Source organism: Aquimarina sp. MMG015, assembly GCF_018100855.1.
GTDB classification, from domain to species: Bacteria; Bacteroidota; Bacteroidia; order Flavobacteriales; family Flavobacteriaceae; genus Aquimarina; species Aquimarina latercula.
Genome location: NZ_JAGJEB010000012.1, coordinates 1 through 57,671, shown reverse-complemented (window position 1 = coordinate 57,671; position 57,671 = coordinate 1). Strand labels below are relative to the sequence as shown.

At 31.6% G+C, this 57,671-nt stretch carries 51 protein-coding genes and 1 tRNA gene (1 of these 52 running past the window's edge); 26 read left to right on the top strand and 26 right to left on the bottom strand.

The window, feature by feature from the left end; all coding sequences use genetic code 11:
* From J8L88_RS19485 to gyrB, 6 genes are all read right to left on the bottom strand, one after another.
* Positions 1 to 272, bottom strand: the beginning of a protein-coding gene (locus tag J8L88_RS19485; RefSeq protein ID WP_211061617.1) for a starch-binding protein. The gene continues 3,415 nt to the left of window position 1, outside the view; the window shows 272 of its 3,687 coding nt (coding positions 1-272); it begins with the start codon at positions 270 to 272; the stop codon falls past the left edge of the window.
* Between the two features lie 454 nt (positions 273 to 726).
* Positions 727 to 3,750 carry a protein translocase subunit SecDF gene (gene secDF / locus J8L88_RS19480; protein WP_027393732.1) on the bottom strand — a complete coding sequence of 1,008 codons (3,024 nt, stop codon included), beginning with the start codon at positions 3,748 to 3,750 and terminating at the stop codon, positions 727 to 729.
* Between the two features lie 216 nt (positions 3,751 to 3,966).
* Positions 3,967 to 4,587: a hypothetical protein gene (locus tag J8L88_RS19475; RefSeq protein ID WP_211061616.1), complete on the bottom strand. Its 621-nt coding sequence runs from the start codon at positions 4,585 to 4,587 to the stop codon at positions 3,967 to 3,969.
* Between the two features lie 185 nt (positions 4,588 to 4,772).
* A complete protein-coding gene (mdh, locus tag J8L88_RS19470) occupies positions 4,773 to 5,699 on the bottom strand; it encodes a malate dehydrogenase (protein ID WP_211061615.1) in 927 nt (308 codons plus the stop codon).
* Positions 5,700 to 5,807: 108 nt separating this feature from the next.
* Entirely contained in the window at positions 5,808 to 6,809 is a 1,002-nt protein-coding gene (locus tag J8L88_RS19465) for a DUF6588 family protein (protein WP_027393728.1), read from the bottom strand.
* A 190-nt stretch (positions 6,810 to 6,999) separates the two neighbouring features.
* Complete coding sequence (gene gyrB, locus J8L88_RS19460) at positions 7,000 to 8,940, bottom strand: DNA topoisomerase (ATP-hydrolyzing) subunit B (protein WP_027393727.1); 1,941 nt, start codon at positions 8,938 to 8,940, stop codon at positions 7,000 to 7,002.
* A gap of 501 nt (positions 8,941 to 9,441) precedes the next feature.
* Here gyrB and J8L88_RS19455 point away from each other — a divergent pair.
* On the top strand, positions 9,442 to 10,620 hold the full coding sequence (locus tag J8L88_RS19455) for a M12 family metallopeptidase (protein ID WP_211061614.1): 1,179 nt from the start codon (positions 9,442 to 9,444) through the stop codon (positions 10,618 to 10,620).
* A 720-nt stretch (positions 10,621 to 11,340) separates the two neighbouring features.
* On the opposite strand, the gene asnB is transcribed toward J8L88_RS19455, so the two are convergent.
* On the bottom strand, positions 11,341 to 13,026 hold the full coding sequence (asnB, locus tag J8L88_RS19450; RefSeq protein ID WP_027393724.1) for an asparagine synthase B: 1,686 nt from the start codon (positions 13,024 to 13,026) through the stop codon (positions 11,341 to 11,343).
* Positions 13,027 to 13,285: 259 nt separating this feature from the next.
* Here asnB and J8L88_RS19445 point away from each other — a divergent pair, with 259 nt between their 5' ends.
* Entirely contained in the window at positions 13,286 to 13,819 is a 534-nt protein-coding gene (locus J8L88_RS19445; protein WP_118389514.1) for a DUF2911 domain-containing protein, read from the top strand.
* Between the two features lie 1,431 nt (positions 13,820 to 15,250).
* Here the strand turns inward: J8L88_RS19445 and J8L88_RS19440 are convergent.
* Positions 15,251 to 15,880: a 7-carboxy-7-deazaguanine synthase QueE gene (locus tag J8L88_RS19440; protein WP_118389512.1), complete on the bottom strand. Its 630-nt coding sequence runs from the start codon at positions 15,878 to 15,880 to the stop codon at positions 15,251 to 15,253.
* A gap of 78 nt (positions 15,881 to 15,958) precedes the next feature.
* Positions 15,959 to 16,414, bottom strand: a complete 456-nt coding sequence (locus tag J8L88_RS19435; RefSeq protein ID WP_211061613.1) for a RidA family protein — start codon at positions 16,412 to 16,414, stop codon at positions 15,959 to 15,961.
* 154 nt (positions 16,415 to 16,568) lie between these two features.
* Between J8L88_RS19435 and J8L88_RS19430 the strand changes: the two genes are divergently transcribed.
* From J8L88_RS19430 to J8L88_RS19395, 8 genes are all read left to right on the top strand, one after another.
* Positions 16,569 to 18,098, top strand: coding sequence for a helicase HerA-like domain-containing protein (locus J8L88_RS19430; RefSeq protein WP_027393720.1), 1,530 nt, complete (start codon positions 16,569 to 16,571; stop codon positions 18,096 to 18,098).
* A gap of 53 nt (positions 18,099 to 18,151) precedes the next feature.
* Positions 18,152 to 18,718, top strand: coding sequence for a hypothetical protein (locus J8L88_RS19425; protein WP_027393719.1), 567 nt, complete (start codon positions 18,152 to 18,154; stop codon positions 18,716 to 18,718).
* A gap of 19 nt (positions 18,719 to 18,737) precedes the next feature.
* Entirely contained in the window at positions 18,738 to 19,106 is a 369-nt protein-coding gene (locus J8L88_RS19420) for a cupin domain-containing protein (protein ID WP_027393718.1), read from the top strand.
* Positions 19,103 to 19,942 (top strand): alpha/beta hydrolase, encoded by an 840-nt coding sequence (locus J8L88_RS19415; protein WP_211061612.1) that lies wholly within the window; start codon positions 19,103 to 19,105, stop codon positions 19,940 to 19,942. The genes J8L88_RS19420 and J8L88_RS19415 overlap by 4 nt, the downstream gene beginning before the upstream one ends.
* Positions 19,943 to 19,964: 22 nt before the next feature.
* Complete coding sequence (gene rluF / locus J8L88_RS19410; protein WP_118389504.1) at positions 19,965 to 20,834, top strand: 23S rRNA pseudouridine(2604) synthase RluF; 870 nt, start codon at positions 19,965 to 19,967, stop codon at positions 20,832 to 20,834.
* 54 nt (positions 20,835 to 20,888) lie between these two features.
* The gene (locus J8L88_RS19405; RefSeq protein WP_118389502.1) at positions 20,889 to 21,311 is read left to right on the top strand and encodes a VOC family protein; all 423 of its coding nucleotides are present in this window, start codon (positions 20,889 to 20,891) and stop codon (positions 21,309 to 21,311) included.
* A 147-nt stretch (positions 21,312 to 21,458) separates the two neighbouring features.
* Positions 21,459 to 22,400: a sterol desaturase family protein gene (locus J8L88_RS19400; protein ID WP_027393715.1), complete on the top strand. Its 942-nt coding sequence runs from the start codon at positions 21,459 to 21,461 to the stop codon at positions 22,398 to 22,400.
* Between the two features lie 30 nt (positions 22,401 to 22,430).
* Positions 22,431 to 23,795 carry an aldehyde dehydrogenase gene (locus tag J8L88_RS19395; RefSeq protein WP_211061611.1) on the top strand — a complete coding sequence of 455 codons (1,365 nt, stop codon included), beginning with the start codon at positions 22,431 to 22,433 and terminating at the stop codon, positions 23,793 to 23,795.
* An 8-nt stretch (positions 23,796 to 23,803) separates the two neighbouring features.
* Here the strand turns inward: J8L88_RS19395 and J8L88_RS19390 are convergent, their stop codons facing one another.
* Together J8L88_RS19390 and J8L88_RS19385 are read right to left on the bottom strand one after the other, a co-directional pair.
* The gene (locus J8L88_RS19390; protein WP_211061610.1) at positions 23,804 to 25,162 is read right to left on the bottom strand and encodes an NAD(P)/FAD-dependent oxidoreductase; all 1,359 of its coding nucleotides are present in this window, start codon (positions 25,160 to 25,162) and stop codon (positions 23,804 to 23,806) included.
* Positions 25,163 to 25,316: 154 nt separating this feature from the next.
* Positions 25,317 to 26,117, bottom strand: a complete 801-nt coding sequence (locus tag J8L88_RS19385) for a bifunctional 2-polyprenyl-6-hydroxyphenol methylase/3-demethylubiquinol 3-O-methyltransferase UbiG (protein WP_211061609.1) — start codon at positions 26,115 to 26,117, stop codon at positions 25,317 to 25,319.
* A 191-nt stretch (positions 26,118 to 26,308) separates the two neighbouring features.
* Between J8L88_RS19385 and J8L88_RS19380 the strand changes: the two genes are divergently transcribed.
* The 9 genes from J8L88_RS19380 (at position 26,309) to J8L88_RS19340 (ending at position 34,123) form a co-directional block, all read left to right on the top strand.
* Entirely contained in the window at positions 26,309 to 27,697 is a 1,389-nt protein-coding gene (locus J8L88_RS19380; protein ID WP_211061608.1) for an ATP-binding protein, read from the top strand.
* An 8-nt stretch (positions 27,698 to 27,705) separates the two neighbouring features.
* Complete coding sequence (locus tag J8L88_RS19375; RefSeq protein WP_211061607.1) at positions 27,706 to 28,542, top strand: aldo/keto reductase; 837 nt, start codon at positions 27,706 to 27,708, stop codon at positions 28,540 to 28,542.
* A 22-nt stretch (positions 28,543 to 28,564) separates the two neighbouring features.
* Positions 28,565 to 30,229 carry a response regulator gene (locus J8L88_RS19370; RefSeq protein WP_211061606.1) on the top strand — a complete coding sequence of 555 codons (1,665 nt, stop codon included), beginning with the start codon at positions 28,565 to 28,567 and terminating at the stop codon, positions 30,227 to 30,229.
* 1 nt (position 30,230) lies between these two features.
* Positions 30,231 to 30,512: a UBP-type zinc finger domain-containing protein gene (locus J8L88_RS19365; protein WP_211061605.1), complete on the top strand. Its 282-nt coding sequence runs from the start codon at positions 30,231 to 30,233 to the stop codon at positions 30,510 to 30,512.
* 393 nt (positions 30,513 to 30,905) lie between these two features.
* Complete coding sequence (locus J8L88_RS19360; protein WP_118389491.1) at positions 30,906 to 31,379, top strand: hypothetical protein; 474 nt, start codon at positions 30,906 to 30,908, stop codon at positions 31,377 to 31,379.
* A 28-nt stretch (positions 31,380 to 31,407) separates the two neighbouring features.
* Positions 31,408 to 31,779, top strand: coding sequence for a DoxX family membrane protein (locus tag J8L88_RS19355; protein WP_118389489.1), 372 nt, complete (start codon positions 31,408 to 31,410; stop codon positions 31,777 to 31,779).
* 466 nt (positions 31,780 to 32,245) lie between these two features.
* Positions 32,246 to 32,794 carry a carboxymuconolactone decarboxylase family protein gene (locus J8L88_RS19350; RefSeq protein WP_027393705.1) on the top strand — a complete coding sequence of 183 codons (549 nt, stop codon included), beginning with the start codon at positions 32,246 to 32,248 and terminating at the stop codon, positions 32,792 to 32,794.
* A gap of 119 nt (positions 32,795 to 32,913) precedes the next feature.
* Positions 32,914 to 33,282 carry a cupredoxin domain-containing protein gene (locus tag J8L88_RS19345; RefSeq protein ID WP_027393704.1) on the top strand — a complete coding sequence of 123 codons (369 nt, stop codon included), beginning with the start codon at positions 32,914 to 32,916 and terminating at the stop codon, positions 33,280 to 33,282.
* A 127-nt stretch (positions 33,283 to 33,409) separates the two neighbouring features.
* The gene (locus tag J8L88_RS19340) at positions 33,410 to 34,123 is read left to right on the top strand and encodes a hypothetical protein (RefSeq protein ID WP_211061604.1); all 714 of its coding nucleotides are present in this window, start codon (positions 33,410 to 33,412) and stop codon (positions 34,121 to 34,123) included.
* 15 nt (positions 34,124 to 34,138) lie between these two features.
* Here J8L88_RS19340 and J8L88_RS19335 read toward each other — a convergent pair whose 3' ends face one another.
* On the bottom strand, positions 34,139 to 35,302 hold the full coding sequence (locus J8L88_RS19335) for an MFS transporter (protein ID WP_027393702.1): 1,164 nt from the start codon (positions 35,300 to 35,302) through the stop codon (positions 34,139 to 34,141).
* Positions 35,303 to 35,439: 137 nt separating this feature from the next.
* On the opposite strand from J8L88_RS19335, the gene J8L88_RS19330 reads away from it, so the two are divergent.
* Positions 35,440 to 36,291: an AraC family transcriptional regulator gene (locus J8L88_RS19330; RefSeq protein WP_211061603.1), complete on the top strand. Its 852-nt coding sequence runs from the start codon at positions 35,440 to 35,442 to the stop codon at positions 36,289 to 36,291.
* Between the two features lie 10 nt (positions 36,292 to 36,301).
* Here the strand turns inward: J8L88_RS19330 and kynU are convergent, their stop codons facing one another.
* The gene (kynU, locus tag J8L88_RS19325; RefSeq protein WP_211061602.1) at positions 36,302 to 37,582 is read right to left on the bottom strand and encodes a kynureninase; all 1,281 of its coding nucleotides are present in this window, start codon (positions 37,580 to 37,582) and stop codon (positions 36,302 to 36,304) included.
* A gap of 556 nt (positions 37,583 to 38,138) precedes the next feature.
* On the opposite strand from kynU, the gene J8L88_RS19320 reads away from it, so the two are divergent.
* The gene (locus tag J8L88_RS19320) at positions 38,139 to 38,780 is read left to right on the top strand and encodes an O-methyltransferase (RefSeq protein ID WP_027393699.1); all 642 of its coding nucleotides are present in this window, start codon (positions 38,139 to 38,141) and stop codon (positions 38,778 to 38,780) included.
* 67 nt (positions 38,781 to 38,847) lie between these two features.
* On the opposite strand, the gene J8L88_RS19315 is transcribed toward J8L88_RS19320, so the two are convergent.
* From J8L88_RS19315 to J8L88_RS19290, 6 genes are all read right to left on the bottom strand, one after another.
* Positions 38,848 to 40,341, bottom strand: a complete 1,494-nt coding sequence (locus J8L88_RS19315) for a S8/S53 family peptidase (protein ID WP_211061601.1) — start codon at positions 40,339 to 40,341, stop codon at positions 38,848 to 38,850.
* A 330-nt stretch (positions 40,342 to 40,671) separates the two neighbouring features.
* Positions 40,672 to 40,965, bottom strand: coding sequence for a twin-arginine translocase TatA/TatE family subunit (locus J8L88_RS19310; RefSeq protein ID WP_027393697.1), 294 nt, complete (start codon positions 40,963 to 40,965; stop codon positions 40,672 to 40,674).
* Between the two features lie 88 nt (positions 40,966 to 41,053).
* Positions 41,054 to 43,366: a M1 family metallopeptidase gene (locus J8L88_RS19305; protein ID WP_211061600.1), complete on the bottom strand. Its 2,313-nt coding sequence runs from the start codon at positions 43,364 to 43,366 to the stop codon at positions 41,054 to 41,056.
* Positions 43,367 to 43,427: 61 nt separating this feature from the next.
* Positions 43,428 to 43,934 (bottom strand): DUF6702 family protein, encoded by a 507-nt coding sequence (locus tag J8L88_RS19300; RefSeq protein WP_211061599.1) that lies wholly within the window; start codon positions 43,932 to 43,934, stop codon positions 43,428 to 43,430.
* 83 nt (positions 43,935 to 44,017) lie between these two features.
* On the bottom strand, positions 44,018 to 44,779 hold the full coding sequence (locus tag J8L88_RS19295; RefSeq protein ID WP_211061598.1) for a hypothetical protein: 762 nt from the start codon (positions 44,777 to 44,779) through the stop codon (positions 44,018 to 44,020).
* A 117-nt stretch (positions 44,780 to 44,896) separates the two neighbouring features.
* On the bottom strand, positions 44,897 to 45,685 hold the full coding sequence (locus tag J8L88_RS19290) for a carboxypeptidase-like regulatory domain-containing protein (protein ID WP_035085682.1): 789 nt from the start codon (positions 45,683 to 45,685) through the stop codon (positions 44,897 to 44,899).
* A gap of 108 nt (positions 45,686 to 45,793) precedes the next feature.
* Here J8L88_RS19290 and pepE point away from each other — a divergent pair, with 108 nt between their 5' ends.
* Together pepE and J8L88_RS19280 are read left to right on the top strand one after the other, a co-directional pair.
* Positions 45,794 to 46,501, top strand: coding sequence for a dipeptidase PepE (gene pepE, locus J8L88_RS19285; protein ID WP_211061597.1), 708 nt, complete (start codon positions 45,794 to 45,796; stop codon positions 46,499 to 46,501).
* A gap of 7 nt (positions 46,502 to 46,508) precedes the next feature.
* Entirely contained in the window at positions 46,509 to 47,423 is a 915-nt protein-coding gene (locus tag J8L88_RS19280; protein ID WP_027393691.1) for a glutaminase, read from the top strand.
* On the opposite strand, the gene J8L88_RS19275 is transcribed toward J8L88_RS19280, so the two are convergent.
* Genes J8L88_RS19275 through J8L88_RS19260 form a run of 4 tightly spaced genes read right to left on the bottom strand, consistent with a single transcriptional unit; the run spans position 47,420 to position 51,408 of the window.
* Positions 47,420 to 48,886, bottom strand: a complete 1,467-nt coding sequence (locus J8L88_RS19275) for a hypothetical protein (RefSeq protein ID WP_147404125.1) — start codon at positions 48,884 to 48,886, stop codon at positions 47,420 to 47,422. The two genes, J8L88_RS19280 and J8L88_RS19275, sit on opposite strands and share 4 nt — an antisense overlap.
* A 1-nt stretch (position 48,887) precedes the next feature.
* Positions 48,888 to 49,835: a glycosyltransferase family 2 protein gene (locus J8L88_RS19270; protein WP_027393689.1), complete on the bottom strand. Its 948-nt coding sequence runs from the start codon at positions 49,833 to 49,835 to the stop codon at positions 48,888 to 48,890.
* A gap of 40 nt (positions 49,836 to 49,875) precedes the next feature.
* A complete protein-coding gene (locus tag J8L88_RS19265) occupies positions 49,876 to 50,829 on the bottom strand; it encodes a Gfo/Idh/MocA family protein (RefSeq protein ID WP_211061596.1) in 954 nt (317 codons plus the stop codon).
* A 3-nt stretch (positions 50,830 to 50,832) separates the two neighbouring features.
* On the bottom strand, positions 50,833 to 51,408 hold the full coding sequence (locus J8L88_RS19260) for an acyltransferase (RefSeq protein ID WP_211061595.1): 576 nt from the start codon (positions 51,406 to 51,408) through the stop codon (positions 50,833 to 50,835).
* A gap of 445 nt (positions 51,409 to 51,853) precedes the next feature.
* Here J8L88_RS19260 and J8L88_RS19255 point away from each other — a divergent pair, with 445 nt between their 5' ends.
* Entirely contained in the window at positions 51,854 to 53,719 is a 1,866-nt protein-coding gene (locus J8L88_RS19255; protein ID WP_211061594.1) for a lipopolysaccharide assembly protein LapB, read from the top strand.
* 12 nt (positions 53,720 to 53,731) lie between these two features.
* On the top strand, positions 53,732 to 54,832 hold the full coding sequence (locus J8L88_RS19250; RefSeq protein WP_027393685.1) for a glycosyltransferase family 2 protein: 1,101 nt from the start codon (positions 53,732 to 53,734) through the stop codon (positions 54,830 to 54,832).
* 8 nt (positions 54,833 to 54,840) lie between these two features.
* On the opposite strand, the gene J8L88_RS19245 is transcribed toward J8L88_RS19250, so the two are convergent.
* The 3 genes from J8L88_RS19245 to J8L88_RS19235 form a co-directional block, all read right to left on the bottom strand.
* Positions 54,841 to 55,776, bottom strand: a complete 936-nt coding sequence (locus tag J8L88_RS19245) for a lysylphosphatidylglycerol synthase transmembrane domain-containing protein (RefSeq protein ID WP_211061593.1) — start codon at positions 55,774 to 55,776, stop codon at positions 54,841 to 54,843.
* Positions 55,776 to 56,498, bottom strand: coding sequence for a methyltransferase domain-containing protein (locus tag J8L88_RS19240; protein WP_027393683.1), 723 nt, complete (start codon positions 56,496 to 56,498; stop codon positions 55,776 to 55,778). Before J8L88_RS19240 ends, J8L88_RS19245 begins: the two co-directional genes overlap by 1 nt.
* A 153-nt stretch (positions 56,499 to 56,651) precedes the next feature.
* Positions 56,652 to 56,724 (bottom strand) — tRNA-Gly (locus J8L88_RS19235).
* Positions 56,725 to 57,077: 353 nt separating this feature from the next.
* On the opposite strand from J8L88_RS19235, the gene J8L88_RS19230 reads away from it, so the two are divergent.
* Positions 57,078 to 57,671, top strand: a 594-nt coding sequence (locus J8L88_RS19230; RefSeq protein WP_211061592.1) for a collagen-like protein, incomplete at its 3' end; no start/stop codon positions are given.

Here is a 57,671-nt window from a genome sequence, read left to right as displayed (position 1 = left end):
TGATATGCTTTTACACGATCATATTTCCCAAAAATTTCCTCCAAATTATTTAATGGATGACTTATTCCATCATCATAAATATTCCAGGAGTCACCAGAAGTTTTTAGATTATGAGACTCTAGAACAGTCTGATAGCGGTTAGGATTTTCTTTACTTTTCTCAGGCCAATAATTGGGCTGTTGCATATGCCACAAATAAGAAGTGTGGACTTGTTGTGCTACTATCCCCGAATAGACAAATAGCAATACCAAAAATAAGTTAGTGTTTTTCATGAATCTTGTGTGTTAAATATATAATAGTGTTATGTTGTAAAACAACATTTATATATTCCAACGACAACTAACCCCTGCAAAGAAAATTTTCCCAGATCTTGTATTTGCAAACTACCTATAGATACTTCAGCGTCATTATATGTTCAAAAAAATGAACAACTAAAACTTTCGATTATGTATAACTACATAATACTAAAAAGTGGATAGCTGCTATTTTTACATCACACTCTTAAACTATCAATTAGTCAAAAAATTAACTATTTAATAGTGATATTTTCAAATGTAGGTAATTAAAAAAAATAATTTCTTACTCCATTATTACGCAAACGATATAGTGTTAACAAAAAGACAAAGATTCATAAAACCGTAACCTATCATTAGGGAAAATTCAAACAAAAAAAGAGTTGCATCCAACAAAGGACACAACTCTTTTTTTTCAAAATTTATAGAAAACTTACTCTTCAGTCTTCTTCTTTTCTTTTAAACCTACTTTCTTCACCGTATCATACATTACAGGAGTTGCAATGAATAATGAAGAATACGTACCTACTAATACACCAATAATTAATGAGAACATAAACCCTCTTAATGGTTCAGCAAAAATAAAGATTGCTATCAATACTAATAAAGTAGTTAACGAAGTATTTAATGTACGACTTAATGTACTATTTAATGCTCCATTAATATTCTTGTCTAATGACCAACCTGTGTGTTCCGCAAAATATTCACGGATTCTATCAAACACAACCACCGTATCATTCAGAGAGTACCCTACAACCGTTAATATGGCTGCAATAAAGGCTTGATCAATTTCCATATTAAATGGCATAAATTTCCAAGTAATTGAGAATACACCTAATACAACTAAAACATCATGAAATACTGCTGCTACTGCACCTAAACTAAACTGCCATCTTCTAAATCTAAATAAGATATACAAGAATACTACAATTAAAGATCCGATAACCGAAACAAATGCTGCTTGCTGAATATCATCTGCAATAGTTGGTCCTACCTTTCTAGAAGACATAATACCCACTTGCTTATCTTCATCTCCATTAGAGAATTCCGCATAAGTCATACCATCTGTCAAATAAGGTTTTAAAGCAGTAAATAAAGAATTAGAGATTTCAGAATCTACTTCTTCACCTGTTTCATCTACCTTATATTTTGTTGTAATCTTTAATTGATTATTAGCACCTAAGGTTTTTGCTTGCGCACTACCAAAAACAGCTACCAAATCCTTTTCTACATCTGTAGGCACTACATCCTGAGCAAAACGAACAGTATAGGTTCTTCCTCCAACAAAATCTACACCTTCATCTAATCCTTGTCCTGGAGTAAATAGTGATACAAGACCAGCTACTACGATAATACCCGAAATCACATATGCAATCTTTCTTTTTGCAAGGAAATTGATATTTATATTCTTAAATAAATTCTTAGTAGCCGCAGTAGAAAATGCTAGTTCTTTACCATTTTTACCATATCCATCAATAAATAATCTTGTAATAAAGATTGCAGTAAATAAAGATGTAAGAATACCAATTAACAAAGTTGTTGCAAATCCCTTAATTGGACCTGTACCAAAGAACAAAAGAATTAAACCTGTTAGACCTGTTGTAATGTTTGCATCTAATATAGATGACAATGCATTATTAAAACCGTCTTTAATTGCATCTACTTGAGATTTCCCTTTTGCAAGTTCTTCTTTAATCCTTTCAAAGATAAGTACGTTCGCATCCACAGACATACCAATCGTTAATACAATACCCGCAATACCAGGTAATGTCAATACAGCTTTTAATCCAGCTAGTACTCCAAAAATAAATAGAATATTTACTACCAAAGCAACATCAGCAAAAGCTCCAGCCTTACCATAGTAAAAAATCATCCAGATTAAAATCAACACCAATGCAATACCAAATGACATCACTCCACTATCAATAGCCTCTTGTCCTAAAGACGGTCCTACTATTGCACTCTCAATAATATCTGCAGAAGCTGGTAATTTACCAGCTCTCAATACATTTGCTAAATCTTGTCCTTCTTCAACAGTAAAGTCTCCAGAAATTTCACTTCTACCTCCAGAAATTGGTCCTTTAGAAACACCCGGTGCAGAATATACTATATTATCTAAAACGATAGCAATCTGACCTCTGGTTTGCGAAGCCCTTCCTGTCATTTCTTCCCATTTCTTAGCTCCTTTACCATCCATCTGCATGGTTACTATTACATTATTAACCTGATCATAAGTTTGTGCAGCATCCGTAATTACTCCTCCACTTAATTCTGGAGTACTATCACGGTTTCCTTTTAATGCATATAAATCTACTCTCTCGCCTTCTTTCTCAGGTTTACTCCAAGCAAATTTTGTGTACCTCAAAGCTTGAGGTAATAAAGCTCTAATGTCTTTTCTATTTAAATACTCATCAAATTGCTCTACATCCTTAATTGCAACTGAGATCAATGCTCCTCCAACTGAAGGAGGACCGATTAAATCGTTTATTGGATTTACCTGTGTTTCTACATCTGTAGAATCTTCTGAATCTGCTAATAATTTTTCTATTTCAGCATCTGCATCCGTTTTAGTTGTATCTGTCTGAACAGTATCTAATACTTTTTCTGATTCCGTAACCTCATCAGTTACTTCTTCTTTAACTTCTACACCATCTTTGGCTTCTAATTCTTTCTTAAGTTTCTCATTCATTCTGCTTAAGAAAATACCAAGCTCTTGAGCATTTTCTACATCCCAAAATTCTAATTGTGCAGTACTCTGTAAAAGCTTTTTTACACGATCTACATCTTTAGCTCCTGGCAACTCTACTAAAATACGCCCTGACTCTCCTAAACGTTGGATATTAGGTTGTGTAACCCCAAACTTATCAATACGCTTACGAAGTACTTCGAATGCTGAAGTTACTGACTCGTCAATTTTTCTTTTTAAAACTGGCTCTACAATGTCGTTAGACATATCAAAAGTGATATCATCACTTAAATTTTTATTCGCAAAAATATCCGGAGAAGCTAACTGAGCATCCGGTATTTTTTCAAACTCTATAAAGAAATCTTCAACATATGTATTCTGACTATTTTTCTGAGTCTGATCGGCAGCATCTAACGCCTGGATAAAAGCAGGATTTTTAGAATTATTGGCCAATCCTTCTAAGATATCTCTAACAGAAATCTGAAGAATTACATTAATTCCTCCTTTAAGGTCAAGACCTTTATTTAGTTCTTTTGACTTAGCATCGTTATAACTAAAATTTGCAAAAATTGGATCCTTACCAATAGAATCTAAATACGTTTTTTCTGCTGTATCTCTTAATGCAGAGGCATCTGCTTCTGGATGTTTAGCTAAGGCATAAGCTTCAGCTTCTTTTTCTTTTGTGTATGTTAAGTACGTAAACGATAATTGGTAAATACATACCAATCCAAATAAAATCGCAAACACTCTAACAAGTCCTTTATTTTGCATTATTATTTATTTTGGTCAAACCCTTTTAAATCAAATAGGATTCAACAATTATTAATTTATTAGAATTTCATTATTGGAAAGCTCTGTCAAATCTTAGACATGAGCTATATTAAAAAGTCAAATAGGATTTAGAAAAAAACAACTCAATTACTTTCTTCTTATCTGACTTCCTAAAAATTGGAGATGTAAGGAATATTAAAATTAATATATCCTTAATTAAGAAATTGGTCCTGCTCTTACCTCAGGAATTTTATAAGAAATATTATCTATTGTGATTGCAATAGATTTATTAACTTTTTGAGCTAATTTTGTTAGTCTAGCTAAATGATCAATATCATTTTCGGCTACAAAACTATGTGCATAAAAACCTGAAGCTCTATCCTGTTTTTGTTTAACCTCTAGAACAAAAATTCCATTAAAATCCGTATTGGAGTCTGTACTTTTTTGAATTTTATAAACATCTAGATTATAGTCCGAAGAATTTTTGTTGAACGGAAATTGGTCGTCTGCACTATTCTGATCAAATAAAATATGATTTAAGGCAACACCTTGTTCTTTAGACAGTATTTCTTTGATACTTTCTACATCAGCATCACTATAATAAGCTATCTTAAGCTTACCATTATTTAAATCCTTTGAAATCCGAGTGTTTCTAACCCCAATAGATTCCAATTGTTTTTTCACAAGTGCAATTGCGTTTTGCGCTTCTGAAGAAGTAACCTCAACATCAGTAAACTCAAGAACAATTTCTTGATTAGGCACTACAGTTTGATGCTGCATCACAACTAATAGTGCAAATGCAGTAATCAAAATTTTGAAGTACCATTCTTTTTTCATGATCGCAAATATAAAAAAATTAAAACTGCATTTCTAAAGTCTTACAACAAATATCTTCTTAGAAAAACTAAATAACTCTGTGGCTATGATTTTATTTTATTACAAACATTTAAAGTTATAAAAAAACAAAGAGTTACTATGTAATAGCAACTCTTTGGCAATTCTATATAAAGGATATTATTAGACTATAATTCTAATAATCCATTAGTTTTCTTAACTCCTTCTGCACTCTCTGCAAGTTTAGCTTTTTCAGCATCACTAAGTTTAATTTCTACAATCTTTTCGATTCCGTTTTTACCTAGCACTACAGGCGCTCCTATACAAAGGTCATTTAAGCCGTACTCACCTTCCAACAACGTGGAACAAGGGAATATTTTTTTCTGATCACAAGCAATAGCCTGAACTAATCCTGATACTGCAGCTCCTGGAGCATACCATGCTGATGTCCCTAATAATCCGGTAAGTGTAGCTCCACCAACCTTAGTATCAGCAGCAACCTGCTCTAAGCGCTCATCAGAGATATATTCTGAAACCGGAACACTATTTCTTGTCGCTAATCTAGTTAGAGGCACCATACCTTTATCACTATGTCCTCCAATCACCATTCCATCAACATCAGAAATTGGAGCTCCTAATGCTTCAGCTAATCTATACTTAAAACGAGCACTATCTAAAGCTCCACCCATACCAATAATTCTATTCTTAGGAAGATCTGTAGTTTTATGTACTAAATATGTCATTGTATCCATTGGATTACTCACTACAATAATAATTGCATTTGGAGAATGCTCAATCAAACTAGAAGAAACTGATTTTACAATCCCTGCGTTAATACCAATCAATTCTTCACGTGTCATTCCAGGTTTACGCGGAATACCAGATGTAATTACAGCAATATCACTTCCTGCAGTTTTAGAATAATCATTTGTAGTTCCTGTTATCTTAGTATCAAACCCGTTTAAAGAAGCTGTTTGCATCAAATCCATTGCTTTACCTTCTGCATATCCTTCTTTAATATCTAACAATACTACCTCTGAAGCAAAATTCTTAATGGCAATATACTCGGCACAACTTGCACCTACTGCACCAGCTCCTACTACTGTAACTTTCATTATCTCTATATAATTTTGATTAATATTATCTTGGTATATTGAATCTCTTCAATATCAGCGCGAAAATACAAATTCTTTAACGATTTTGTTTGTGAATTCTTAGTTAAATTACCAACCAAAATTCAATCCTATAGAGAGATTTTGATAGTTCTGAAGCGTATAATCTAAATTGGCTCTAAAAAAACCTAATTTCACATTAGCTCCAATAGTGGCTTTAAGTCCAGAAGCTTTATTATTTACAGAAATTGGATCCTTAACAGTTTGACTAGCTAGTGGACCTCTTTGAATCTCATAAGTACCCAAAATATCTGCTTTACTATTTCCTGCATAATACCCAAAACCACCGTAAAAATTAAATTTAGGAAGCTTCGTTGAAATAATACCACTAACCAACCATGAATTAGACTTCAATCGTATTTCCTGATCTGCCCCATCAATCTGACTATCCGCGGTAAAATCATAAAACCCTCTAACATTAGTATACCCTATTAATCCAGAAAATCTAAAAGGAAGTCTTTTCCAAGAAAAAATCCAATCCGTCAATTCATGCTGAATTGCCAATCCATAAAGAAAAACTTCTGTGTTCTCTCGCACAGCAATTTTTGGTAAAAATCTTGCTTTAATCTCTGTGCTTCTTGATATCCCCATAGACCCCTGAAGAAATCCTGTGGGTGCAATATTTACTTCTTTTCCACCAATCCCATCTGGAAGTGTAATTTCCACTTGCCCTAATTGTCCTTGATCCAAAACCACCGAAATATCTCCACGATTTCCACCAAAAGCATTAGCCACCAACTGACTCGAAGGACCTTCACTAAATTCTAAACCTTCATATTCTGCTGTATTGAGAATAAATGACTGCTTTTCTTCTCTTACAAAAGAAAGATTTCCGATAAAACCTACCTCAAAACGCCACAACTTTTTTACTTCGGCAGTTTTATACCAACCATTAGACATACTATTTACCAACAATTCTCCTGCCGGAGCAAAATAATCAGTACTAAAACGCTGTGCATTTTCTATACCTAATTCTAATAACTGATCTACATTAGTTTGAGAATATGACACTTTAAACAAAAGCATCGTAAAAAGTAGTATCGTTTTTTTCATCTGTTTCTATCTATGGTTGTTCAATAATCAGATGGAATGCACATAAACTAATAATATTTGAAAAAGTATTCAAACATTTTAGGTCTGTTCATTTCACAAGATTTGGGTTTAATAGGCGGGACAATATATAAAAAAATCCGCTATACATAGTATAACGGATTTCATTCTAAATTATTTAATAACACTTACATTACGCATCAATGTTTGCATAAACGGCATTTTTCTCAATAAATTCTCTACGTGGCGGCACCTCATCTCCCATTAACATAGAGAAGATTCTATCCGCCTCTGTTAAATTATCAATTGTTACCTGACGCATCGTTCTAAACTCTGGATTCATAGTAGTATCCCATAATTGTTCAGCATTCATCTCTCCAAGACCTTTATATCGTTGAATTTTAGAATTTTCCCCAAATTCTTTAACAATCATATCTCGTTGATCATCATTCCAAGCATATTGCTTTTTAGCACCTTTCTTAACCAAATATAACGGTGGTGCGGCAATATAAATATGACCTGCTTCGATCAATTCTTTCATATAACGGAAAAAGAATGTAAGAATCAGAGTTGATATATGACTACCATCCACATCGGCATCACACATAATTACAATTTTATGGTATCTTAATTTAGAAAGGTTAAGTGCCTTACTATCTTCTTCTGTACCAATAGTAACTCCAAGAGCCGTGAATATATTTTTTATCTCTTCATTCTCAAAGACTTTGTGATGCATTGCTTTTTCTACATTCAAAATCTTACCACGTAGTGGCAAAATAGCTTGAAACATACGATCACGTCCTTGTTTTGCAGTTCCACCTGCAGAATCTCCCTCGACAAGGAACACTTCGCACAAAGCTGGATCTTGTTCTGAACAATCAGATAACTTTCCAGGCAACCCTCCTATACTCATTACCGTTTTACGCTGTACCATTTCACGAGCTTTCTTAGCTGCGTGACGTGCTTGAGCTGCTAAAATTACTTTCTGAACAATCGTTTTAGCATCTGAAGGGTTTTCTTCAAGATAGTTTTCTAACATTTCAGAAACCGCTTGAGAAACTGCAGAAGTAACTTCTCGATTTCCTAGTTTAGTTTTTGTTTGTCCCTCGAATTGCGGCTCAGCCACTTTTACAGAAACGATTGCTGTCAACCCTTCTCTAAAATCATCACCTGCTACTTCGAATTTTAACTTATCAAGCATACCAGAAGCGTCTGCATATTTCTTTAAGGTAGAAGTAAGTCCTCTTCTAAAACCTGAAAGATGCGTACCACCTTCGTGCGTATTAATATTATTAACATATGAATGAAGATTCTCTGCATAAGAGTCATTATAAATCATAGCAACTTCTACTGGAATATCATTCTTCTCTCCTTCCATTGAAATTACATCGCCAATGATCGCATTACGACTGGTATCTAAGAATTTCACAAACTCCTTTAATCCTTCTTCGGAATGGAAAGTTTCAGAAACGTGATTCCCTTCTTCATCAGTATGTCTCTTATCCGTAAGAATAATTGTAATACCTTTATTAAGGTATGCCAACTCACGCATACGACTTGCTAAAGTATCATAATTATACTCTAGAGTTTGCTGAAAAATAGTAGGATCAGGTTTAAAAGTAACAATTGTACCATTAAAATCAGTATCTCCAGTGGATTTTACAGGGTATAAAGGTTTTCCTCTTTCATACTCTTGTTCCCAAACCTTACCATCTTTATGTACAATAGCATGTAAATGATCAGATAGTGCATTTACACAGGAAACTCCTACTCCGTGCAAACCACCAGATACTTTATACGAATCTTTATCGAATTTACCACCAGCTCCAATCTTAGTCATTACAACCTCTAAAGCCGAGACACCTTCTTTTTTATGTATCCCTACAGGAATACCACGACCATTATCTTTAGTAGTAATGGAATTATCTTCATTTATTGTAACATCGATAGCATCACAATGACCAGCCAATGCTTCATCAATGGAGTTATCCACAACTTCATATACCAAATGGTGCAAACCTCTAGTCCCTACATCTCCAATGTACATGGATGGACGCATGCGTACATGCTCCATTCCTTCTAACGCCTGAATACTATCGGCAGAATAATTATTTTTCTTTGCTTCTTCGCTCATAAATCAGCTTTATTTATTACAATTTTTGGTCAACAAACAAAGATAAAAAAACAGCTAAATGTTCAAAGGGTTTTATAAGGTATGATTTAAAGAGTTATCAACAATTAGTTAAGAACAAGACTAGGAAAAGAAAAAAACTCCTTAAAAGTGATTAAAACAGCCTTAAAATCGATTTAAGATTAAATTAATACTTTATATAATTCTCCTAAAACAAATACAATGCTTTGTAAACAAACACTTTAACATCAAAAAGAATCTTTTACAAAAATGCAGATTTATTTTCTTCATCAGAAAATAAATCTAAAAGCAAACAACAATATTAAAATAATGTTCTCCCTTAATATCTTTACGTTTTCTCACCCAACTCTTACGAATAATAAACGCCTCTTAATTAAAGGACGTTATTCACAATAATACAACTTACTTCCGTTAAACCAACCAGACTACAGATGTAGTCGAATTAAAGGAAATACACACAATCAACAAATTTAATTTTTAAAAATGAAGACTAAAAATTTAATGAATTTAGGCAAAATTGCTTTTATCTGTCTAGGACTAACAATAGGTTCTTGTACAAATGAAAATTTTGATGAAGAAATTAGCAATGAGGAAAACAATGATATTGAACTTCTAAAAAAGTCCTTTCTAGGAGAAGCTATTTATGTTCAAGACTTAGGCAATGGAGAATATTTATCTGGTGACACTAAGTATTTTGAAAGTCAATTTGATAATGGTAATTTCAATGAAGATCCTGTACCTGGTGAAGAAGTTGAAAGGCTTGGAGTTTTTCCTGGAATCACAAAATGGCCGAATAACACTGTGATTTACGTGTTGGATAACAGCTTAACTTCTAATCAAATTTCAGTCACTATAGCATCTATGGAAGAATGGTCTTCTAAGACCAATATTAGATTTAAAGAAAGAACTAACGAAAATTACTATGTAACTATTCAAAATGATGGCCAAACTTGTAATTGCGGAAGAGCAAATCTTGGTGTAAATGGAAACAGAGGAACAATCACTATAGGTACCAGAACAGGCACCGGAGTCATGATTCATGAAATAGGTCATACTCTTGGGTATATCCACGAACAAAATCGTAGTGATAGAGATCAATTCGTAAACATACTACCTGAAAACATTCAGAACGGAGCTATAAGCCAATTCAGAATAACAAACAATTCTGTTAATCCTGGTGCATTTGATATAAATTCTATCATGATCTATAGCAGTTTTACATTTAGTAAAAATGGGCAACCAGTTATGCTTACGTCTGCAGGAAATCGCATACCTTTTAATGGTCGTTTATCTACTGGGGACATCGAGGGGACTAATATTATTTATCCAGCTGGTGATGGTGACGGAGATGGTGACGGAGATGGTGATGGTGATAGTGACGGAAATGACATCTGTGATGGAATAGACGAATGGTCTAGAAACATTAGATACAGTGTTGGAGACAAAGTTATTTATCAAGGTTTTTTATATGAAAGAGATTTTAACAGCTGGAATCGTTTAGGAGAATGTGGAGAAACTCAACCAGCGGACATCTGTGATGGTATTGACGCCTATAACGGAAACACAAGTTACTCACCTGGTGATCAAGTTACGTATAACGGATATTTATATTTACTACAAAGCAATAGAAGATGGTCTAATCAAGGCCGTTGCGGAAGTTAATAATCACTTTATTTACCTAACTAAAACAATAGGGCTACATTGCAATGTAGCCCTATTCTTATTTGATATAATTCAATAAATAGTGATTATTAAATTATGTACAAGAAATAAATATTATTAAAAATTAGGACAAATAGGATCTGTCCCATCCAAACAAATATAGTCGCTTTGTACTCTGCACACTTGTCCATTAATAATACACGCACAAGGACCACCGAAAGGTGGTACCCCAGGGAAAGTACACGCCGATGGTATAAACCCTCCGTTAATTGCTTGTTATTCTTTTTTACTTAATTGTTGAGTCGTATTGAGCTTTAAAATATTTTTTAACATAGTAGAAAATTAAAATATGCTGCGAAAATTTCAAAGATGTTCACGACTTACACCCTATTAACAAAATTGATAATTTGATACTTGACAACTTAAAATGTTTTAGTACTCGATAACTAACACACACAATAAATTTCTCATAAATCTAATTATAAAAACACGGTATATTCCCCAAAAAATAGTTAAACTTATTATTTTAACAGCCCTAGATAATTAATTCTTTTTATAAGAAAATCACTAACTACAATGCAGTTATCTCTATCTTCAAAAAATATTTATTGATTACAAACATGTAAAAAACCCCAAGAAAATTCTTGGGGTTTTACATCTCAATTAACTCAACTTTCAGCGACTCAAGCTGAAATTTTTAAATTTCTTTTTATTCTATTACTATTGTGCAACTTCATCTAATAAATATGCATCGTCATGAACATTTGCTACTGCTCTTCCGCTAGGATCATTCATGTTTTTAAAAGCTTCATCCCATTCCAATGCTATTTTTGTACTACAGGCGACAGAAGGTTCTTGAGGAACACTCAATGCCGCAACATCACTTGGGAAATGTCCTTCGAAAATTGATCTATAGTAAAATTCTTCTTTATTCTGTGGTGTTTGTATTGGAAACCTAAAATGAGCATTAGCCATTTGTTCATCAGTTACCTCAGCATCTACTACTTCTTTTAAAGTATCTATCCAGCTATACCCAACACCATCAGAAAATTGTTCTTTTTGTCTCCAAGCAACGCTTTCCGGCAAATATGATTCAAAGGCTTTACGAATAACCCACTTCTCCATTCTTTCTCCGTTAATCATTTTATCCTGTGGATTAATACGCATAGCAACATCCATAAATTCTTTATCCAAAAATGGTACTCGTCCTTCAATTCCCCATGCCGCTAAAGATTTATTTGCCCTTAGACAATCATACATATGTAACTTATCCAACTTACGCACTGTCTCTTCGTGGAACTCTTTTGAGTTTGGTGCTTTGTGAAAATATAAGTATCCTCCAAATATCTCATCCGCACCTTCTCCAGATAAGACCATCTTTACTCCCATAGACTTAATAACTCTTGCCATTAAATACATAGGTGTAGACGCTCTGATAGTTGTAATATCATAAGTTTCCAAATTATATATCACATCCTTAATAGCATCCAGTCCTTCTTGAATTGTAAATTTTATTTCGTGATGTATTGTTCCTATATGATCTGCTACTTTTTGTGCAGCCTCCAAGTCTGGCGATCCTTCCAAACCAACTGAAAAAGAATGTAATTGAGGCCACCAAGCTTCTTTAGTATCACCTGACTCAATTCTTTTTTCTGAATATTTTTTAGCTATTGCTGAGGTAACCGAAGAATCCAATCCTCCAGAAAGTAATACTCCATAAGGCACATCTGACATTAATTGCCTATGAACTGCAGCTTCCAAAGCTTCTCTTAACTCATCGATACTAGTTTGGTTATCTTTTACAGCTTCAAAATCAGACCAATCTCTAACATACCATTTAGTTAATTCTCCTTTTTTACTATCTAGATAATGACCAGGTGGAAATAATTCTATTTTAGTACACACACCTTCTAGTGCTTTTAATTCTGAAGCAACATAAAAAGTACCATTCTGATCCCAACCCATATACAGAGGGATAATCCCCATGTGATCACGAGCTATTAAATATGAGTCTTGCTCAGCATCATAAAGTGCAAAAGCAAAAATACCATTTAGATCATCTAAAAACTGAGAGCCTTTTTCCTTATATAGAGCCAAAATAACTTCACAATCAGATTCTGTCTGAAAATTATAAAAACCATCAAACTTTTTACGAATTTCTCCGTGATTATAAATTTCGCCATTAGCAGCCAAAATCAACTTATTATCTTCACTAAACAAGGGCTGTTTACCAGACACAGGATCAACTATCGCAAGCCTTTCATGAGCCAATATAGCTTTATCATCTGCATAAATACCACTCCAATCCGGACCTCTATGTCTTATCTTTTTTGACATTTCTAATAACTGAGGTCTTAACACATCTGCTTTTTCTTTTAATTCAAAAGCGCAAACTATTCCACACATATTCTTCTTTTTCTATTAATTGAGAAGTCAAAGATGCGTTTTTAGCTACATTATTTAAACATAAAACTTGTTTTTAACTTCAAATTAAAACAAATAAACACTTATTAGTTAAAAAATAAAACTATTACAACGTAAAAAACCTATCAAAACTATCAAGTTGTTATTTAACTCTTTTAACAGAATTTAATGAGAGGATTAACATTTCCCATGTATGTTCCTACATATCTTTACGACAATTAAGAAAATAAAATCACGAATTATGAAAAAATCACTCTTCTTAGCTGTTGTTATGTTTTTAGGAACAATCAGCACCATTAATGCTCAAAAATTCGCAGGACTGCAGAAAAGTCCGACGGATATCTCTTATGCAAAAACAGATAGAAATGCAAAACCAGATATCAAAGTAATTTATAGTAGACCCCAGAAGAAAGGTAGAACTATGCTTGGAGACAAGGTGTCTTTCGGAAAAGTTTGGAGAACAGGAGCTGATGAAGCTACTGAGATAAAACTTTTTAAAGATATGAAATTAGGAGATGGAACAGTAAAAGCTGGCACATATTCTTTATTTACTATTCCTGGAGAAAAAGAATGGACTATCATTCTTAATTCCGATTTAGATGTATGGGGAGCATATTCTTACGATGAAGGTAAGGATGTCGCTAGAATTAAAGTACCTGCGGGAAAAGGTGATGAGTTAGAAGCTTTTTCTATTGCTTTCAAAAAAGTAGACAAAGGATACCATATGGTTATGGGGTGGGAAACTACTAGAGTAGAAGTTCCTTTCTATAATTAGAAATAATACACAAAAACATATTAAATAAAAAAGAGGTTGAAAAATTCAACCTCTTTTTTATTTTTAATAACCTTCTGACTAAAAAGGTTAAATTATTTCACTGAAATAATAACTATCTGTGGATAGCATTACTAGATGCCCCCGGTAATTCTTTAAGAAAGTCCATGACAATCCTAAAAGTTAATCTGAATTTAGTGTAAAATAGCCCCATAATATTTCCAATTTATTTAGTTACAAGATAACATCTAAAAGACTTTAAATCAACCTTTTTAACAAAAAATGTAAGAACTTTTAGATATAAAGTGAAATTTTACCGATTAAAAACATGTTTTTCAATTATACTAGTAAAATTTATTCCTACTTTTTGGTGTTACTATTAAATCTATATCAAATTATATTACCAATAGATTTATAGTTTTATAGAATGATTAGCATTCAATTTTAAATAACCTTGTTTCCCCAACTATATAATACTAACCGATTATCTATGTATAGCATTACTACTAGCAGATGGTAATTCTCTCAAAAAACTCTTCAATGAATTAAAATCTATTTTGAATATAGTGTAAAAGTATCTCATAATTATTTGATTTTTAATTTGTTATGCAAATATAAATCGCAAACTCAAATCAATAAAAAAAATTAACACCTAGAATTCAATATTTTAGACGTACAACTTATTTTACACGACATAACAACAAAAAACCATTTAAAACAACTATTTTAAAAGGAATTAACCTACAACCAAAAGAGTAAAACTAGGGGCTAATCCCCCTAATGTCGATTAGTTATTTTTATTTCTATCTCATCTTTACGTGGACAGGTTAATATTTTTAATTATTTACACCACCATAAACAACTTAAAAACAATTAAATAAATAACTATTAAGATTTTGAAGAGAAAACAAATGTAAACACACATATTGAACATTACATTTACATAAAATGTAGTTCATAAAACTTTTTATAAAAAACAAAAGATTACAAATTGTTGTAATCTTTTACTTATAAATTAATACGGGATGTTGAACTTAAAATTATCTACGCATTGCATAACGGGAAGCACTCGGAAGATCTCTCACAAAATCAATAAACATTCTAAAATCAAGCCCAAAAATAGAGTATAAGTTTTTCATAAAAATCTGTTTTTAAATTACTTACATAAAATTAAAAACATCTTTCTATAAAATCAAAAAAAAAGATAACTATCATTTAACAATTAGTTAAACACTTGTTTATATACGTTAAAAAACGTAAATCAAGGGAGGCTAAAAAATAAAAAAGAAAGTTTTATCTTACAAAATTACATTTCAATAGAAGGGAAAAATCCTACAAAACTACGGTCTAACCATAATCATTAACATACAAAAGAGCACAGACCATCGAAAAACGTCAAAAACCATAAAACACCTATGTTTTTATATGACCTAATTAAGGAATATTCAAGTACTTATGAGTTTGTAAAGACACCTTCCATTTAGGGTTTTTCATCACATATTCTACAATTAGAGGAATTACCTTGTCCCTAACACTCCATTCCGGCTGTAAATACAATACGCAATCATCCGAAACCTGAGAAGCTTGCTCTTCAGCAAAATCAAAATCACTGTTATTATAAACAATACATTTTAATTCATGAGCTTCACTATATATTTCTTTAGTAGGAAGTTTTACTTTTTTAGGAGAAAGACATATCCAATCCCAATTACCTGTAAGAGGATACGCTCCAGAAGTTTCTATATGGGTTTTAGCACCTTTACTCTTTAAGCCTTTCGTAAGTTCAGACATATCCCAAGTAAGAGGTTCTCCGCCCGTTACTACAATTACATTGCTATATTTTATAGCATTATCTACAATTACAGCAGTAGAAGTTGGTGGATGAAGAGCAGCGTTCCAGCTTTCTTTAACGTCGCACCAATGACATCCAACATCACATCCTCCAATTCTAACAAAATAAGCAGCAGTACCTTTATGATACCCTTCTCCTTGTATGGTATAAAATTCTTCCATAAGAGGAAGCATCTTTCCCTCATTCACCAATGTCTCTGTACTTTCTTGCATAAGGATGCAAAGGTAGATAATGAATTAGTAATCCTAAAGTAAGTTTAGGAATTCTTTCATCCGTATTAAGTATTTCTTTTACTTAGTTCTAGCTGCAACACATTCTATCTCAATCTTTGCTCCCACCGCTAATCCTTTGGCAGCAAACGTAGTTCTTGCTGGTTTATTAGGGAAATACGTTTTATAAACCTTATTAAATGCTGTAAAATCGTTAATATCAGAGAGAATAACTGTACACTTTACTACATCATTCATATTCATATTATGATGTTCTAATACCGCTTTTATATTTTCTAAGGTTTGTTTAGTTTCAGCTTCTATACCGCCGTCTACCAATTTACGTGTTGTATGATTCATCCCTACTTGTCCAGAAAGGAAATACAAATTACCTGCTTGAACAGCATCAGAAAATGGAGCATTCACTTTTTTAGGCTCATGTGTGTCATGAAATATAATTTCTGTGTTAGAATTATTTTTTTGATTACAACTATAAAAAATTGAAATTAAAATCGTGAATAAATATATCTTCTTCATTATGTTGAATTATGTGTTTCATCAATAAAAATAAACTATAATTTTCTACACTGACTCTTATTGATTTAAAAATTATAAATTTACCTAAAACAAAATCACAATCATTTCGATAGAATAGACAAGATTGCTATTTTTATCAAAATTTACATTAACTATGAGTAGTAATCAAGAATTCCTTGACCATATAAATAAAGGATATACTACCAAAGGCGATTTCATCACCTTAGGAGCTGCAATGCATAATGGCGAAACTGTGACAGATGCACACGTTAAAATTCCTCTAAAGACATTAAATAGACATGGGTTAATTGCTGGAGCAACAGGAACTGGTAAAACAAAAACATTACAAGTCTTAGCAGAAAACTTGAGCGAACAAGGAATACCTGTGCTTCTTATGGATATCAAAGGTGATCTTAGTGGTTTAGCAGCTGCAAGTCCAGGTCATGCTAAAATTGATGAAAGACATGAAAAAATTGGAATTCCGTTTGAAGCAAAGAATTTTCCAGTAGAAATTCTTTCTTTATCAGAACAAGATGGAGTACGCCTTAAAGCAACTGTAAGCGAATTCGGGCCAGTACTATTTTCAAGAATTTTAGATGTAACAGAAACACAAGCAGGTATCATTTCAATAATTTTTAAATATTGTGATGACAACAAATTGCCATTATTAGATTTAAAAGATTTAAAAAAGGTTTTACAATTTGCGACTCGAGAAGGAAAAGAAGAGCTAGAAAAAGATTATGGAAGAATATCTACTGCATCTACTGGCTCCATATTACGTAAAATTGTTGCTTTAGAACAACAAGGAGCTGATATCTTTTTTGGAGAAAGATCATTTGATGTACAAGATTTATGTAGAGTAGATGACGATGGAAGAGGTTTTATAAATATCTTACGATTAACTGACATACAGGATAGACCAAAATTATTTTCTACATTTATGTTAAGTCTTCTAGCTGAAGTATACAGTACCTTTCCTGAGCAAGGAGATAGCGGAAGACCAGAGTTGATTATTTTTCTTGATGAAGCTCATTTAATATTTAAGCAAGCTTCTAATGCATTAATGGATCAGATCGAAAGTATTGTAAAATTAATAAGATCAAAAGGAGTTGGACTATATTTTGTTACCCAAAACCCTACGGATGTACCAGATGGAGTATTGGGGCAACTGGGGCTAAAAGTGCAGCATGCCCTAAGAGCATTTACCGCTAAAGATCGTAAAGCAATTAAACTTACTGCCGAGAATTATCCTATATCAGAATATTATGACACAAAAGAAGTACTAACAGCTTTAGGAATTGGAGAAGCATTGGTATCAGCTCTTGACGAGAAAGGTCGCCCTACTCCTCTTGCTGCGACGATGTTAAGAGCTCCTATGAGTAGAATGGATATACTATCCAAAAGTGAATTAGATGATTTATTAAAAAAGTCCACGCTTTCTGACAAATACAATGAAGATATAGATCGAGAAAGTGCATATGAAATTCTTAATGAAAAAATAGAAAAAGCTGAAGCAGAAGAAGCTAAAGCAGCAGCAAAAAAAGAAAGAGAGAAACTAAATAAAAGTTCTTCTCGTTCTAAAAGTAGAAAATCTAGTACTACGGAAAAAGCTGTGATTAAAGTTTTAACCAGTGCTACTTTTATAAGAGGAGCATTAGGTGTACTAAATAAATTATTGCGCTAAACTAAACACAAAATCAATCATTGTTTAACCTTGGGAATAATTAACAACCTATTATGATTAAAAAAATCAGCAGTATTTTACTTGTTTGTATAAGTTTACTGAGTTGTCAAAATGACAAAAAACAAGATCCATTCGAAATCTCTTATAACAGAATTGGTCATTTAACTAACACAATCAAAGTGAGTCAATTAGACTCAATCTATGCAAATGATTCTATAGTAAAAATGTCCAAAAATGACAATATTATGGATGTTGCAAACACTATTGAAATTTATGAAAAAGGAGGAGCTAAATTATTATTATTGGAACCTAGAGAAGAAAACAATCCTGAATCCTCTATTGAAAGTATACAAGTAATTGATCCAAGATATAAGACTATATCGGGACTATCGGCAAATGGTGTTTTCAAAGATATCAAGGATAACTATTCTATCACTAAGATTACTAATACACTTAGTGCAGCGGTTATATTTGTAGATAGTATCCAAGCATCGATAACTATTGATAAGAAAGAATTATCGAGTGAGTTAAAATTTAATACTGACAAAAAAATTGAAGCTTCTCAAATTCCTGATTCGGCTACAATTAAACACTTTATTATTAATTGGGAGAATAATTAAAATCTGTTATTAGATATTTATGAGTAAAAAATATCAAATTCAAAAATCACCTTTTGTGGTACCAACTACAGATGGAAAATTAATTGAAGAACATTTTGGCAAAGCCACAGATGGGAATTCTCAGGTTAGTATAGCGCATATGGTAGCTCCTCCAGGTTGGAGCGAACCATTTCAAACACCGGAATTTGATGAATACACTTATATTATTCGAGGAAAGAAAAGATTTATTATTGATGATGAAGAAATCACCTTAGAATCTGGACAATCTATTAAGATTAAAAAAAACACCAGAGTACAATATTCTAACCCATTTGAATCAGCATGTGAGTATATAGCGATTTGTCTTCCTGCTTTTTCTATAGATTCGGTACATCGAGAAGAATTATGAAAGAAACATTAAAAAAGTACATCCCAATTTTTATTGGCAAACGACTTTTATTGCTCTTCTTTTTTAATAAAAAAAAGGCTTTGCGCAAAGCCTATATCTTATTTAGCACACCGCTTAAAGGAAAGATACTTGCAGATCAAGAATATTTTCTAGAGGAAGCCGAAGATGAAATCATTTCAGTAAAAGATAGGTTTTTACAAACCTATAGATGGCCCAATATGGGAGAAACTGTTTTGATGGTACACGGATGGGATAGTAATAGTCATAGATGGAAAACACTTATCGAAAAACTACATCAACAAAATTATAATGTTATAGCATTTGACGCTCCAGCTCATGGTAACTCTTCTGGTAAAACACTCAGTGTTCCGTTCTATGCAGAATGCCTTCAAAAAATGATAGAATTATACCGACCTAATTACGTTATTGGACATTCTGTTGGCGGTATGACAACTGTGTTTCATCAATTTAAATATCCAAACCTTGAAATAGAAAAACTAATTGTTCTTGCACCTCCTACAGAATTATCTGTAATTATGGAAGGCTATCAAAAAACGCTCAAATTATCTGATAAGTTTATGAAAGCCTTAAGTCATTATTTCAAGGAAAAATTTGGTTTTCATTTCGAAGAATTTTCCATAGCTGAATTTGCAAAGAACTTAACTCACCCAGGCTTACTCATACATGACAAATACGATGAAATTGCCCCGTATACGGGAACTGAAAAAATCAGTAAAAACTGGACTAAAGCAAAATTCATTACTACAGAAAACTTTGGGCATTCCTTATTCTTTGATGAAGTGGATGATATGATCATTCATTTTTTGAAAGATTAAATTTTATGAGCACCTTTGCACCGTGGAAAATTCTAAGCTTACAAGACTCAATAAATTCCTTAGTGAAGTTGGTTACTGTTCTCGTCGTGAAGCAGATAAACTAATTGATCAAGGTCGCGTAACCCTAAATAATAAAATTCCAGAAATGGGCACCAAAGTGGCTCCTGGAGACGAAGTAAGGGTCGATGGTGAATTGATAAATAAGCCTAAAGAAAAACACGTATACCTTGCTTTTCATAAACCTGTTGGAATTGTTTGTACAACTGCACAAAACGAAAAAGACAATATTATTGATTATATCAACTATCCAAAACGTATTTTTCCAATCGGCCGACTAGACAAGCCCAGTGAAGGATTAATTCTATTAACCAGTGATGGTGATATCGTAAATAAAATTCTAAGAGCAAGAAACAACCACGAAAAAGAATACATCGTTACGGTAAATAAATTAATTAGCCCACAATTCATTAAAAGAATGGGTAATGGAATTCCTATTCTAGATACTATTACTCGTAAATGTGAGGTAGAACAGATAAATAAATATGATTTTAGAATAGTTCTTACACAAGGCTTAAATAGACAGATACGAAGAATGTGTGAGTATCTTGGATATGAAGTAACAAAACTAAAGCGAATTCGTATTATGAACATTAGTTTAGATACTCCAATAGGCCAATGGCGCTACTTAACAGAAAAAGAACTACAAATTATTAATAAAGATGTAGGAGATTCTAGTAAAACTGAAGAAGCATCTGTAGTCGAAGAAAACAAACCAGTAAGAAGACAAAACAACAATAAACATTTCTCTTCCAAAAATAAAGGTGGGGCAAGTAAAGAAAAACGAAATAGTGCTGCCTCTAAAAAAAGAAAAAGAAGTGATAGAAAACGTTAAAGCATCTATTTTCAAACTCTTAAAATAATCCCTTTCAATCAACGTAAATAACTTATGGAATCATTATCTCCCTTTCATCTTGCAATCCCAGTAGATAATTTAGAAGTTGCGCGCGATTTTTACAACAAAACACTTAATTTAAAAGAAGGGCGAAGCAGTGAACACTGGGTAGATTTTAATTTTTTTGGGCATCAACTGGTTATTCATTACAAACCAAAATCAGAATTAAATAATCATCACAATACCGTAGATGGTAAAGAAGTTCCTGTGCCGCATTTCGGAATAATTTTAGAATGGGATACTTGGCAAAGTTTTGCACAAATGTTATCTGATAAAAAAATAGATTTTGTTATTGAGCCCTATATTAGGTTTCAGGGAGAAGTAGGAGAACAAGCAACCATGTTTTTTTATGATCCTTGCGGAAATGCACTAGAATTCAAGTCTTTTAAAGACCCATCTCAGATTTTCGCGAAATAACATACACCGAATTTCAAAAGAACCGCGTCTTCATTTCAATAAACAATCGTTAAAAACATACTTTTTTTACTTAAAAAAGTAAAATGTTAAACTTTTACTGCAAATTCTTATTATATTCTGCCCCAATTAGAATACAACAAAAAGAAAATGGATTTTATACAGCCCTTAAAATATGGTGTACCTTTATTTCTAGTACTTATTGTAGTAGAATTAACGTATAGCAAAAATCACGACGAACATAAAAACCTTTATAATTGGAAAGATTTATCTGCCAGTTTCACAATGGGACTTGGATCAGCATTTTTAGGTCCTTTTCTTAAAACGGTTTTTTCGGTTGTTTTGTTTACGTATATGTACAATGTATTTAATCCCGAAGTTGATGGTGTACGAACCAATATCATGGGTTGGGAATCTTTTAGCTATGCTTGGTATGTATGGCTATTATGTCAATTAGCTGATGATTTTACATATTACTGGTTTCACAGACAAAATCATATGATAAGAGCTTTATGGGCTGCTCACATAGTTCACCACTCGTCAGATAACTTTAATCTTGGAACAGCAGTTCGTAATGGATGGTTTACTCTTTTATACAAACCACTATTTTACATGTGGATGCCGATTGTAGGATTTCCTCCAGAAATGGTAATTGTTTGTTTGGGAATAGAAGCTTTATGGCAATTCCAACTACACTCCGTTTTCATTCCTAAAATGGGTTTTATAGAAAAAATATTTAACACCCATACAATGCATCAAGTGCATCATGCCAAAAATGTAGAGTATATGGATAAAAACCATGGAGGATTTTTAAATATTTTTGACAAGATATTTGGAACTTGGAAAGAACTTGATGACGAAATTGAAGTACAATATGGAGTTACTCACGCGCCTAATTCTTACAATCCTTGGGTTATTTTAACGCATGAGTATAAAGACATTTGGAACGACACCAAAAAATCTAAAAATTGGTATCATAAGTTCATGTATATTTTTGGTCCTCCTGGATGGAGTCACGATGGAAGTACATTAACCGTAAAACAAATGCAGAAAGAGCTAGAGTTAAAGAAACGTATGAGCACAGGATCATAATTCTTTTATAACCTTGTTATATTTGTCATTATGAACTATCAGGAAATCATAAATACTCAAAAAACTTTTTTTGACACCAATACTACTAAAGATATATCTTTTAGAGTAAAGGAATTAAAACATCTAAAAAGTGTTTTACAAAAAAATGAAGATCTCTTATACAATGCTATTTATAACGATTTTAAAAAATCAAAATACGAAACTTACACCACAGAACTAGCGATCATTTATCACGAAATTGATCTTGCAATAGTTAATATAAAAAAATGGTCTAAAAGAAAAAAAGTAGGCACTGGATTAGCAAATCTTCCTGGTAAAAGTTACGTCATACCTGAACCTTTAGGAACTGTTTTAGTAATGGGTGCATGGAATTATCCTTTTCAATTATCCTTAGTTCCTGCTATAGCGGCTATCGCTGCGGGATGTACAGTTATTCTTAAGCCTAGTGAAATTCCATCACATTCTTCGTCGATAATGGCTAAAATTATCAATCAAAATTTTAATGAATCATTCTTTAGAGTTATAGAAGGAGGTGTACAAGAAACTACTGAATTATTAAAATTTAAATTTGATAAAATATTTTTTACTGGAAGCATACCGGTGGGCAAAATAGTTTATCAAGCTGCTGCAAAACATTTAACGCCAGTTACCTTAGAACTTGGAGGAAAAAGTCCCGCTATTATCACCAAAGACGTCAATATAGATATGACAGCAAAACGTTTAGTATGGGCTAAATTTCTGAACACTGGTCAAACCTGTATTGCTCCTGATTATATAATGGTAGAATCTACGATACACGATAAGCTTTTATCTGCTATAAAAAAACATATTGAAAAAGCAGATTATAAAGTAGAAAACCAAAATTACACTCAGATAATAAATCAAAAAAACTTCGAGAGATTACAAGCTCTTATCGAAAATGATAAAATATACCTAGGAGGTCAATGCGATGCAGAAAATAGAATTATAGCACCAACCATCCTTACTGAAGTTTCTTTTGCAGATAAAGTAATGCAAGAAGAAATTTTTGGTCCTATACTGCCGGTTTTATCTTTTGACTCTATAGAAAAAGCTATCTCGGATATAAAAACATTATCAAAACCCTTATCCTGCTATATTTTTACAAAAAATAAATCAGTCAAAAACAAAATTCTTAACGAAATTTCTTTTGGTGGAGGAGCGATAAATGATGCTGTTATGCATTTTATGGAACAAAACCTACCTTTTGGTGGTGTTGGTGATAGCGGTATTGGTAATTATCACGGTAAAGCAGGGTTTGTAGCATTTTCTCATTACAAAAGTATTTTACAAAAATCCTTTTTGATTGAGTTAAATCTAAAATATTCTCCCTATACTAGCTCGAAGTTAAAATGGTTGAAAAGACTTATCGGATAACACGACCTTTATTTAATTATCTCATACATATTTAGACCAGCAATTATTCGCTTTTCCACCTCATCACTATCCCAAGTGTTTTCAATATCTTCTATTTGCATGATTTCATCCATAATAGCAGCTTGTTGATCTCCTATTTTCAGTGCTTCTGCATAAGGTCTATGTGTAAAGGTTACTCTCGTATATAGAGGAATCCATTTATCAGGATGTTTTTCAGAAAAATGCTTTTCTATCTTCTTTCTCAAAAGAAAGTTAGCGTCTGCAGTTTTACTACTCATTTCCATAAAATTACGATATGAGAGTTCTGCAATTGCATCAGTACTTGGTTTTCTTGTTTCTTGATATTTCTCAAAAATTTCTTGCCAATCACCACTTCTATCTAATTCAATAATATCATCTAGCACGGAAATATCTTCGAAACCAGCATTTATTCCTTGACCGTAAAACGGCACAATTGCATGAGCAGAATCTCCTACCAACGCTACTTTATCCCAATAGCTCCAAGGATAACATTTCATGGTAACTAATGCACTGGTCGGATTATTCTTAAAATCCTTAAGTAAAGTAGGCATTAAGTCTATAGTATCTGGGAAATTTCGTTTCCAAAATCCTTCTACATCATTCTCATTAGTCAAACTTTCAAAAGAATTTTCACCTTCGTGAGGCATAAATAATGTACAAGTAAAACTTCCATCTAAATTTGGTAATGCAATCAACATAAACTTACCTCTTGGCCAAATATGAAGTGAATTCTTATCTAATTTATGAGTACCATCTTCATTAGCAGGAATACCCAGTTCCTTATATCCAGCATCAAGAAAATCCTGAGAATAATCAAATCTACTTCTCCTTTGCATTTTATGACGCACTCTAGAAAAAGCTCCATCACAACCAAAAATCATATCATACTGATACTCCTTCCACTCACCTTTTTCAGTTTCTCCTGTATATATCTTTGCCTTTGGCAAATTGACATCCCAGACTTTTTCATTAAACCTAAATACAACTCCGGATTCTTCGGCTAGACTAATCATTTTTCGATTCAATACTCCTCTAGAAATAGAATATATAGCTTCTCCTTCTTTTCCATAATATTGATGATATTCTGGTTGACCATTAACGTGCATCGCTCTTTTGTCCATCGGAATAGCTAGCTTCCTAATCTCTTCTCCAATCCCAACTTTATCTAATGCTTTCCAACCTCGAACAGACATCGCAAGATTGATGGAACGACCGCTAAATTCTACTTTTCGAATATCTGGTCTTCTATCGAATACTGTAACCTGATGATTACGTTTCTTTAAATAAATTGCTAACAGTGAACCTGCTAAGCCACTTCCTACGATAGCGATATTTTTTGCTTGCATACTTTTTTAGTAATTCTAGTTTGCCAAAGTATGAAAAGGAACTACATCATTAAGATCCGAGTCCTAATGTCCTTGACAAACTAGCTCCATAAATCCTGAAGCTTATGCAAACATTAAAACCTTCAACAAATGTAAAAAAATTATCAAAGAATTGTTACTTAAAAGCTTTAATCGCAAATAGTAATGGAAATAATTTATCCGAACTCTCAAACATGCCATTTTTATTCTTTATCAAATCCGGAAAAACATTATAAGGAGATTCATCATATTCTCTCAAATATTCTATTGTTAATCCTGCTTCAGATAAGGATGAAATTACTTCGCCCAGCCCATGATTCCAACCATACTCTTTACTTATCATCTTAGAATTATTATCCGCATACGTACCTTCATACTCTTCATAGATAGCTTCTTTTTGATGATATCCATATTTTATTCTTGGTGTTTCTTCTAGATAGTCAAACATCCAAACTATAGGGTGAAACTCTACCATATAAAAAATACCTCCTAATTTTAGACGTTCTGCTATCATTCTGCCCCAAGGTTTTAAATCCGGTAACCATCCTATAACACCATAACTTGTATAAACAATATCAAACTGTTTCTTTATATAATTAGAAGTATCTAGGACATTACAGCAAACAAAATCAGCATCTAATTTTAATTCACTATTTAATTGTTTTGCTAATTCTATACCTTTTTCTGAAAGATCAACTCCAGTGCACTTAGCTCCTTTCCTACTCCAACTTAATGTATCCTGACCAAAATGACATTGTAAATGCAATAATGATTTTTCGGAAACATCTCCTAAAGCTTCTAATTCATATTTCTTTAAAGAACTCTCTCCTTTTTTAAAAGATTCTAAATCATAAAAATCACTAGATGCATGAACTTCAACTTTTTTATCCCAAGTACTTTTATTTATTTCAAAATACTTTTGCAAATCATTAGACATACCCTTACTATTTAATAATTCCTAAATATAATAAATCTCATTACTACCATTTCTATACCTAAACTCTTCTTTTAAAGAAAATTCAAAGAGACACTTATCTATTAAATGTGATATAAACTTTATAAAAACCTTAAGAGTTGTTCCATCAAAAGGTATTGGAAAGAGGTATTTTATTACCTAAATTTAAACTAATGAAACTTAGTCTAGAAAATCTTCAACAAGTTCAAGAGTTTACCCAAGTTCCAGATAATCAATTACAGTGGTTAATCGATAAATCTTATGTCCAATTTTTAGATAAGGGCTCTTTCTTATTTCAGAGAGGAGATCCAATAGATAAATTATTTATTGTATTAGAGGGGAAAATTGAAATCAAAGTTCAACAAAACGGGAACTATAAACATGTAGCACTATTAAACATAAATCAAATTGGTGGTTTGCTTCCTTTTTCTAGAGCAAGTTCTGCTCTTGGTTTTGGAGAAGTGATTGAAAAAAGTCAGGTCTTAATACTTGAGAAATCGTTTTTTAAAGAAATGATCTCTAATCATTATGAGCTTACAGAATCCTTAGTGCATAAAATGACATCAAGAGTTAGAGAATTCACCAAAGACAATGTCCAAGCAGAAAAAATGATGTCTTTAGGCAAGCTATCCGCAGGATTGGCACACGAGCTTAATAACCCGGCATCTGCAATGGAAAGAAGTGCTAAAGCGCTTAAGGAACATCTTGGTAATGTTCCTGAGAAATTTAAGAGAGTAGTTTCAATCAGAATGGAAGAACAAGAAATTGATAGCATTAACAAAGTGCTTTTTGATAAGTTGCAAAATCGTCCAGAAAATAATATGAAACTAATAGAGCGCAATGAAAAGGAGGATGAATTAGAAGAATGGCTAGAAGATCACGGAGTAGATAACGCATATGAATTGACGGAGACTTTATTAGATTTTTGCATGGATGTAGAAGCTATGGAGGGTATTTATAAAACTACAGGTCAAAAAAACTTTTCTAATGCGATTGAATGGATAGAAAATGTATTAACCACAGAAAAAATGGTCGACGAAATTGGTGAAGCTTCTAATAGAATTTCTAGTTTGGTGCATTCTATTAAAAGCTATACACATATGGATCGTGCACCTGAAAAAATAGCTACAAATATTCATATAGGAATTAAAAGTACGCTGGTTATGCTTAATCATAAGCTTAAAAAGAAAAATATATCCTTAGAAAAAGATTTTAACGATGATCTTCCTAAAATCAAAATTTTTGTGAGTGAGATAAATCAAGTATGGACCAATTTAATTGATAATGCTATTGATGCAATGGATCACTCTGGAATATTAAAAATTAAGACGTATAAAGAACAAGATTTCTTAAAAACTGAAATTATTGATAACGGAAAAGGAATTACCGAAGAAAATCTCACAAACATCTTTGACCCATTTTTTACCACAAAAGCTATTGGAGAAGGAACAGGTATGGGATTAGAAGTGGTACAAAGAATTATTAATCAACACCAAGGTGATATTACAGTAAAATCTAAAAAAGGAGAAACAATCTTTACTGTTTGCTTACCTATTACCTAATTACACTTATGAAAAAAATAACAGATATAAAAGGAACATTCAGATTACATAATGGAATTGAAATGCCTTACTTTGGTCTCGGTGTATATTTATCCGACAATGATAAAGAAGTAATTGACGCAGTACAATGGGCATTAGAAGAAGGGTATCGCCATATAGATACAGCAAGTATTTATAAAAATGAAGAAGGAGTTGGAACAGCAATACTTAATAGCAGTGTTCCTAGAGATGAAATTTTTGTAGTAAGTAAGGTATGGAATGCTGATCAAGGCTATGAATCTACTCTTAAAGCATTTGAAAAAAGTTTACAACGACTGCAATTAAACTATTTGGATTTATATCTCATTCACTGGCCTGTAAAAGGAAAATATATCGAAACTTGGGAAGCATTAGAAAAATTATATAAAGACGGAGTCATAAAAGCTATTGGAGTAAGTAATTTTTTAGAACACCATCTAGAAAATCTCATGGAAACATCCGAAATTAAACCAATGGTTAATCAAATGGAGTTTCATCCTCATCTTGTTCAACAAGATTTGATTGATTTTTGCAACAAACATCACATACAATACGAAGCCTGGTCGCCAATGATGCAAGGAAAAATTTTTGAATTATCTATATTGGACAATCTTTCTAAAAAATATAATAAGACAGCCGCACAGATTGTTTTGAGATGGAATTTACAAAAGGGAGTAATTACTATCCCTAAATCCTCTAAAAAACACCGAATTATTGACAACGCTAATCTTTTTGATTTTGAACTTTCTAAAGAAGATATCAATTATATTGATTCTTTAGATAAACATCAACGATTAGGACCGGACCCTGATAATTTCAATTTTTAGTCTGCTTTAACTTATAGAAACGATGAAAAAGCCTATCATATTTGCACTCGATGACGATCCACAAGTATTACGTGCAGTAACTAGAGATTTAAAATCTGAATATCGCAAAGAATATCGTATTATGAGCACTGAATCTGCCAACGATGCTCTAGAAGCTTTGGCAGATTTAAAGAAAAAAAATGAAGTTATCGCATTATTTCTAGTAGATCAAAGAATGCCAGAAATGCTGGGAGTAGAATTCTTACAACAAGCAAAAAAACTATTTCCTAATGCTAAAAAAGTACTCTTAACTGCATATTCAGATACGGAAGCAGCTATTAAAGCTATTAACGACGTACAATTAGATTATTATCTGACAAAACCTTGGAGTCCACCAGAAGAAAAATTGTTTCCTACTTTAAATGATTTGTTAGATACTTGGTTAGTTAACTTTCAACCAGAATTTGATGGAATAAAAGTGATTGGTTATCAATACTCTCCAAAATCTCATGATATAAAAGATTTTTTATCGGGAAACTTATTTCCATTTCAATGGTTGGACGCAGAAACTAGTGATAAGGCAAAGGAAATTATTGACCTTTATGAGCTTACCGCAAAAGATCTACCAGTAATTTCATTACAAGATGGAAGTTGCTATAAGAATCCAGATATTATTGAACTTGCTACTGCACTTGGTTTAAACGCACATCCTAAAGACAATTTATATGATGTAACAATTATTGGTGCTGGCCCATCTGGGTTAGCCGCTGCAGTTTATGGAGGTTCAGAAGGTTTAAAAACATTATTAATTGAAAAACATGCACCTGGTGGTCAAGCAGGAACTAGCTCTAGAATCGAAAATTACTTAGGGTTTCCTAATGGATTAAGTGGTCAAGAACTAACTCATAGGGCTATTACGCAAGCCAAACGATTTGGGATAGAATTTTTATCTCCTCAAGAAGTTACCTCTATAACTGAAAAAGATGGGTACAAAAGTATATCACTAGCTAATGGAGAATGTATTAGCACCAAGAGTGTAGTTATCACTACAGGTGTCAATTATAGAAAACTAGAGGCAGATGGGATAGAGAATTATACTGGAGCAGGTATTTATTATGGTTCATCTATGACAGAAGCTCAGGCTTGTTCTAATAAAGAAGTATATATTGTAGGAGGTGGTAATTCTGCCGGTCAGTCTGCTGTTTACCTCTCTAAATTTGCTAAAAACGTTTACATTACGGTTCGAAAAAAAGATCTTACAAGTAGCATGTCCAGTTATCTTATTGATCAAATTGATGCTATTGATAATATCACATTGCTAGGCCATACAAATGTCACAAAAGCAATGGGAGAAAATGACAGACTTACTTCTTTAGAAATAAGTAATAGTATTAATGGGGAATCCAAAATTGTCGATGCAGATGCTTTGTTTATTTTTATAGGTGCTAAACCTTACACAGACTGGATTAAATTAGATATTATTAAAAACGAAAGAGGTTTTATTGAAACTGGTCGTGACCTAAGTCGATATGATGACTTTAAAAAGGTTTGGAAAAAAGATCGAGAACCTTTCTTATTAGAAACTTGTAGTCCTGGTATTTTTGCCTCGGGTGATGTCCGAGCTGGCGCTATGAATAGAGTAGCATCTGCTGTAGGAGAAGGTGCTATGGCAATAAAATTTGTTCACGAATATTTAGCTGAGATGTAATATGGGATTTAATACAAAAATTTGCGACCATTTAAAAAGTTTTGACCTACAAAATATCAAAAAAGATGATACTTATGAATGCGCTATTTGTGTACAGAATGGGGATAACTGGGTACACCTAAGAACCTGTCAGGAATGTGGTATTACTTTATGTTGTGATTCCTCTCCTAATAAACATGCTAGTGAACATTTTAAAAAACATGAACACCCAGTAATAATTTCTGCCGAGCCTAATGAAAATTGGGCTTGGTGTTATGAACACAAATCTTTTATTCAATTCTAAAATTTATAAACCAATTCAGGTATATTTATTTCATTGACATTGCAAAAATACATTCAAAATAATTAGATTTTCTATAACATATTTTATCCTAGGTAATTACTAAATTTGTATAAAATTACAATCAGTTTCTAAATTATTGTTTTTTTTTATTATCAATCTAATTTATAGATAGTTGCTTTTTTTAAAAACACTGATTTGTAATTTTACAAAATCAATTACGACTAATTCGATATATATTTAAAAGTTCTTTTATTTCTTTTTAATTTATTCAATATAACAAATGGTAATATTGACAATAATTAAGGAAAAAATTACCTTTTAATCTATATGTTTTTGCCCCAACTTTGTAGTATATTAAATACGGAATTTATTTCGTGTAAAAAACATTTCATTATGAAGACTTTACGCAATCACATATCAATAGTTATAACATTATTTTTCTTCGCTATATCTTTTTCAGGTCACACACAAGAAAAAACATATAAAACTCAATTAGAAACAGTATACCTTAAAAATACTAAAGAAGTAGTTTATAAAAACACTTTTAGCAATTACAACGAAAATTTAATTGCTCTCAATGAAATTAAATTTAAAAAAGAAATAAAAAATTCTAAGGGAGAAAACACCTCTTTATCTTTTTCTTCTAATAAAAACAATGTAGAGTTAATCACTTCTTCTTATCTGAAAATCATACGAAAAGCAGCTAATAGAAGTAAGAGTCCCGAAGCATTTCAGGCTTTCTTGATGAACAATTTACCTCAATTATCCAATCAATTTGCTAATGATAACAACCTTGAGGAATTGTATTTTATTTCTAGAAAGAATACCTTTAATGGAAGAATAGACGCATTACCCAGTGTTCTATAGTAACTAACACAAACTCTAACATATTAAAATGAAAAATGCCTTACCCCTGGTATTAAGAATAATTGTTGCTATTATTCTTATACAAACCCTTAGATTTAAGTTTACTGGACATCCTGATAGTATTTATATTTTCTCTAAAGTTGGCCTAGAGCCATATGGAAGAATAGCTACAGGGATTGTAGAACTTATTGCAGGAGTTTTATTATTAATCCCCAAAACAGTTTGGATAGGTGCTACAATAACCCTTGGAGTTATCGGCGGTGCCATTTTTATGCATATTACAAAACTTGGAGTTGAAATTAATAATGATGGAGGTGTTCTTTTTATCACTGCATTACTAACTTTTGTTCTAAGTGGCATTATTCTATGGATGAAACGAAAAGAAGTAAAGTTTTTTTAGAATAAAACATATCATATTATACTTTCTATAAACCTCCTTAATTGGAGGTTTTTTTATTTCGGGAAAAATTGACAAGTAGTAGGGAAAAACAACCATTCTAAAACCTTCATTAGAGCCTCATCTTTGTACTATTAATTTAAAACAATATAAAAATGATAACTAATAATAAATCCATATTCAATTTAATAGAGATTTTCCGTCAGGGAAAAAGAAAAATTGTAAACACTCTAAATGCCAAAGCGCACTGTGATCAAAGAAGTCACCACGATTTTTATTGTGATGTAGAAAGACCTTTTATAAGCACTCGAAAATAAGCTAAGGGAAAAATTGACAAGTAGTCGGGAAAAACGGCCATTCTAAAGTCCTTAATCCCATCGCATCTTTGTCCTGTCAAATTAAAAGACAATTAAAATTAAATATAAACTCATTCTGAAAAATAAATTCAGGATACTAAAAACATAAAATCATGGCAACATTTAATGTACCTACAAGAGAAGAAGTAAATGCAACAAATCAAGGGATTTTTGACAATCTTAACAGCGCATTAGGTTTTGTACCTAACTTATATGCAACTTATGCACACAGTGAAACTGCATTAGAAAATTACTTAACTCTATCTAACGCAAAAACATCTTTAAAAGCTAAAGAAAAAGAAGTTGTTAATCTTGCAGTTAGTCAAGTAAACAATTGTATTTATTGTTTATCAGCACATACAGCAATTGGAAAAATGAATGGATTTACTGATGAGCAAATATTAGAGTTAAGAGCAGGGCACGCATCTTTTGACAGTAAATTAGATGCATTGGCAAAACTTGCTAAGAATATTACAGAAAATAGAGGACGTACAGATCAGGATGTAGTAGATAATTTCTTTGCTGCAGGATATGACAAAGGAAATCTAGTAGATACCATTGTATTAGTAGGAGACAAAACTATTTCGAACTATATCCATAGTACTACTCAAGTCCCTGTTGATTTTCCTGTAGCACAACCACTAGAAACTACTACAGTATAAATCACTCAACCACCAATAAATACATTCAAGAGTTCTGAGGAGAAATAACATTATAAAATATGTTTCTCCTCAGAAAAATTAAAAATAATTTTCAACAATAATCATAAATATTAAAAATCATGAAAAAGTTAATCACATTATTTACATTTATTTTCGCAATTACATTAAGTACATCTGCTCAAGAAGTTAAAACGGTTTCTTTAGAACAAACAAAAGGAGAATTTACTCAGAAACAAGTAACATTATCAGAAGGTAGTTACGTTTTCAATATATCTAACAACAATTCTGGAACTGATGTTGGATTCGTATTAGTCCCTGCTGGTAAAGATGCTTCAGATCCTAAAAATCATATTCAATCAGCGTATGTAACTAAGGTTGTAGCTGAAGGAAAAACTGAAAGTTCTAAAACCGTAACATTAAAAAAAGGAGAATATAACTATTTCTGCCCTTTAAATAAGACACCACAATACAAGTTGATTGTAAAGTAATTATACATACAAGAACAAATAAAAAAAGCTTCCATAACAGGGAGCTTTTTTTATTAATACCTAAAACGATGTTAATTCAATTCATCACGAATTTTGTTTTTTTATTTTAGCGAAAAACTCAGTCAAGATGAAAAATGTAATTAGCGTATTCCTACTTTCTATGTTAGTAATAGCTTGCAAGCAAGAGACTAAAAAAGAATATCAATACGAAGAGGATGCTGAATTAAAGGAAACCGAAACAGTTCTGCATAAAATACCAACTACGGCTGAAGCGATTGCCAATGCGAATGGCTTTAAAAACTGGGAAAAAGTTAAAGAAATAAAATTCACCTTTAACGTTGATAGAGATAGTAGTCATTTTGAACGTTCTTGGAATTGGAAACCAAAAAAAGATGAGGTTACAATGATTAATTCTAAGGATACCATTACCTATAACAGAACTAAAATAGATAGTACTACACTAAAAGCTGATCAAAGCTTTATTAATGATAAGTATTGGTTACTAGCTCCGTTTAACTTAGTATGGGATGAAAATAGTTTCTCATCAGAACATGAACTAAAAGCAATTGCACCTATAAGTTCTAAAGAAATGCAAAAACTTACCATTATTTATAAAAATGAAGGTGGGTATACTCCAGGAGATGCATACGATTTTTATTTTGAAGGTGATTTTAAAGTAAAAGAATGGGCATTTCGTGAAAAGAACAAAAAAGAAGCTTCCTTAATAACATCATGGGAAGATTATGATGATTTTAATGGAATTAAAATTTCAAAAACTCGCAATCGGAATGAAGGTAGTTGGAAACTTCATTTTACTGGCATAAAAGTAATTACAGAATAATACTAGAAGAATATATTATTTAATAGCTCTTTTTGAAATAAAAAATGTAACAATTAATGCAATTAATGTTGCTATCAACAAGGCTGTAAAACTAAGCTTTAGGCTTTCTATTTTGGACAAAAAACCAAGAAATGGAGGACTTATCAAAAAACCGAGATAACCAAATCCTGCAACGAAAGAAATTCCTTTCGCAGAAGAAACACCTTTGGTCTTACCAGCTAATCTAAATAACTCTGGAATAATCACAGAGAAACCTAAACCGATTAATCCAAAACCAGTTATTGTTAGAACCAATGAAATACTTAATACAGCTAAAAAACCAAGCGCACTGATCAAAGATCCTCCTATAATTATTGCAAAAGACCCAAAATGTTTACTCACAGCATCACCAAAAAAACGACCTAGGGTCATCATTAAAGAAAAAGCAACAAAACCAAATCCAGAAATCTTCTCCGAAGATATTTTTACCACATCCTGCATATAGAGTTTACTCCAATGCTCTATTGCTCCTTCGCTACCCATAATTAAAAATGCAATAATTGTAAGTCCTAATAAAGGTTTGATAAGTTCTAAATCCAACCGTTTATTAGAAGATTCTTCTTTTTCTCCCTTTATGGTTATATATTGTTTACATACTAAAAAGTTGGTTAAAATCACAAATATTGCGGCATACAACATATGTAATAATGGAACCTCAAAATAAGTAATCAAAAAACCACCAATACCTGCTCCAATAACACCTCCTAAACTAAAAAAACCATGAGAAGCAGACATAATATGTACATCATCTTCCTGTTCTATTTCAGATACCAATGCATTCATTGCAATATCGGTTAAGCAAGCAAATAACCCTACAACGAATAACACAACACACAATACCAAATAACTTGGAGCAACAATTGGCATTAAAAAAAGTAGAGAAAAAATTGAAATCCCAATAATTGTGGTCTTTCCTACACCAAATTTTCCAATAATAAAAGATGATAAAGGTATCATTGCCAGCGTACCTAAAGCGAAACAAAAAAGTGCTATTCCCAGTTGCGCATCATCAATTAGCAACTTAGCTCTAATTTTAGGTATATACAACACCCAAGTACCTGTCATTATATTAAGCGAAGCAAAAACCCAAGCAGGCCCAAAATATCGTAATTTAGTAAGAATAAGATATAAAGAATTCAATTCGTGTAGTTTAAACAATTAATATCATATCAAAATTAACTACAAAAATAAATCTAAGGTAAAACAAAGTATTCTAACAATAAGTCAATTTATTCTATAAATAGTAATTATCTGTTTAATTATGATAATTTTGTTATATGAAGCCATCCTATGAGCAAATTTATCTGGAACAATCCAAGTCTTTAAAAATAGAAAGTTATACTAAGGATTCACTTTGTCACGAAATAAACTGGCATTTACATCCTGAATACGAAATTGTTTTTATTAAAAATGGAAGTGGTATTATTCAGGTAGAATCTCATCTTGAAAACTATCAAGATGGATTACTCATTTTTCTTAGCCCCAATATGCCACATATGCCTTTTGGTAATAAGGATTTTAGAGACAATGTAGAGGTAGTAATTCAATTTAATGAAGATTTTATTGAAGAAAAACTATATCATTTTCCGGAGTTTTCGATAATTTTAGATTTCATAAAGAAATCTCCTAAAGGTTGCATCTTTTCTCAGAAAATTAAAGATGAATTATCTGCGTCTTTTTTAAGACTTTCTAATCAAAACAATATCGAAAAGCTATTAAACTTTATTAATATTCTATATCGACTTTCTATTTCTAAGAATTATAGATCAATTATAAAAACAAATCATCTAGAAATTGACAAAACTTCTTTACCCAGAATATCAAAAGTTTTTGAATATGTAAATAAAAACTACGCTAAAAAAATCAAATCAGAAACTTTGGCTAAAGAATTAGGGTTGACTACAAATTCATTTTGCAGAATTTTTAAATCCTCTACAGGAAAGAATTTTATTAGTTTTTTAAATGAATTTAGAATTAAGAAAGCGCAAGAACTTTTCTATAATAGCAACAATATGTCTATCTCAGAAGTGTTATACCAATGTGGGTTTAATGATCCTTCTTATTTCTGCAAACTCTTTAAAAAACAAACCGGTCTTTCACCTTCCGCATATATTAAGGCATTAAAATGAGGGACTCAATTTATACTTTTTGCAATATCCCTTTCTTAAGAATTTGACCAAACTCGTACATATCCTCATAAGAACAATAAAAAGGTGCTGGAGCTAGTCTAATTACATTTGGTTCTCTCCAATCTGTAATTACTCCATTTTTCATTAAATAATCAAACAACTTTCTTCCTTCTCCATGAAGAAATACAGAGAGTTGTGTCCCTCTTTCTTCTTGACTCGAAGGAGTTATTATTTCGAAAGTACTTTCTAGTTCTAAATCAATTGATTTTAACACAAATTCTAAATAAGCAACAATGAGATTTCGCTTTTCAATAAGTGCTTCCATCCCAACTTTTTCAAATAATTCTAGTGAAGCCAAATACGGCGCTAATGATAAAATTGGTGCGTTACTCAATTGCCAAGCATCTGCATTAGGCATGGGTTCGAACTCTGGTTCCATCAAAAATCTAGACTCTTTTTTAGTTCCCCACCAACCTTCGAACCGTGGAATATCTTTTCTGTCATGAAATCGTTCATGTACAAAGCAGCCAGAAGCATTTCCTGGACCACTATTCATATACTTATAACTGCACCAAGATGCAAAATCCACATCCCAATCATGTAATTTTAATTCAATATTACCCGCGCCATGTGCAAGATCCCACCCAACAAAAGCTCCGATATCATGACCTGCTTTAGTAATAGTTTTCATATCAAAAACCTGACCTGTATAATAATTAACACCACCGATTAAAATCAAAGCACACTCCTCTCCTACTGATTTAATAGTAGATAAAATATCTTCTATCCTAAAATTATGTTCTCCAGGACGTTTCTTAATTTCTACAATAGCATCCTTTGGATCATATCCATGAAATCTAACCTGACTATGTAACATATATTGATCACTAGGAAATGCCTTTTCCTCGCATATAATCTTATATCGTTTCTCTTGAGGTCGGTAAAATGAAACCATTAGTAAATGAAGATTTACTGTTAAGGTATTCATAACTGTAATCTCAGAGGGATTAGCTCCAACTATTCTACTTAGGGGTTTGGCTAAACGTTCGTGATAGTCCCACCAAGGCATATCTGCATAAAAATGTCCTTCAACAGCAAGTTCTGCCCAGTCTTTCATTACTTCATCGACATACTTCTTTGTGTTTTTAGGTTGAAGTCCTAAAGAATTTCCTGTAAAATATATGACCTCTTTCCCATTAACTTTAGGAAAAAGAAATTGATCTCTATAAGAGCTTAAAGGATCTTGTTGATCTAACTTTTGAGCAAATTCTTTACTGTTTTCAAATTGCATTTTTGAATTTTGATTCAAAAATACAGATTAGAAATGAGATTATATAATGTTTTAAAATGCTGTTAAAAATATTGGGGAAATTACCGCGTATAATTACTTTCATAGCTCACAACAAATTCGTCGTAAAAATTATATAAAAAAAGACATAAATCCCGAGTATCTTTAAATGTTCGAACATACAATATCTCTTTAACTCATATTTTAATTAAAGAATTAAAAAATTAGACGGTGTACAAGAAATTGGTAAGAAAGTTCAGGAAAATGTAAACGGTGGGCATTGCACTCCTTGCGGTCCTGGATAATGTGGACAGATTATTTTCCCCAGGCTAGATTGATTTTTCGCACCTTATTAATCTACAGGCAACAGAATTTTATATTGTTAGAAATATAGAATAAGTATTGCAGCGGTTTATTCAAAAACTACTGCATTTTTTTCAAAAGAACTTTTGCTTCAGCAAAATTATAATTCCCCTAATCTAAAAGAATATTTATAAAATTATACTCTTTAAATATTTAGTTCCCAAAATTACTAGCTTTGCAAAAAAAATAACACCCTATGCACTTCATACCAGAAGCATTAGATACTTATGTAGTAAATCATACAGAAAAAGAACCTGAGTTATTGGAGCAATTAACTCGTGAGACCTACCAAAAAATATTACAACCTCGTATGCTAAGTGGACCATACCAAGGTCGTGTATTAAGTATCCTCTCTAAATTAATTAATCCGAAAAATATTTTAGAAATTGGTACTTATACTGGCTATTCGGCTTTATGTATTGCCGAAGGAATGCGAAAAGATGGAGAACTCCATACCATAGATATTAATGAAGAATTGGAAGATTTCCAACGAAAGTATTTTGACCTTTCACCTTATGGTAATCAAATACATCAACACATAGGTAATGCTACTGAGATTATTCCAAATCTAGCTATGAAATTTGATTTGGTTTTTATCGATGCAGACAAACCAAACTATCCCACTTATTTTGATTTAATTATTGATAAAATGAATCCTGGAGGTGTTATTTTATCAGATAATGTTCTATGGAGTGGTAAAGTTATTGAGGATATAAAAAAAGATGATCTTTCTACAAAAGCTCTGTTAGCATATAATAAAATGTTAGTAGATGATAATCGTATCGAAACCGTATTATTACCTATTAGAGATGGATTAACAATTAGTAGAGTATTATAAAAAAAGTGGAATCTATAAAGACCCCACTTTTCAGATGTATTAGTAACTACAATTGCTAATTCATTAATTATTGCACTGCTTTTAGTGCGTCGATATTACCGTAACCAAATTTACTATTTCGATTAGGATAAAACTCTCCTGCTCTTTTTAACTTATCCAATACTTGCGCTCTAGACATATTAGGATTACGTGACCAAACTAATGCCGCAATACCAGCAGTCATAGCTGTTGCTACAGAAGATCCGCCAACATAAGATTGTGCACCATTATTAAATCCTAGTACTGGTACAGTTCTACTAGTGTTACTAGCTCTTTGCATAATAATAGTAAAATCAATTTTACTACCATCGTGACAAATATCACAACGATTATATCCATTATCTTTTAACCCTGTTACTGCAACAGTTTCACTCATACTTGCTGGAAATATAACACCATACCAATTGGTAAAAGTAGTAGATGTTCCTCCGGCTGCCATGATCATTTTACCTTTTCCGTACGCATACTTAACAGCATCTTTTACATTTCCTATAGACCAAGGATATCCTACTGACATGGAAATTATTTTAACATCACTTCTATTCCCTAATGCTTTTAATGCATTACTCACTCCTTTGCGTTCGTGATAATCGTTTAAAACAACATCTTCTGTTCCTCTATATGCTACCAAATTAGAATTGTATGCAACACCAAGTGGCATAAAATCATTATTACGTGGTGAGGCAATAGCAGAAGCCATCTGAGTTCCGTGCCCACACTTATCGTTCGGGCCATCAACATTATTAGACCACCACCAAGGAGAGTCAATAAATGTTCCGAAACGCTGTACAGACCTTCCATTAGAAGCTCCATCATTAAAACCATTTCCTAAAAGATTTTGGTTAGCTGATAAGCCAGTATCTATAAGCCCAACAGTAATTCCTGCTCCAGTACTCAGGCTCCAAGCATCATCAATATTATGATTTTTATAATTCCAAGGTAATCTCGCATTAGGAGAAATCACACTATAATCAGCACTGTTAATAGATTGTCCACTTTGAGAACAACCTGCAGATTTTTGTTGCACTTCTTCCTGTAAATAAAACCCATAACCATTAGGTTCTAAATAACGAATATTATCCATTGCAAGTAACTCTTCAATTGTTTCCAATTTGGTTACTTTTAAATCTAAAACATTCAATACATCATCTTCTGTAATTTGAAAATTAGAACGTTTTTCTCCTTCACTCTTCTGAACAGTACCATAAATATCTTCTACAATAATATTTAATCTAGACGATCGTTCTGTTCCTTCAATAAAACTTTCTCCTTTTTCTCCGAAACCAATTGTTAATACTTCACCTCCATGCATCACTGCACTATATAACATATGTGCTGATGCATCATTAGCCCAATCCAAATCACCATTTTGCTTAAGCTGTGTCTCAATAAAGGAGTTAATCTCTTCGATGGATAGAATTTTCTGAGAATCCAGACTCTCGTCAATAATTTCTTCAGGATTATTTTTTGAACAAGATACAACAAGGAATAACCCTAAAATTAGAGGAATAATTTTTTTCATTTTAGTATAAGATTAATGAGTTTGTGTGTTAATGATTTCTAAGGTCTTTATTTCCTTAAAAACATCAAATAATTATCATTTAGTTAATTTCTGTACTAATTTATTAAATAAAATCTAAATATTGATACATTATATTGAAAGAATCTTAAAAATAATTGCGTTCCTATGCTTGCATAGGACTAAAAACTGGTTCTAAATACCAATGTTTATAAGGGTTTTACAGAAAAATACTACAGAATGAATTAAACTTAAAAAACAAAGGTTTTTTTTAAAGTTTGTTATAAAAAAGGAAGATTTTTTATTGAAATACTAAAAAAAGGTGTCGTAAAGTTAGAATTTACGTTTTACTGGACCAGTAACATCTTCGATATCACTTTTAACTTGATTTATTTCTTTCTTGATATCTGAAGTAATAGAAGAAGGAATATCTGTATCTATTCCGTGCTTTTCAGCGCTTTTGGTAATTTCAGATTTGATATCATTGGTAGCATCTTTTACAATTCTCATACCTTTACCTAAACCTCTTGCTATTTCAGGTATTTTATCTGCTCCGAAAACCATAACCAAAATAAATACTATAAAGGCAATTTCTGTTCCGCTTATAAATAAAGGTAATACAATCATATCAGTGCAAATATAGCTACAATAATGTATACAAAAAAGCCGTTCGTGATCACGAACGGCTTTAATCTATAATTTAAAGGTTTTTTAACTATTGTCCTTTTACCTTATTTTTAAACTTATCAAATTTTCCTAATTTTTTATTCTTAGGCCAGCTATTATTAGAAGTATCGATATCAGCAGTCTCTTGATTAGGATCTACAACAATTTTAGAAATTGCTTTTTCAGAAGCAACTGCTCTTTTTACAGCTGCATCATTTTTTCTCCAGATCTCCGCTGGATACGTTATCGTCTCTGTAGTACCATCTTCATAAGTATACTCTACTATTAATGGCATTACTAAACCACCAGGTTTTTCAAAGGTAACTTCATAAAAATATTTTGGCTCCTTAAGAACTTCTCTTTCTTCTACAGAAAAATTATCGATCAAATACTCTTTTAAAGTCTTAGCATTATCAATTATATTACCGTTCTTTTTTATTTTTTCGTATTCTTCACTATCTTCTTCAACCATAAATACTAATGGACCAAAATCCTCAATTTTAGCTCCTCTTGCTGCTACAAAATCCTTGGTTCTTTGATTTGGTTCTTTAGAAACAACATATTTTTTAACATCTTTAACACCTATATCTGTATAATCTGTAGTATAGAACCATCCTCTCCAGAACCAATCTAAATCCACAGCAGATGCATCTTCCATAGTTCTAAAAAAATCTTCTGGTGTTGGATGCTTAAACATCCATCTTTGAGAATATGTTCTAAAAGAATAATCAAAAAGATCTCTACCCATAACAGTTTCTCTAAGAATATTTAATCCCGTAGCCGGTTTGGAATATGCATTAGAACCAAATTGATAAATATTATTAGACTGAGACATAATAGGAGATATAAAACTCTGGTCTCCACTCATATAAGGAACTATTTTAGCAGCTGGTCCTCTTCGAGAAGGGTATTTTTTAAGCGGTGCAATTGCATCTGGATACCATTCTCCAAAATCTTGTTCGGCAACATATTGAACAAAAGTATTAAGACCTTCATCCATCCAAGTCCATTGACGCTCATCACTATTTACAATCATTGGAAAAAAGTTATGTCCAACTTCATGAATAATAACACTCATCATACCAAATTTAGTACGATCACTAAATTTTCCTTTTTTATCAGGTCTACCATAATTCCAACAAATCATAGGGTATTCCATACCTTGATTCTTAGCATGTACAGAAATAGCTTTGTGATATGGGTAATCAAAGGTCATTCTACTATACGATTTTAAAGTACTTGCTACGGCTTTAGTTGACCAATCTTCCCATAAAGGATTTCCTTCTTTAGGATACATGGAAACCGCCATTACATCTTTACCTCCAATTTTTACCGCCATCATATCCCAAATAAATCTTCTAGAAGTGGCAAACCCAAAATCTCTTACATTTTTTGCACTAAGTCTCCAAGTTTTTTTGCTTTCGGAAAATGTTTTTTCTTTAGCTTCTGCTTCTTTTTGAGTTACAATAAGAACTGGTTTATCATATGATTTCTTAGCTTTTTCGTAACGACTCATCATTTCTTTAGTAAATACCTCTTTTCTGTTTACCAAAACTCCAGTCGCATCTAAAATATGATCCGCTGGTACTGTAATATTAACATCGAAATCTCCAAAAGGAAGTGCAAACTCTCCTCTTCCCCAGAATTGGTGATTCTGCCATCCTTCTACATCATTATACACTGCCATTCTAGGATAAAACTGTGCGATAACATACGCTCTATTTCCATCTTCGAATTCTTCATAACCCGATCTTCCTCTTCCATTAACGTGATCGTTAATATTATACCACCAATCTATAGAAAACACAAATTTACTACCAGATGCTAAATTTTTAGGCATCTCTACACGCATCATTGTTCCATTAATAGTATATTCTAAAGGTTTACCCGAAGCATCTTTAACAGCCGTGATATTAAATCCTCCATCAAAAGACTCTCCTAAATATTTACCTACAAATCTATTTGGCGGATCAGCTGCATCAACCCCAGTTGGTTGAATTAACGGTGTTTTTGATTTTCTAGACCGCATATTCTGATCTAATTGTACCCAAAGAAATTCTAAATTATCAGGAGAATTATTAGTATACGTAATAGTTTCTTTACCCGTAAGTTTTTTGTTTTTGTCATCAAGCTCGATATCCATTTTATAATCTGCTTGCTGTTGATAGTAAGCAGAACCTGGAGCTCCAGAAGCAGTTCGATACATATTAGGTGTAGCAAATTCATCATACATTTGCTTAAACTTATTCTGATTTGTATGCCCCAACTCACGAGCTTCCTCGCCGCTTTTTTCATTTTGAGCGTACAGTCCTAAACCAGTAACAAATAATGTAACTGTTAGTATAAAAAGTGTTTTTTTCATTAGAGTGTAATTGTGTTAAGTAATAAATTGCAAAATAGTTGTTTTTTAAAAGTTTAGTGATTTATTCACTAAACTTTAACATGCCTTGATCTTTTTCTTTTTCGAGTATAAGGCTTTTACGTTTTTTTTGTTTTTTAACGTGTATGATATTCTGCTGATCATCAAAGAAGTCCATCAAAACTTGATTAGAAACAACTATTGTTTTTAAGGATTCTACATTTTCTACCTCTAGATAACACAGGACTAAATCATTATCATATTCTTTCCCTATGAAATTAAAAAAGACTTCCTCTCCATTTACTGTAATAGATAGCTTTTGTTTTAAATATGTAGTTAGATACTGATCTACCTTTTCTTCCTGTTCATTAGAAACTAACTCTATCGTCTCATCATATCTTTTTCTAAGAACTTCTTCTATATCATCGACAAAAATCCTGGAAATAATCTGCAAAGATTTCTCTTCTTCTTTATATTCTATTTGTGTTACACTAACATAGAATTTATGTAAGGCGGTAAACGAACTCAATGAAACCAGAAATACTGATAAAATAATTAATAATTTCTTCAATTTAAAATAATTTATACGATGGTAAATGTACTATTTTGACATAAAATATTATGCCAAAAATGTTTTATTAAATAAAAAGAAAGTTATTTATCAATTTCTTTAAACTCTTTATAGGACTTTGCTTTGGTCTGAAAAAACTCTAATAATGATAATTTTTTAGTGTTTTCTAATAAGTTTTCAAAATAGCTATCTTCCGCGCAATAATACATAAAATCAGATATTAGATCTTCTGACAATCCCAAATCATTTGTGAAAAATGCAACACTAAATGAGGTTTCACCTTTATGAATTAGTTTATCTAAATCCTGAATAGCTTTTATTTTTTTTAATTTTTTTAGCGTTCCATTTAAATAATTAATCGGGCGATCTATAATTCCAGATTTTGCAGTATAGATTCTTCTTTCTACTTGGGTAGGTTGTTTTATATCTCTAAATGGGAGCCCCAAACTCTTATTACTTACAAAAGGTTTTGTCTTAATACCTTTAGTATCTTTATCAATATTTCCTGAAAGATTAATGTTACTAACATTTACTTGATCCAGTTTTCTTACAATAGGAGTCAGTTTTATTCGAAAATCTTCGTTATTTATATCAAAATCTCCTACAACAAGAGAGACTATCTCATATTGGACAGAAGAAAAAATAATGGAATCATTAATTGATACAGGAATTTCAAAATAACCTTTGTCATCATTGGTAGTTCCTATCTTCTTAGTATAGTTTACAATATTTATGGCAAATCCATCTAATGAATCAGCAACGATAACTCCCTTTAATCTTTGAGATTGTCCAAAAGTGTTAGTTATAACAACAAAAAATATAAGAATAGGTAAAATTCTGGCCATATGATGAATTAGTTTTATGACCCGATTCGATATGTTTTCTTATGGATAAACCTAGAAACCCTGTCATACTAATTCAAAAGACGAAAGGTCTTTAAAAATGTTGCGCTATTAAAAACGTTATTTACGATCTTTATAAACTTTACTTTGAGACACCAAAAATTCGAGAAGATTCAATTCATTACCTTCTTCTAGGTATGATTTATCTAACCCATTTTCTTCTGCAAAAAAGATAAAATCATTAATTTGATCCATTTCTAACGCTAAGTTTGTTTTAAAAAACTCATCATTATACATTTTTCTGACCTTTACATCAATATCAGCAGGGGTCTTATCATCATTATTGTCTTTATTTTTAAAAACTACTTTAAAAAGGTTTACAAAATTAAGTCCATAAATCATCCTATCCTCTAAAAAGACTTTGTTTTCTAACTCAGATAATTCATCCGCTGTCCAATCATAATCTGTATCATTAATTCTATCGGAGGTAAGTCTAGCAACATCATCTAATCCACTCTCCGAAACATCAATTTTTTTAACATCAATAGAAACGTTACCCAACAGATCGTATGGAGTAACAATAACTTCATCTAGCAGATTAACGGATTCATTCAAAAAAATATTCAATCTCCTATTATTTAATACCCCTTTATCAATTAATACAACAAACTTTTGATATTGCATCGCAATTACCTCTATTTTATCATTGGTGCCAACACTTATCCTAAAATTACCTTTATCATCTGTAATAGTCCCTTTTTTAGTAGTTAAATTATAGACAACAACACCCTCTACATCATCACCAATGGGGGCACTCACGCGACCATCAATCATAACTCTCGAAGTTATTTGGGCAAAAGAAAAACTAATTGTAAAGCATATAAATAGTAGGGATAATTTCATTTTCATAGTTAGCTGGGTTAAATTTGTATGTATTGAAGATACTATATTTTTTCAATATGTTTTGAAGATTTCTCTATAAGAAAACGTTAAACTACCTTTACTAAAAACAATTATATGCAAAACTGTGTCATTGCAAGTACCTCTACCATCCATGGAAGTGGTCCATTAGAATATTTATTTGATACTTTAATTGAACTTTATAAAGATTCTGAGCAAATTTTGTTTATCCCATATGCACGTCCAGGAGGGATCTCCCTAGATGAATATACCATAGGAGTTAACAATATTTTTAAGAAAATAAATAAAAGAATACTTGGGATCCATATGTTTTCTGATATAACGGAAGCATTCGAAAATACACAAGGAGTTTTTACTGGTGGAGGAAATACGTTCCTACTCGTTAATCAATTATATAGAAATAATGTACTAGAACCTCTTAAACAAGCAATTGACACAGGTGTTCCTTATTTAGGCACCAGTGCTGGAAGTAATATTTGTGGGCTTACCATGCAGACCACTAATGATATGCCTATTGTACATCCTCCAAGTCTTAAAACACTAGGGGTTATGCCTTTTAATATAAACGCACATTATTTAGACCCTGATCCAAACTCTACGCATAAAGGAGAAACTAGGGAAACACGTATTAAAGAATTTCATAAGTTAAATCCACAACCTGTAGTTGGACTTAGAGAAGGGAGTTGGTTAAGAATTCAGGAGAATGATATTCAATTAAAGGGAGAATTCTCTGCTAGGGTTTTTGAACAAAACAAAACTCCTTATGAAATAGAGCCCGATAGCTCTTTATTAGGTTTAAATTAAACTTTGTATGCAGTACCAAAAAATTCTTGACACCATTCAAGAAGAATTATCGAATAAACAAAATAATGGAAAGGTAGCCTCCTATATTCCTGAATTGGCTAAAGTGGATCCAAATAAATTTGGAATGCATTTATATTGTATTAGCTCAGGTCATTATGGTTTTGGAAATGAACAGGAACAATTTTCCATTCAAAGTATATCTAAAGTATTTTCTTTAACACTGGCGATGTCTTTATTAGATGATGAATTATTTGAACGTGTAGATGTAGAACCTTCTGGAGATCCTTTTAATTCTTTAGTACAATTAGAATACGAAAACGGAATACCAAGAAATCCTTTGATAAATTCAGGTGCTCTGGTTATTGCTGATGTCTTAGTTTCGACGCTAGAAAATCCCAAGAAACAACTTTTAGAATTTATTCGTAAAATCGCGGGAAATACAACTATTGATGTTAACTCGAAAGTTTTTAATTCTGAAATGAAATATAGTCATAGAAATGCTTCTCTACTGCATTTAATGAAATCTTTTGGCAATATCAAAAACGACATAGAAACTGTATTAGACTTGTACATTTACCAATGTTCTATAGCTATGTCTTGTAAAGAATTAGCGACCGCTTTTATGGTTTATGCAAATTCTGGAAGAACTCTATTTGATGAAAAACAAGTGATTTCTGAAAGAAAAACAAAACGTATTAATGCTATTATGCAAACTTGTGGTTTTTATGATGAAGCAGGAGAGTTTAGTTTTAGAGTAGGTTTGCCTGGCAAAAGTGGTGTTGGTGGTGGAATTGCTGCTATTCATCCAGGTCAATATGCCGTTACAACCTGGAGCCCCCCATTAAACCCAAAAGGAAATTCTGAATTAGGAATGTATGCATTAGAAAGATTAACAACCTTAACTGGGTTTTCTATATTTTAAGTGATATCGGCCTTCCGTCTGTAATGGTCATATAATTGAACACAAATAATCACCAATACAAAATAAACGAATAATGAGTTATAAGTAGTACCTTTTCCTGAATGTACTATAATAGAAGTAGCTGATAAAGGAAGAGAAACTATAATAAGCTTGATCCAGTCCCAATCTTTCCGCTTTAACAAAAAATAAAAAACTGGAAATAATAATAAACCTAAGTAAGGTACAGGTATTGTTGTTGTTAATGTCCTAAATATTCTTTTTACTATGATATTAGCATACCAAAAAGGATCATTTTTTATGTCCGTCAACACTTTTTCTTTCACCACTTCTTCATAATGTGATAATTCTTCTGGTTTTTTATAATACAACCTATAATCATCGTAGTAATCATCTGTCTGATATTTACCCGAATAATGGATATTCATACTATACCTATTATTTAGAATAGGAATTGCATAATTGTATGCTTTTATATCATTCCATTCATACCCATATTTAGTATCAAAATCTCCTAATCCGCAAAACATAGGGTGCCAAAAATTATGACCCTTAATTTTAGCTCCATTATACACATGCCCTCCATAAAGACTTACTAAATGACTGGTCTTTTCAAACTTTAGATTAAACTCATTTCTAATATATGACTTACAAGAATTAAAGAAAAATACAACTGTTAAAACTAAAATTATTTTCGGAATTAACTTAATATGTTTAGACAACATATAGATCAATAACAATGAAACTAAAACTACTGAAATTTCATTTCTAAATTCACTAAAAAAACCAATCGTTATCCCAGAAATTATTGCCGTCAAAATTAATTTAAAATAATCAATAGATGCAGAAAACAATACATTTACATTTAGCCCTAATATTATAAAAAAAACAGAAGCCATTAATCCAAAAATATTTTCATGGGAATACACTTCATAAAGAAAAAAAGGAGTGCTATTGATTAAAACACACAAAAGAAAACCAAACATTGGTTTTCTTAGTCTCCAAAACCCAAAGAATAATAGTAACAGCCCAATAGTAAACACGAAAGCATTAAACAATTTAATAGAAGGGTTTTCTGGAGAGCCTTTAAGATAAGCATTCGGTAAATAAGCTAAAATTCGAGCACTTTCACCAAGTCTCGACCAATGCTTATATTCCATAATCAAATCCTTACCTCTATTGGTTATTTCTTTATTTGCACCTTCTTCAGAATATTTTAAATCAGTATTTAATGTAGCTAAAGGGAAATGACCTGTGTAGAAATAAAAATAAGCAAATTTATATGCTTTATCGTGGGAGAAACCTGAAGCATCCCTTCTAGCTTGAATTGAAGAATAATCACTATAACTAGATTTTACATACAATCCAGTATTAAAAAGAATTATTGACAACAAAATTGTGACAAGCCCTTTTTTACTTTTTAAAAACACTTCAAAACGACCAGTTATGTTCATCAATGAATTCATACTAATCATTTTTTTGCTTAATAATATAAATAGGTCTTTTACGCATTTCTTGTATTAATTTTTCGAAATAAAGTGACAAGATAGAAAGTGTAACAAACAGAATTGAAAAAGAAGCTGACATAAAAATTATAATAGTGTTATATCCTGACGGAGCTGAAGTTCCGTTTAAATAAGTATATAATGTATACCCTATCATTCCTAAAGTAAATAAAATAAAAACAGCCGACAACAAAACACTAATTCTCAATGGCTTATTAGAAAAAGAAAATATTGCATTAAAGGCTAACTTAAGCAACATGAGATAAGAATAATTACTCTCTCCATATTCTCTTGCAGGTGCGCTGAACGATAATTTACTTTTAGAAAAACCTAATGATTGTATAAAACCTCGTATAAATCTATTACGGTCTCGAAAATTAGAGGCAAGTATAACTTTAATACGATTAGAAACTAAAAAGAAATCAGTGGAATTTTCTTCAAATTTAATGGCTGACAAGTAATTTATTATTTGATAAAAGAATTTTGAAAATTTCTTTTTAACATAGCTATTATCACCTCTTTCTAAACGCTGCATTAATACAATATCATTTCCTTCATTAAAAGCATTAATCATCTTAGGTATTTCTGCTGGCGGGTGTTGGCCATCAGAATCTATACAAATAATTGCATCTCCGGAAGCATTATCAATCCCTGCTATCATTGCAGATTCATGCCCGAAATTTTTAGAAAACTCAATGCTAATATTTTTAATATTATTCAATGATTTTTCTTTTCTTATTTCATCAATTAACCTTTGCGTTCCATCAGTACTTCCATCATTTACCCATATAAGTTCAAAACTTCTCTCTGGCATGGAAATCAATACGCTCTCCAACGAATTCCAAAAATGAATCACACCCTTCTCTTCATTAAACAATGATATTACAATTGAGATATTTTGCTTATTCATTTTTGGTTATTGAGATTCGACATTATTCAAAACAAGAAATCTAAATTACTTTCTTCACAAAAGGGTGGTAATCTTCTTTTAAAGAAACAATTTCAGCATTTCTAATATCATGGACAATTTGTATTGAGGTTTTAGCATCCATAAGTCCATAACCTTTACCTTCTAATATACTCTTATAACTACGTGTATGTAACTCTGTAAACCCAGTACTAAACTCTATTTCTTCATTATCAATGGTAATTGAGCGATATGTTCTTTTTCCTTGTGCTTTAATAACTTCTGGAATATTCTCGTAATTAATAGATAAAAACCAACGAACCCTAGCTTTTTCGAATTCTAAAAATCCAGAAGCACTATCATCTGTCAATAAATGAACTTTGTTTCCTTTAACCTTTCCAAAAACCCAAGATAACATATCGTAAAAATGAACCCCAATATTTGTTGCTATTCCACCAGATTTAGAAACATCACCTTTCCAAGAAGCGTGATACCAATTACCGCGAGAAGTTAGGTAAGTCAAGTCGAAATCATAAATCTTATCTTTAGGACCATTATCTACATTCTCCTTTAATGCTATAATACTTGGATGCAATCTCAATTGCAAAATAGTATTTACTTTCCCTTCAGATTCTTTTTCAATCTCAACCAATGTGTCTATATTCCAAGGATTAAGAACTAGTGGTTTCTCACATATTGCACTTGCTCCTCTTCTTAATGCCATTCTAATATGAGAATCATGTAAATAATTTGGTGTACAAATACTAACATAATCAAGTTGTATATTTCTTCTTCTCTTTAATTTTTCTATATGTCTATCAAAACGTTCAAATTCCACGAAAAAATGTGATTCAGGGAAATAACTATCAATAACACCAACGCTATCGAATTTATCTAGTGCAGCTATCAGATTATTCTCTGTATCCTTAATTGCTTTTAAGTGCCTTGGAGCTATATAACCTCCAACACCCATAATTGCAAAGTTCTTATTTTTCATCTATTAAATTTTAAAAACGCTTCCTCCGATAAGTTCATATTTCTCTTTACTTTCTGGACAGACAGCTATATCATCCGCATTAAAATCCAGTCTATGTCCATATTCGCTCATCCATCCTATTTGCTTGGCAGGATTCCCAACAACTAGGGCATATGGTTTCACTTCTTTTGTAACAACCGTACCAGCACCTATAAATGCATACATACCAATATTATTGCCACAAACAATAGTAGCATTAGCTCCAATAGTAGCTCCTTTACCCACATGAGTTTTGGCGTATTCATTTTTCCTACTTATAACACTTCTAGGATTGGTAACATTAGTAAAAACACAAGAAGGTCCCAAAAAAACATCATCATCACAAACAATTCCCGTGTACAAAGAAACGTTATTTTGAACTTTTACATTATCCCCTAAAATTACTTCTGGTGAAACCACTACATTTTGTCCTATGTTACATTTTCTACCTATTACGGAACTAGGCATAATATGAGAAAAATGCCATATTTTACTACCTTCTCCTATAAAACATCCATCATCTACCACTGACGTTTCATGAGCAAAATAATTCTTATCCATTTGGTTAATTTATTTCTGTAAGAAACTTTGTTAGTCTCACTATACAGAATATGTGTCTCCCAAATATAAAATAATTCATTTTGTTTATTTGTTTTAGAAAAAATACTTTTTTAAAGCCTAATTATTTTCGATTTAAATTCATCAGGGTTATTTATCAAACAAATAAATACTTAACATAAACAAAAAATATTTATCTTCAATACAATTAAAAAGACATAAAAACAACTATATTTAAACCCATTAATACTAAAAACAAAGGATACTACAATCCCAGATCTTAATAAACTATAAGCAATCCAATCCCCAAGTACAATTAAAATTTTAAAGCTAGATGTTTAAAAATTTTACTTCCAAAAAATTCGAATTAAAAATCTTAGTAGTAATACTAATTGCTACTTTTTTTATATACATCAACCATTTCGACAATCCCTTTATCTTCGATGACATGCATACAGTCGTAAACAACGATTCTATAAGAACTTTAGATAATTGGCTTGTTTTTTTCAAGGATGCAGATACATTCAGTTCATTACCTGGAAATAGAGCGTACCGACCTATAATCACATTGATGAACGCTATCGATTACAATATTGCTGGAAAATTGGATTCTAACTATTATCATTACCACATCTTTTTATGGTTTTTAGTATTAATTGTATTAGTTTTTCTGTTATCGAAACATATCTATAAAACATCTCTAACAAAAAATAAGTTTGTTGGGCTAACTGCATTGTTCGCAACCGCTTGGTTTGCGTTTCATGCTGCAAATGCGGAAACTATTAATTATATATGCGCTAGGTCAGATTCTTTTTCAACATTATGTATTGTAGCTTCTCTCATTTTATACATAAACACTACAACTAGAAAATGGCACCTTTATCTTATAACTATGGTTATTGGAATATGGACAAAACAAACTGGGGTCATGTTTTTTCCTATTTTAGTATCTTACGTAATACTTTTTGAAGAACATGAAGTTTTATCTCCTTCTAAGAAAAATATTCTTACCAAGCTCCTAAAAATTTTAAAAAAAACTGCTCCTGCTGGAATTATAGCTTCTTCTCTCTTTATTTTAAATCAATATTACCTAACTCCCGAATCTACAGATTCTACTAATTATTTTGTTACAAGATTTGAATATTTCAGCACACAATGGTACATTATCACACACTATTTAAGCAACTTTATTTTACCCATAAACCTTAGTGCAGATCCAGATTTCACTATTATAAAGCCATGGTACAGCTTTAAAACACTATTTGGATTAAGTATAATAATTGGAATGTTATTTACAATGGTAAAAACAGCTTTAAAAAAAGAATTAAGACCTATTTCATTTGGTATAGCTTGGTTCTTTATTGCTTTATTGCCGACAACTCTAAATCCTCTTTTCCAAATCGCCAACGACCATAGAATGTTTTTTCCTTTTATTGGACTTTTTATTGCTGTCCCATATGGATTACTAAAAATTATTGAAAAACAAAAGACCATAGAGAAAGAAAAAAAACAAAACATTTACATCATATCTATCATTGCTTTAATTCTTTTAGGCCACGGATATGGTACTATTCAAAGAAATAAAGTTTGGAACTCCATTGAGTCTATTTGGCTTGATGTGGTTGTCAAAAGCCCTAAAAATGGAAGAGGACAGATGAATTATGGTTTGACCCAAATGCAAAAAGGAAATTATGATATAGCACTCAATTACTTCAATAAAGCCTATTCATTAAGTCCAAATTATTATGTTTTACATATAAATTTAGCAATTCTTCACGCTGCTAAAAAAGATTATAGTAAAGCTGAAGAATATTTCAATTCTGCAATTAAATTAAGTACGAGCTCTCCTTCTGCCGACTATTATTATGCAAAATTTCTTTTTGATCAAAAAAAATATTTAAAAGCTGAAAAGCACGTAAAAATTGCGCTTCAAAAAAGCCCTAATCATACTCTATCTAAGAACCTTTTAAATAACATTTCAAAAAACTTAACTAAAATACAAGAGGAAATAAGCTCATTAAAAAATCAAACAAAAAACACCAAAGATCCTATAAAGCTTTTAGATCTAAGTTTAAAATATTATCAAATAAAAGAATATAAATTAGTTATAACAACCTGCGAAAAAATATTACAAATTGATCCGAAAAATGCTTTTGCTTATAACAATATATGTTCTGCGTACAATCAATTACAAAAATGGAAACTTGGAGCCGAAGCTTGTCAAAAAGCAATTAAATTAAGTCCAAATTATTCATTAGCAAAAAATAATTTAAAATGGGCCACGAGTAATCTCAAAAAAACAAATAAAGAATAAAACCAAAATATAATGCTTGACAATAAAACAGTTGCAGTAGTAGTACCCTGTTATAACGAATCTCAACAAATAATGATGGTTCTAGATAGCATGCCTTCTTTTGTTGATAGAATTATTGTAGTTGATGATGCTTCGAAAGACGATACTGTCGGAACAGTAATAAAAAACCTAACCGACAACACATCAACTCTTGAACTAACTTCTAACCTAAACAACGAAATTGCTCCTAATATATATAATCGTGCGGATATTGAGGTAAAGCGAAAAAGCATTGATGAAATTCAAAAATTTACTCCTTCAGAAATTCTTAATAAAAATCCCAATACAGAAAAAATAATTGTAATTAAACATCTAGAAAATGGAGGTGTTGGGGCAGCTATTGCGACTGGATATAAGTGGTGTAAAGATCATGATATTGATTGCACAGCAGTTATGGCTGGAGATGGACAAATGGATCCAGATGAATTAGAATCTATATGTAAACCCGTTATAGCAGAAGATATTGATTATGTTAAAGGAAATCGCTTGATTCATAAAAGCGCTTGGGTAATTATCCCAAGAGTACGTTTTTTAGGTAATTCAATTCTTAGCATACTAACCAAAATTGCCTCAGGATACTGGGGTGTGTCAGATACCCAAAGTGGATATACCGCAATATCAAACAATGCCCTAAACTCTGTACCTCTTTATGACATATATAAAAGATATGGAATGCCTAATGATTTATTAGTAAAACTTAATATTGCATTCTGTACTATTAGAGAAGTAAAGATTAAACCAATATATGGTGTAGGTGAAAAATCAAAATTAAATATTATCAAAGTATCTTTACCCATACTCTTTTTATTAGTTCGTTGTTTTTTCAAAAGGCTTCAAACAAAGTATTTATATAGAAGTTTTCATCCGTTATATTTACTTTACTGGGTAGCTTTTATTATTTGTATCATTAATAGTTATTTCTTCTACCAGTTAATAGCTAATTTTTTTGTTCCAAATTCTAAAACGCCAACAGATTACCTAATCATATTTATCTTCCTAACCATATCAGGGTTTCAATCTTTGTTATTCGCAATGTGGATGGATATTCAGGATAACGAAAGGTTATCCAAATAATAGAATTACTATTTCATTTGTCTTAAGTCTTTTAAACGTATTGGTGATAAATAAAACAAAATAGCTCCGGGAATAAATGAAATTAATTGAAGAATAAATATAATTAAAGATAATGCTATAGCATCTTCAGCCGAAAGATCATACAATTGAAAAATAAAAATTAAAGATGTTTCGCGAACTCCAATTCCTAAAACTGTAACAGGAAGTAATGTCAGTATTCCCAAAACAAAAGTCCCTAAAAATAACCCTAAATGATCAATCTCAATATCCATAGCCCAAGCAACATAATTAAAAATTCCGTATATCATAATCATACTAAGACAGGTAATTACGAAACTTAGTATACTTTTTGACCACCCAAGATTATGAGAATTAAACGCTCTTCTCCAAGGCTTAATAATTCTGTTAAATTTACCTCTAAACCCGTAAATAAATAAAAAAAAAGATATCACCCCTATAAACAAAAATACCAGCCCTTTATAGTTATTTGGTAGTTTCAGAATATCAAAATTAAACTGATAATAAAACAACGCTAATAAACTAAAAAACAACAAACTAATTAAATCAAAAAGACGATCCATAATCAAGCTAGACCAACCTATTTTCTGAGTAGGTAATTCATCCTTAATATAAAGTAACCTCCCAAAATCTCCCAATCGCCCGGGAGTGATATTAGCTAAAAAAAGACCAATAAAGAAAACTTTAAAGGCTTTATAGTGCATTAAAGGAATTCCGTATGAATTCGAAATAATTTTCCATCTTATACTTTTTAAATAAAAAGCTAACCACAAAATAAATACTGCAATAATGATATGAATAATAGAAATCTTTTTAATTGATTCAAAAGTTTCTTCCCAACCTACTTTATATATCAAATAAAAGAATAAGATTATTCCAATAAATTTTAACCAAAAGCCAATATTTAACAAATACTTCTTAGTCATTAATTTAAAATAATACTTTTTTCCTTTTCCATATTACCTATAAATACTAAGTCACCATGTACTTTTTTACAAGAATAAAATTTCATTTTCATTTCTTGTTCAAGCATCCATTTGTAAGGAAAAAACCGCACATGCTCATCTAATGTATAATAATAAGCTCTTTGACAAGGAACTACTACACATAAAGTTTTTTTAGTAATTCTCTTTAATTCTCTAACAGCTTTTTCAAAATCTATAACATGTTCCAAAGTATGCGTAGAGAAAACCACATCAAAGGAATCATCTTCAAAAGGCAAATTTTCTATATTAGCTTGAAAATACTCACTATGCGTAAAGCTTTTACCGTCTATAATATCACATCCAGTAGTTTTAAAACCTTTTTTGTTCGCATAATCAAGTAAAAAACCATTTCCGCATCCTACATCAATAAACGTTTGATTATCAGACTTTATTTTTTCAAATACATGTTTTAAACATTGTTTAGACATATCAGTCGGTCTACTATTAGAAAACCGAGTATCTCTTTTAGAGTAAAAGTCAGAAAACTCTTCTTCTGACCACTTAAAAATTATGGATTTCAAGTTCATTACCGTTTTTATATTCCTTCCCTTATATGCATAATAATAGAACGGAAACATAAAAAATTTAGAATCTCTTATAGCTGGCGGTAACCATTCATCCATAAAATATCTAATAATATTTGTAAATCCTCTGCTATTCATAAATAAAATAATTAATTTTTGGAATCAGTTATCACGAATGTAAGTATTACTTAACAAAACCTCTATATAGGAAATAAAAAACATATTGAATTATTGAAAATCAAGAAAATATTAAAAAGAAAAAAGCTTCATCTTAATTAAGATGAAGCTTTGAGCGGGAGACCAGGTTCGAACTGGCGACATTCAGCTTGGAAGGCTGACGCTCTACCAACTGAGCTACTCCCGCTTTTGCGCTCGCAAATGTATTATATTTTATTAAAAATAAAAATATTTTTAATTTTAATTTTATTTCTTATTACAATTTCAATTGATCCTAAGATCAAAAAAATCATTCTTTAACATTGAATAATTATACCTTATATCCAAGTTAAAATAGATTGAAAAAAGTATTTTATCGAAAAAAAATGCATTTAATCGGATTAAATGTGTATTTTTGTAGTTAAGAAAATATTAATATATTAGCAACTTATCTATATTAGCTTAGATAGAAGGCTAGTTTTGTTTAAACAAAATAGTTACGTGATAACCCCAAACAAAGAGAGGTAAAACTCTTTTTTGAAAAGAAATTTCCTACAGCCTATGAAGGTAAAATTACTTCTTTTTATATGTATACTTTCATCTTTGAGCAATGTATATGCACAGGTGAAAGTTGGTGACAATCCAAATCAAATAGATACTTCATCTATTTTGGAACTAGAAAGCGTGGATAAAGCTTTCGTTTTAACCAGAATCAATACGAATCAAATGAATGCACTCACTCCATTAAATGGAGCCTTAGTGTATAATACAGATGATGAATGTATTTTTCAATTCAACAATAATAGTTGGTCCAGTCTATGTAGTGGTAACGATAATCAAGTATTATCGTTCGACCCAATTACTAACGTATTAACATTAGAAGATGGTGGATCAGTCGATTTAACCTCTCTTATTAACGACCCTGATTCTGACCCAACGAATGAAATCCAAATATTAAGTCAAACCGGCAATACTATTACCTTGTCCAACGGTGGAGGAAGTATTACTGAAACCATATCTACACTATTAGATAATGGAGATGGTACATTTACCTATACATCAGAAGATGGAACAATAACAAATATTGGTACCATTGGAGCGCAAGGACCTACTGGTGCGCAGGGACCACAAGGTGATACTGGAGCACAAGGACCA

Bases quoted from the DNA above. Each gene is read 5' to 3' on its own strand.
- secDF (WP_027393732.1), bottom strand. From the start codon at position 3,750: ATGCAAAATAAAGGACTTGTTAGAGTGTTTGCGATTTTATTTGGATTG.
- J8L88_RS19475 (WP_211061616.1), bottom strand. From the start codon at position 4,587: ATGAAAAAAGAATGGTACTTCAAAATTTTGATTACTGCATTTGCACTA.
- mdh (WP_211061615.1), bottom strand. From the start codon at position 5,699: ATGAAAGTTACAGTAGTAGGAGCTGGTGCAGTAGGTGCAAGTTGTGCC.
- J8L88_RS19465 (WP_027393728.1), bottom strand. From the start codon at position 6,809: ATGAAAAAAACGATACTACTTTTTACGATGCTTTTGTTTAAAGTGTCA.
- gyrB (WP_027393727.1), bottom strand. From the start codon at position 8,940: ATGAGCGAAGAAGCAAAGAAAAATAATTATTCTGCCGATAGTATTCAG.
- J8L88_RS19455 (WP_211061614.1), top strand. From the start codon at position 9,442: ATGAAGACTAAAAATTTAATGAATTTAGGCAAAATTGCTTTTATCTGT.
- asnB (WP_027393724.1), bottom strand. From the start codon at position 13,026: ATGTGTGGAATAGTTTGCGCTTTTGAATTAAAAGAAAAAGCAGATGTG.
- J8L88_RS19445 (WP_118389514.1), top strand. From the start codon at position 13,286: ATGAAAAAATCACTCTTCTTAGCTGTTGTTATGTTTTTAGGAACAATC.
- J8L88_RS19440 (WP_118389512.1), bottom strand. From the start codon at position 15,880: ATGCAAGAAAGTACAGAGACATTGGTGAATGAGGGAAAGATGCTTCCT.
- J8L88_RS19435 (WP_211061613.1), bottom strand. From the start codon at position 16,414: ATGAAGAAGATATATTTATTCACGATTTTAATTTCAATTTTTTATAGT.
- J8L88_RS19430 (WP_027393720.1), top strand. From the start codon at position 16,569: ATGAGTAGTAATCAAGAATTCCTTGACCATATAAATAAAGGATATACT.
- J8L88_RS19425 (WP_027393719.1), top strand. From the start codon at position 18,152: ATGATTAAAAAAATCAGCAGTATTTTACTTGTTTGTATAAGTTTACTG.
- J8L88_RS19420 (WP_027393718.1), top strand. From the start codon at position 18,738: ATGAGTAAAAAATATCAAATTCAAAAATCACCTTTTGTGGTACCAACT.
- J8L88_RS19415 (WP_211061612.1), top strand. From the start codon at position 19,103: ATGAAAGAAACATTAAAAAAGTACATCCCAATTTTTATTGGCAAACGA.
- J8L88_RS19405 (WP_118389502.1), top strand. From the start codon at position 20,889: ATGGAATCATTATCTCCCTTTCATCTTGCAATCCCAGTAGATAATTTA.
- J8L88_RS19400 (WP_027393715.1), top strand. From the start codon at position 21,459: ATGGATTTTATACAGCCCTTAAAATATGGTGTACCTTTATTTCTAGTA.
- J8L88_RS19395 (WP_211061611.1), top strand. From the start codon at position 22,431: ATGAACTATCAGGAAATCATAAATACTCAAAAAACTTTTTTTGACACC.
- J8L88_RS19390 (WP_211061610.1), bottom strand. From the start codon at position 25,162: ATGCAAGCAAAAAATATCGCTATCGTAGGAAGTGGCTTAGCAGGTTCA.
- J8L88_RS19385 (WP_211061609.1), bottom strand. From the start codon at position 26,117: ATGTCTAATGATTTGCAAAAGTATTTTGAAATAAATAAAAGTACTTGG.
- J8L88_RS19380 (WP_211061608.1), top strand. From the start codon at position 26,309: ATGAAACTTAGTCTAGAAAATCTTCAACAAGTTCAAGAGTTTACCCAA.
- J8L88_RS19375 (WP_211061607.1), top strand. From the start codon at position 27,706: ATGAAAAAAATAACAGATATAAAAGGAACATTCAGATTACATAATGGA.
- J8L88_RS19370 (WP_211061606.1), top strand. From the start codon at position 28,565: ATGAAAAAGCCTATCATATTTGCACTCGATGACGATCCACAAGTATTA.
- J8L88_RS19365 (WP_211061605.1), top strand. From the start codon at position 30,231: ATGGGATTTAATACAAAAATTTGCGACCATTTAAAAAGTTTTGACCTA.
- J8L88_RS19360 (WP_118389491.1), top strand. From the start codon at position 30,906: ATGAAGACTTTACGCAATCACATATCAATAGTTATAACATTATTTTTC.
- J8L88_RS19355 (WP_118389489.1), top strand. From the start codon at position 31,408: ATGAAAAATGCCTTACCCCTGGTATTAAGAATAATTGTTGCTATTATT.
- J8L88_RS19350 (WP_027393705.1), top strand. From the start codon at position 32,246: ATGGCAACATTTAATGTACCTACAAGAGAAGAAGTAAATGCAACAAAT.
- J8L88_RS19345 (WP_027393704.1), top strand. From the start codon at position 32,914: ATGAAAAAGTTAATCACATTATTTACATTTATTTTCGCAATTACATTA.
- J8L88_RS19340 (WP_211061604.1), top strand. From the start codon at position 33,410: ATGAAAAATGTAATTAGCGTATTCCTACTTTCTATGTTAGTAATAGCT.
- J8L88_RS19330 (WP_211061603.1), top strand. From the start codon at position 35,440: ATGAAGCCATCCTATGAGCAAATTTATCTGGAACAATCCAAGTCTTTA.
- kynU (WP_211061602.1), bottom strand. From the start codon at position 37,582: ATGCAATTTGAAAACAGTAAAGAATTTGCTCAAAAGTTAGATCAACAA.
- J8L88_RS19320 (WP_027393699.1), top strand. From the start codon at position 38,139: ATGCACTTCATACCAGAAGCATTAGATACTTATGTAGTAAATCATACA.
- J8L88_RS19315 (WP_211061601.1), bottom strand. From the start codon at position 40,341: ATGAAAAAAATTATTCCTCTAATTTTAGGGTTATTCCTTGTTGTATCT.
- J8L88_RS19310 (WP_027393697.1), bottom strand. From the start codon at position 40,965: ATGATTGTATTACCTTTATTTATAAGCGGAACAGAAATTGCCTTTATA.
- J8L88_RS19305 (WP_211061600.1), bottom strand. From the start codon at position 43,366: ATGAAAAAAACACTTTTTATACTAACAGTTACATTATTTGTTACTGGT.
- J8L88_RS19295 (WP_211061598.1), bottom strand. From the start codon at position 44,779: ATGGCCAGAATTTTACCTATTCTTATATTTTTTGTTGTTATAACTAAC.
- J8L88_RS19290 (WP_035085682.1), bottom strand. From the start codon at position 45,685: ATGAAAATGAAATTATCCCTACTATTTATATGCTTTACAATTAGTTTT.
- pepE (WP_211061597.1), top strand. From the start codon at position 45,794: ATGCAAAACTGTGTCATTGCAAGTACCTCTACCATCCATGGAAGTGGT.
- J8L88_RS19280 (WP_027393691.1), top strand. From the start codon at position 46,509: ATGCAGTACCAAAAAATTCTTGACACCATTCAAGAAGAATTATCGAAT.
- J8L88_RS19275 (WP_147404125.1), bottom strand. From the start codon at position 48,886: ATGAATTCATTGATGAACATAACTGGTCGTTTTGAAGTGTTTTTAAAA.
- J8L88_RS19270 (WP_027393689.1), bottom strand. From the start codon at position 49,835: ATGAATAAGCAAAATATCTCAATTGTAATATCATTGTTTAATGAAGAG.
- J8L88_RS19265 (WP_211061596.1), bottom strand. From the start codon at position 50,829: ATGAAAAATAAGAACTTTGCAATTATGGGTGTTGGAGGTTATATAGCT.
- J8L88_RS19260 (WP_211061595.1), bottom strand. From the start codon at position 51,408: ATGGATAAGAATTATTTTGCTCATGAAACGTCAGTGGTAGATGATGGA.
- J8L88_RS19255 (WP_211061594.1), top strand. From the start codon at position 51,854: ATGCATACAGTCGTAAACAACGATTCTATAAGAACTTTAGATAATTGG.
- J8L88_RS19250 (WP_027393685.1), top strand. From the start codon at position 53,732: ATGCTTGACAATAAAACAGTTGCAGTAGTAGTACCCTGTTATAACGAA.
- J8L88_RS19245 (WP_211061593.1), bottom strand. From the start codon at position 55,776: ATGACTAAGAAGTATTTGTTAAATATTGGCTTTTGGTTAAAATTTATT.
- J8L88_RS19240 (WP_027393683.1), bottom strand. From the start codon at position 56,498: ATGAATAGCAGAGGATTTACAAATATTATTAGATATTTTATGGATGAA.